The following is a 56682-nucleotide window of genomic DNA, read 5'->3' as shown; positions in this document are numbered from 1 at the left end:
TCTTCGGGCTGCTCTCGGCCTTCTTCCCGCCGCTCAACGCCGAGATCTACGCGCTCGCCGCGCCCGTGATCTTCCCGGACGCCTGGGTCGTGCACGTGTGCGCCATGACCGGTGGTCTCGTCGTCGGCAAGATGAGCCACTTCTTCGTCGCCGAAAAGGGAGCCGAGGCATACACCCGTCGGCGGGAGGCCAAGGAGGCCCGCGAGGCGGCGGAGGACCGCCGACCCACTGGCCCGGTGCGGGCCCGCTTCGCCCGATGGAGCAAGGCGATGATCGACGTGCTCGACCGGCCCCGGCTCGGTCCGCTCGTCATGCTCGCCTCCTCCGGCATCGGCTTCCCGCCGCTCGCGGTCGTCACGGTCGCGGCAGGCATCAAGCGGGTCAACATGGTGCTCTTCTTCGCGGTGACCACCATCGGGTGCCTGGCCCGCTTCCTCGTCACCGCGTGGCTCGTCAGCCGCGGCATCTCCCTCGGGCACTGAGGGCACGTCTCGGGTCGTGACCCGACGGCGGTGGCCGCCAGCCCGCTCATTAGCCTGAGGTCATGAGTCAGCCAGCAGCACAGCTCACGCCCCAGGAGGCGTGGGACCACCTCGCCAGCGACCCGGAGGCAATCCTCGTCGACGTGCGCACCCGGGCGGAGTGGACCTTCGTCGGGCTGCCCGACCTGACCTCGCTGGGCAAGCGGGTCGTCCCGATCGAGTGGACGAGCTTCCCCGACGGTGCCCCCAACCCGGCCTTCCTCGACGAGCTGCGCGCCGTCGTCCCCACCGAGGAGACGACCGTGCTCTTCCTGTGCCGCTCGGGGGCGCGCTCTGTCGCGGCCCAGACGGCCGCCGGCGCCGCCGGCTACAGCCGCACCGTCAACGTGCTCGAGGGCTTCGAGGGCGACGTCGACGCCCACGGGCACCGTGCGGTGAACGGCTGGAAGCAGGCCGGTCTGCCGTGGAGGCAGGGGTGAGCGGTACTCCCTTCGGCCCCGGCAACCCGCGGCCCTACCTCGCCCCCGAGGGGCTCTCCCCGCAGACCCTCGCCGTGCGCGGCGGCCAGGCCCGCACGACCTTCGACGAGACCTCCGAGGCGCTCTTCCTCACCTCCGGCTTCGTCTACGGCAGCGCCGAGGAGGCCGAGGCGGCCTTCAGCGACGGCGTCGACAAGTTCGTCTACTCCCGCTACGGCAACCCGACCGTCGCGATGCTCGAGGAGCGGCTGCGCGTGCTCGAGGGCGCCGAGGCGGCCTACGCCACGTCCTCCGGGATGTCGGCGGTCTTCACCGCGCTCGCCGCCCTTGTCGGGCAGGGTGACCGGCTCGTCTCCTCCCGCGGGCTCTTCGGCAGCTGCTTCGTCATCGTCGACGAGATCCTCCCGCGCTGGGGCGTCGAGACCGTGCTCGTCGACGGGCACGACCTCGACCAGTGGCGCGAGGCGCTGTCGGAGCCGACGACCGCGGTCTTCTTCGAGACCCCGAGCAACCCGATGCAGGAGCTCGTCGACATCGCGGCGGTGAGCGAGCTCGCGCACGCCGCAGGCGCACAGGTCGTCGTGGACAACGTCTTCGGCACGCCCGTCTTCTCCCGGCCCCTCGAGCACGGTGCCGACATCGTCGTGTACTCGGCGACCAAGCACATCGACGGCCAGGGGCGCGTCCTCGGTGGCGCGATCCTCGGACCCCGGGACTACATCGACGGCCCGGTGCAAAACCTCATCCGCCACACCGGCCCCTCGCTCTCACCCTTCAACGCCTGGGTGCTGCTCAAGGGGCTGGAGACGATGGACCTGCGGGTGCGCCGCATGGCCGAGTCGGCGCTGGCCATCGCCAGGGCCCTGCAGGAGCACGCCGGCGTCGACCGGGTCATCCACCCGTGGCTCGAGGACCACCCGCAGCACGAGCTCGCCCGGCGCCAGATGACCGGGGGCGGCACCGTCGTGACCTTCGACGTCCGGGGTCGCAAGGAGCAGGCCTTCGCGGTGATGAATGCCCTCCGGCTCGTCGACATCTCCAACAACCTCGGTGACTCCAAATCGCTCATCACCCACCCGGCGACGACGACCCACCGTCGGATGGGGGAGGAGGCCCGGGCTGCGATCGGCATCACCGACACGACCCTGCGGATCTCCGTCGGCCTCGAGGCCGCGGAGGACCTCGTCGCGGACCTGCGTCGCGCGCTCGGCTGACCCCTCGAGCGGGCGACCAGGTCCGGCCCTCTGGCCATGGTTGTGGGTGGAACTGGTAGTCCTGTGCGCCGACAGCGCCTGGTGGGGGCTTGCCGGCAGGCTGGGCTACCACGTCAACACACAACCATCAGCGCGCGAGTACGAGGAGCGCCGCGCCGCCCGCGACGAGGGCAACTGCGAGGCCCTGGGCCGCCAGGGCGCCGGCGCCGATGCGCACGCCTGCGGCGCGCACCCGGTGGAGCCACAGGAGCGTGGCGAGCGAGCCCCACGGGGTGACGATCGGGGCCACATTGGTCCCCACCAGGAGCGCCATGAGCCGGGTGGGGCTCGTGCCCGCCGCGGACTCGAGCGCCAAGTAGCCCGGCAGGTTGTTGAGCGCATTGGCCGCCAGGGCGCCGAGACCGGCGACCCGGGCGAGGTCGCCGAGGCCCTCGCCCGCTCCGGCCAGGTCGCGCAGCGCCGTGCCGGCGCCGGCGTCGAGCAGTGCCTGGACGGCGACGAAGAGCACACCGACGACCACGGCCATGGCCCACGGCGGGCGCACCCGCTGCACGAGGAAGGGGGCCCGCAGCCTCACTGCGGTCACGAGGACGAGCGCCGCGGCGCCGGCCACGAGCCAGGGCTCCACGCCGAGGGCGAAGAGCGGCCCGATCGCCAGACAGGTGCCGGCGGCCAGCCGCAGCAGGACGCGGTCGTGCGGAGCATCCGGGGGCGCCACGGTGTAGCGGCCCCGCAGGTCGCGCCGGTGCACGAGGCCGACGACGAGCAGGGTCCCGACCACGGCGGCCGCGCCCGGGGCGAGCGCCAGCCGGACGAAGTCGGCGTGCGCCCCGCCCAGCCGCTCCAGGTGCTGCACTGCCAGCAGGTTGGTCAGGTTGGACACGGGCAGGAAGAGGGATGCGGTGTTGGCCAGGAAGAGGGTCGTCACGGCGAAGGGGGCCGCCCCCACCCCGACCTGGCGGGCGACCGTGAGCGCGACCGGTGTGAGCAGCACGGCGGTCGTGTCCAGACCGAGGAAGACCGTGACGAGCACGGCGAGCCCGCTGATCAGCAGCCACAGGACGACCGTGCGGTGACCCGCGAGCCGTGCCGTGGCGTGGCCCGCGACGTCGAAGACTCCGGCGAGGTCGGCCACCTCCGCGACGACGGTGATGGCCACGAGGAAGGCCATGACGGGCAAAGTCCGGGAGAGGACCGCCACGACCTCCGGCCAGGTCACCGGGCGGTCGTGTCGAGGACCCAGGGCCGGCCGGGTCCGGCCGGCTCGTGCAGGGTCACGTCGAAGCCGGGCTCGAGCGCCCGGGCCAGGGACGCGGGGGTACGTGGCTCGCGGTCGACGCCGAGGAGGTGGCGCGCCACCAGGCCACGGGTGTGCTTGGCCATGTGGGTGGCGCCGGGCACCCGGATCTGCACCCACCGGCGCGCCACGTCGCCGCTCGGCGTCCACGCGGCGACGTAGGTGCTCGAGCGGCAGTCGACGACGAGGCCGGTGCCCGCGGCCGTGGTCAGCTCGGTGTCGAGCGCTTCGCGCCAGTGGGCGGCGAGCGGGCCGACACCCGGGAGGTTGACCGCCATCGACAGGCGGTAGGGCGGGATACGGTCGGTGGGGTGGACCGCGCCGAAGAGCGCGGAGACGACGACGAGCCACCGGTTGGCCCGCCGTCGCTGCCCGGGGGTGAGGTCGCCGAGGCCGAGGGCGTCGTAGAGCACGCCGGTGTAGACCTCGGCTGCCGGGGGAGCAGGTGCGGTGGTGAGGCGCGTGTTGCGCGCGACCTCCTCGACGAGGTTGGGGCTGACCCCGAGGACCTCGTGGGCGTCGGGCCGGCCGCTCACCTCGGCGAGCGCGTCGAGGACCATCCGGCGGTGGTCGGTGAGGTCCGGGTGGGAGAGCGAAGGGAGGTCCAGCGCCTTGCCGCGGGAGCGGCCGGCCTTGGACTCCGACGGGGGCAGCAGCACGAGCACCCCCAGACGATACGAGAGCCGACTGCGGGCGTCGGCGTCCAGGGGCATCTAGGGTGGCGAGCATGGCTTCGCAGCGCACCGTGACCCTCCGTCCGAGCGACCCCGAGGTGGGGGAGGTCGTCGCCGCCGCGGGGCTGACCCCGCGCTTCGACGCGATCCGCGCCGAGCTCGAGGTGCCCGGCGAGTTCCCGGCGGAGGTCGTCGCGGAGGCGGAGCGGGTGGCGGCGCAGCCGCTCTCCCGGCCCGAGCGTGACGAGAGCGACCTCCCCTTCGTCACCATCGACCCGCCCGGGTCGATGGACCTCGACCAGGCCATGCACCTGGAGCGCGACGGTGAGGGCTACCGCGTGCGGTACGCGATCGCGCACCTGGAGTCCTTCGTCGAGCCGGGCGGGGCCATCGACGAGGAGGCCCGTCGCCGCGGGCAGACGATCTACGCACCCGACGAGCGCACTCCGCTGCACCCGCCGGTGCTCAGCGAGGGCGCGGCGAGCCTGCTGCCCGACGAAGTGCGCCCGGCCTACGTGTGGGACATCCGCCTCGACGCCCGCGGTGAGCACACGGCCGCCGAGGTCTACCCGGCGCTCGTGCGCAGCGTCGAGCGCCTCGAGTACACCGCCGTCCAGGAGGCGGTCGACGGCGGCACCGACGACGAGCGGCTGCTGCTGCTCCGGGAGATCGGGGACAAGCGCATCGCGCTCGAGCAGGAGCGCGGTGGGGCCTACCTCCCGATGCCCGACCAGCAGGTCGAGGAGGTCGAGGGCGGCTTCCGCCTGCACCTGCGCCCGCTCGTGCCGGCCGAGGACTGGAATGCCCAGATCTCGCTCCTCACCGGCATCGTCGCCGCCGAGATGATGCTCGAGGCCAAGGTCGGCATCCTGCGCACGATGCCCGAGCCCGACGAGCGCGCCGTCGGTCAGCTGCGCCGGGTGGCCCGCGCCCTCGGCGTTGAGTGGGCGGAGGGGACCGACCACGGCACCTTCCTGCGCTCCCTGGACGGCACCGACCCCAAGCACCTCGCGCTGATCCACGAGTCGACGGTCCTCTTCCGCGGGGCCGGCTACACCGCCTTCGACGGGGAGCTGCCCGAGCTCGTCGAGCAGGCCGCCATCGCCGCGCCCTACGCCCACGTGACGGCACCGCTGCGCCGTCTGGTCGACCGCTTCGGTCTGGCGCTGTGCGCGGCGGTGAGTGCCGGGACCGAGGTGCCGGCCTGGGTCCGCGAGGCGCTGCCGTCGCTACCCGAGCTCATGGAGACCTCCGACCGTCGCGCTGGGGGCGTGGAGCGGGCGACGACCGACGCCGTCGAGGCCGCCTCCCTCGCCGACCGGGTGGGCGAGGAGTTTGCGGCCGTCGTCGTGGACGTGCCCGAGGGCAAGGACGACGGGGGTGCCCTCGAGGTGCAGCTCGTCGACCCGCCGGTGCTGGCGCGGGCGAAGGGAGCAGCCGAGCTCGGCGCCGAGGTCACCGTGCGCCTGACCGGCGTCTCGCTCGACGAGGGACGGGTCGACTTCGAGGTGGCCTGACCGCCACCCCGACCGTGCGCCGGCGCGATGCCGGGATCGGGTAGGGTGGCGGCAGCGAAAGGGAGTAGTCCCCAACAGGTGTGTCGACACACTGAGCCTGAGGCCTCGGCCCCGGCTCCGGCGCATCGGGCCAGCACTGCTGGCGGACGAGACTTTCGACCGGTTTGTCATGGGACGATCCCGGTCGAGGCTCGTCGCACCACGACTCCTCGTCCGGGCGGACGAGGAGTTTTTTTCATGTTCTCTGCACTGGTGCTCAGCACCGTGGTCATCTTCGTCGCCGAGCTCGGCGACAAGAGCCAGCTCATGGCGATGACCTTCGCCACCCGCTACCGCGCACGCGACGTCATCCTCGGCATCACCGCCGCGACGGCGATCGTGCACCTGGCCTCCGTCGGCATCGGCTACTTCATCGGCGCGAGCTTCGAGCGCTACCAGGGGCCGATCGCCATCGCGGCCGGTATCGCCTTCCTCGGCTTCGCCGCGTGGACCCTGCGCGGCGACGAGCTGACCGACGAGGAGGCGCAGAAGGCGCGCAAGGCGAAGGGGTCGGCGCTGCTGGCCGTCGGCCTGGCCTTCTTCCTCGCCGAGCTCGGCGACAAGACGATGCTCGCGACGATCACCCTCGCGGTCCGGGAGGACTGGTTCGGCACCTGGATCGGCTCGACCGTGGGCATGGTCGCTGCCGACGCGCTCGCCATCGGGGTCGGCGCCCTGCTCGGGCGCAAGCTGCCCGAGAAGGTCATCCAGTACGGAGCGGCCGCCGCCTTCGCGATCTTCGGGCTGGTCCTCGTCGCCGAGGGTGCGGGGTGGCTGGGCTGACCTGCGGCGCCCCGTAGACTGCTCGGCGGATGAGTCGGCCGGACGGCTGCGTCACCGCTTCGGCGGTGTCGAGGAAAGTCCGGGCTCCACAGGGCAGGGTGGTGGCCAACAGCCACCCGGGGTGACCCGCGGGACAGTGCCACAGAAAGCAGACCGCCACGGCGACCTCGGTCGTCGCGGTAAGGGTGAAACGGTGGTGCAAGAGACCACCAGCGATCCGGGTGACCGGATCGGCTCGGTAAACCCCACCCGGAGCAAGTCCAGACAGTGTGCGTCCGAGGGCTGCCCGCCCGAGCACACGGGTAGGACGCTGGAGGTCGTCGGCAACGGCGACCCGAGATGGATGGCCGTCACCCCGGCACGGGCAACCGCGTCGGGGGACAGAACCCGGCTTACAGGCCGACTCATCCCCACACCCTTGATTTTCCGGGGGTTCGGGCTGCCTCAGCGGCCCTGAGTCCTCAACGAGTCCTCAGGACGCACGAGCAGGGAGTCGACAGCCTCGCGAGTCCTCGAGTCGGAGTCGGGCCACAGGTGCGAGTACGTGTCGAGCGTCTCCTGCGCCGACTTGTGGCCCAGACGCTCCTGCACGACCTTCACGGACTCCCCGTGCCGGATGAGCAGAGACGCGTAGTGGTGGCGCAGGGCGTGGAATCCCTCACCCTCGACACCTGCGGCAGCCGTGGCCCGCTTCCACGCTGACCACACCGACGACTTCCGCAGCGGCTCGCCCTTCGCCGTCGTGAAGATCAGACCGGACTCCCCGGCAGGGAACGCTTCGAGGTGAGCGGCCAGCGCGTCGGCGACGACCTGAGGGAGCGGGATCTCGCGGTTGCTCGTCGGTGTCTTCGGTGGGCCGAAGACGGGCCGCCCGTCCTCGACGCCGACGAGCTGCCGGTCGACGACGAGTCGCCGCTCGAGGAACCTCACCCGGTCAGTGGTCAATCCGAAGACCTCGCCCTGCCGCATGCCGGTACCGGCGGCGAGCAGCACCATCGCGGCCCATCGGTTTGGCATCTCGTCGGCGATCGCAAAGACCTGCTCGACGCTCATCGGCGTGACCTTGGTCGGCACGCGCTCAGGGAGCTTGATCCCGACGCACGGTGTCGAGGCGATCCTGCGTGATGCCACCGCGGCCTTGAAGACGGTGGACACGTAGGAGTAGGTCACTTCCACGGTGGAAGGCGCGTAGGTCTCTGCAAGGGACTTCACCATCCGTTGCACGGTGTCGGGCGTGAAAGCGGCGAGCGGGACGTCGCCCACGAGCGGATACACGCGGTTCACCAAAGCGACGCGCACGACCTCCGCGGTCGACGGCCGGTAGGGCTGACTGGCTCGCCAGTCTTCCGCGTACGCGCGGAACGTCACGTTCCCGGCCTTGGGTGCGACGTACGCACCCGTGACCATCGACGCCGTGACCTCATCCAGCCAGCGCTGGGCGTCTGCCTTCCGGGCGTGGTGGCTGGCGTGCTGCTTGCCCGTCGCGTCGCGATACCGGGCCCGCCACTTCCCCGACGGCAGCTTCGAAATGCTGGCCATGCGTCAGTCCTCCTCGGTCACAAGGGCGTCGAGGTCGCAGCCCAGGATCTGCGTCAGCGTGACCGCCTCTGCCAGCTTCAACGAGCGGTCGCCGCGCTCGATCTGCGCCACTGTCTGCTGCCGCCACGTCTTCCACCCGCCCAGCAAGGCCATAGACGTGGCCACCGTCGCCTGCGGCCGGGAACCTCGCAGCGCCCGGACCCGGGCGCCGATCTGCTCATCTGAAATCACGCTCTGGACAGTACACGATTTTCGCGTGCTAGTTTCTGGCCAACACGAAAACCGTGTGAATGGACCAGAGAACTTCAAGGAGATGAGCTGAGATGAGCGACCTGCTGACGCTCGACGAGGTGGCGGTCGTGCTGCGCACGCCCGTCGCGACTTTGCGCTACTGGCGCGCCAACAACCGAGGCCCCGCCTTCATCAAGCTGGGCCGGCGCATCGTGTGCCGGCGGTCAGACCTGGACCGCTGGCTCGCCGAGCAGGCGAGCGCCCAGACCCAGTCCTGACGTCACCCCCCAATCGCTGCGGGCCGATCCACCGCAGCCACCCCACCCCCTCGCCGGGCGGCCCGCTGAGACGCGGGAACGAGACGACCGATCGGCTCGAGCGAGAGGACGAAATCCCTTGAGCCAGAACGCAGCCGACCCGGCCCCTGCCGACATCAGGGACCGGGCCGCAAGCACCACAACCGATAACCGTTCCCAGTTTAGCCGCCCAGCCCTCGACGCCGAGGTCGACGAGTTCCTCGACGACCTGACCGAGCTCGCCGTGCCGATCGCCCACGCGGTGGTCGGAGATGACGAGCAGGAGTTCCACCGCCCGACCGGCTGGCAGGACAGCACCGTCGACGGCAATGCCGCCGCCCGGGCCGCCCACGCTGCCCGCGGCGGCGCGCTGCTCGGCATCCTCGGTGGAAAGGTCGCCGTCGTCGACGTCGACACGAAGAACGGCGGGAGTGTCGAGGACACGCGGGCCCTGCTCGCGCAGCTCGGGGTGACGACTTACGCGGAGATCGCGACCCCGTCGGGTGGACGGCATTTCCATGTCGCCGGCCACCCTGACCTGCCCTCGGTCGGAGCCAGCAAGGACCGTGAGGGCCTGACCGGGCACCCGGGGGTCGAGATCCTCGCCGCCGGGCGTAACGCCTTCCTCCCGGGCACGACGCGCCCCACCTACGACGGTCGCGGATACGAGATCGTGAGCAACAACCTCGCCGCGCTGGCCGACGGCGGCGACGAGGACAGCGCCGAGCGGCTCGTCGACTGGGTGCTCGCCCACCGCGCCACGACGGCCCGCGGCGAGGCCCTGCCGACCGTGGACACCTCGACGATCACCGAGGCCCCCGAGGGAGCTCGCGAGCGTGCGCGGGTGTGGCTGGCGCGCGTCGACTTCGCCGACGACGCCCGCCGGCTGGCTACCGCCGAGGAGGACGCAACGATCGCCCTGGGCCCCGTCAGCGGGACGTGGGAAACGGGCGGTGTGGGCGGCGAGGGGATGCTCGCCTACGTGGCGGCGCGGGCCCTGCGGCTCGACGCCACGCGCGAGGCTCTGGGCCTGCCACCTCAGCACGCCGAGGAGTACGTCGCGGCCTTCGTCGACCGCTTCGGCGCCAACAGCGCCGAGGCCCGCATGGCCCGTCGCAAGCTGGACGCCAGCCGTGAGTACGCGGCCGAGCGCGGGCCCAAGCTGCCGCCGACATGGGCCGAGATCGTCGACGAGGAGCGAGCCAAGGAGCAGCTGACTTCCGGCGGTTCCGGCACTGTCGGAGGTTCCGGCGGTTCAGCTGGAGGGGAGCAGAGTGGGCAGGCTTCCGGCGGTTCCGACGGAATCGGAGGTTCCGGCGGTTCAGATGGGGGGGGCACCCTCCACCGTGGGATCGAGCTCCCCGCCGACGTGATCGAGGACGGCGAGCACCTGCTCGACGAGGTGCGGGCCTTCCTCGCTCGTCACATCAGCGTCAACGACGACCACGACCTCGACATCCTGACGACGTGGGCCGCCCACACTCACGTGGCCGAGCGGCTGCACACGACGCCGCGTCTCCAGATCGACTCCCCGGTGCCCGAGTCCGGGAAGACGACTGTTCTCGAGCACTTGCAGCGCCTCTCGTTCAGTGCGGTGCTTGCCTCGTCGATCTCCTCGCCGGCTCTCCTCGCTCGACTCGTCGAGCACGAGCCGAGGACGCTCCTGTTCGACGAGGTCGACCGCACCCTCGACCCCAAGAAGGAGGGAGCCGGCGACCTGTTGGCAGTCCTCAACTCTGGGTACAAGGCGGGCGCGACGCGGCCGACCCTCATCCCGGTCAAGGGCGGTGGATGGGAGGCGAAGGAGCTGCCCACCTTCGCCCCGGTGGCGATGGCTGGCAACCAGCCGGCCCTGCCCGACGACACCCGCTCTCGCATCATCCGTGTGGTGCTCCTGCCCGACCACCTCGGGGTGGTCGAGGAGAGCGACTGGGAGGAGAAGGACGCCGAGGCTTCGATGTTGGGCGCGCGGCTGGCCCGCTGGGCCCTGCACGTCCACGACGAGGTGCGCCCTCGCCCTGACATGCCCCAGGGCTGCACCTCTCGCCTCAGGGAGAAGTGGCAGCCGCTGGCCCGGGTAGCGCAGGCCGCCGGCCCCCGGTGGCTGGCCACCATGCTCGAGTGCGCGGCCGAGGACGTCGCTCGTGTCCAGCAGGACCGCGAGGCAGGCCTCGCCGCCGAGCGGCCCTCGCTCCTCGTCCTGCGGCACATCTTGCAGGACTGGCCGACGTTCAGCCCGTTCTGGAAGACGACCGACATGCGCGACGCGCTCGTGCGGGAGCACCCCGAGGTCTGGGGAGAGTCGTCCGACTACGGCAAGGCACTGACGGTTCAGCGTCTGGGGCGGATGCTCGTCAGCAGCTACAACATCCGCTCCACCGTCGAGGACTCCGCCGACAAGAACAGCCCCCGCGGATACCGCCGGTCCCAGTTCGAGCGTGCTGCACGGGCCCTCAACTCCCGCCCGACGGTGGCGATCCCGGAGGTTCAGGCACCCCCTGCCCGAACCGCCGGAACGTCCGATAGCGCCGGAACCGCCGGAACCGAGATCCCGCTCGCAGACAGCCCCTGCCCGGGCTGCGGTGGCCGGCTCGAGGCATCCCGCGAGGCCGCCGGCCTCGCCTGCCTCTCGTGCTACGGCAGGGGGGCCTGACGATGCACGCCACCTCGTTTCGCGGCACGCTGGCTCACGACGCCACGCCGGAGCTGCTCGAGCTCCTCGGGCGCCGAGGGGTGCCGGCCAAGCGGCTCGCGGCCCACCTCACGGAGGACGAGGAGCTCGACCTCCTCGCGGCTCACCCGCCGAAGGGGGTGAAGCCTCGCCCCGAGGTCGCGCCGCCTGCGCCCCTGTCGGCGAGGCCGGTCGCGACCCGGCTCGCCCTCGAGGACCACCTCGACGTCGACCGGCGCCGCGACCCGGTCGAGGAGGTCCACCTCGTCGACGGGACGGTCGCCCGCATCCGCCGCACCGCGGATGGTGAGCGCTACGCCGAGCGGTGGGACGAGACCTCGCGCCGCTACGGCCCGCACGAGCCCGGCCTCGTCGAGCGCACCACCGAGGCGACCCGCCTCGACGCCGTGGGCGCATCGCACCACGGTCGTACGTGGGGTCATTGCATGGTGTGTGGCCGGCTCCTGACCAACGCGACGAGCGTGCGCGCCGGTATCGGCCCCGTGTGCGTCGTCAACGTCTACGGGCACGATGCCCGCACCGAGATCGGCGGTGAGGACGTATGAGCACCGCCCACATCGTCACCGCGGTGACTGCCTGCGCGCCCGGCTTTTGCATCCGCGCGGCGGCGATTGACGAGACCGGCGTCGTCACCTTCGAGTCCGCGCCGGTGGTCGGCCTCGCCGACACGCTCGAGGTCGACATGGATGCGGGCGATACCGAGCGTGAGGTCGTCGCGGCCTACCTCGACCCGCTGGATGGGGTCGTGCGCCCCTTCGCCGACTTTGTCGTCGAGGGGTGGCGCGCGGCCCGCGTTCTGGCCCCCGGCGACGCCGAAGACGCCCGCGACGAGGAGCTCGCGGCGCAGCTCCTCGAGGAGTCCAGGGCGCGCGGGATCGTCGAGCGCTGGGCGGAGGGGTCATGACTCGGATCCTGCGGAGCTGGCAGGCCCGACGCGCCTACGCCGCCGGCCGCCGCGACGAGCGTGCCGCCTCGCGCCGCCGCTGCCTCGCCCTCGCCGAGCAGGTGACCCGATGAGCACCGCGACAACCGCCCGAGGCCCGCCCCCTTCGCCCGATGACGAGGACCGGGAGACGACCGCGCAACCACACACCGAGCACCACCGACCAAGGAGCAGCACCCATGACCACCACCTCCACCGACGAGGCCGTCGTCGTCGCCTACTACCCGCCCACGCCCCATCAGCGCGCCGCGCGCGTCGAGGTCACCTGCCCGTTCGGATGCGTCGAGCTGACGCCGACCGGGCGCCCGAAGAAGAACGGCCGCGCCCGTCGCCACCTGCACGGCATCGGCCCCGCCGGTGCGGTCCCCGACCTGGGGTCGAGGGTTTCGCACTGCCCCTCGACCCTCGGGCAGACGTATTTCCTTGTCGACCGGAACAACCTCGTGCCGGCCCGCCTCGAGGTCGCCGAGGAGATGCCGGCATGAGCGAGCCCAGCGCGGTCTACGTCGACGACTACCGCGGTGCCGACGTCGCCGACTCGATCGTCGCGCACTCGCCCCGCGGCACTGTGCACGCCCTTCGCGCAGCCGCACCGCACTACCTCGTCTCGGTCGCCGATGCCGTCCTCGTCGTCCCCGCGGTGACGCTCGCTCGGCGCCTCATCGGATCCACCGACGAGCACGGCCGTTGGGTCGTCCCCGCCGCACTGGCAGGCCCCCTGCTCGAGGCGATTCAGCAGGCCGCCGAGGGCGACCCCTCCGAGCTCCTCGCGCTCATCGTGAGCGAGATCAACCACACCCCCGGCGACGTCGTCGCCACCAACAAGGAGAACTGACAATGACCGATCACAACGCCGACCTCGAGACCCTGGCCGACGAGATCCTCGCCGCGGGCGAGCAGCAGCAGACGGCCCCGAACGCGATGGAGCGCGCCCGCACCGACGGCGCTCGGATGACGAGCGGCATGGAGAGGGGCAACGGCCCAACCCGTTACGACCCTGCGACGTTCATGGACAAGCCGGCCAAGGACTCGCCCCGCCTCGAGCCCAGCGCCCGCCGCGGCTCGTCGTCGCCCTCGCAGTACGTCATGGCCCCGGGCATCTCCAATCTCAGCCACCTTGTGCACGAGGCTCGGCGTCGCCCTGACGACGCCACGCTCGGCGAGACGAAGGCCGCAGCGACGGCGTGGTCCGACTTCGTCGCCGCCGCGGACGAGGCCCGCGCCGCGGTCGGCGATGTGCCCGCCGCCATGCGCCGGGCGGCCGACGAGCGGGCCGCCGCCCTGGCCGACCCGGGCGAGAACCCCACGGTCCTGCCGTCCGTGGCCGATGCTCGTGCTCACGCGGAGGCCGTCGCCGGCAAGGCCCTTCGTCACGCGCTCGACCTGCGCAAGGCCTACGACGACGTCGTGCTCGAGACCGCGGGCGAGCGGCTCGCCGGGCTCGAGAAGGCAGTCCCGCAGCAGGCCGAGGCGATCGTCGCCCGGGTCGCGGACCTGCGGGCCGCAGTCGTCGCCCTGCGCGCCGGAGTCACCACGCTGACCTACGCCGCCGGTGAGGAGCGTGGCCTTCGTCCTCGGTCCCTTCCGACGGCGGTGCGCCTCGAGGAGCTGGACGCGCTCGAGGCCGAGGTCCGCCAGCTGGCCGCGATCGCCGCGGACCCGGCGGAGCCTGCGATCACCCCCTCCCTGCGCGAGCGCGCCTACATCCACAAGCAGGCCCAGCTTGCTGTGGGCGGAATCACGGCGGCCACGGTGGAGCTGGCCCGCATCGAGAAGTCAGAGGAGTACCGGCACACGCAGTACACCCGCGGAATCCCGACCCACGTCCTCGAGAACGCCGCCGAGCAGGCCCAGTACCGCTGAGCCATGACCTCGCGCACCTGCTCCCCCTTCGCCGGGCTGGCCTTCCACGCCAGCCCGGCGGGGTGGGGCGCCTCGGGCGTACGAGCACGAGGCACCGCGAGCGCGAGGCACCGCGAGCACGAGGCACCACGGGCGCACGAGCACGAGGCACCGCGGGCGCACGAGGCACCGCGAGCACGAGGCACCACGGGCGCACGAGCACGAGGCACCGCGAGCACGAGGCACGAGGCACGAGGGCAGGGTGGGGGGCACCTCGAGCCCTGCTCGCCCCGAGACCAGGCCGCCCCCCGCTCGCCCTGCGCCCCGGCCGACCTCGCGCACGACGACGACCGGCACGACCCACCGACTACGCGCCCCCGCTACGGGGTGGGGGGGTGACCCCCCTAGGCGAGAAACACCTCGTCCGGGTCGCATAACACGCAACGGCCGATGACCCCTAGAACACCCTAAATGAGAATCATTCTCAACACCCATCCCGAGGCCCTCAGAGGCCACTACAAGCCCCAGACCATCCCACCCACCGAAAGGCCCTGAAATGCCCGCACACGACCCGCACGACGGCCTGCCGCAGCCGCCTGACGACCTCCGCGAGGAAGGCCTCGCACTCTGGTGGTCGATTCTCGAGGATCTCGACCTGGACCAGCACGAGCTCAGCCTCCTGCGTGCCGCCGCGAGGACCGCGGACCGGCTCGAGGACATCGCCCTCGAGCTCACCCGCGTGCCGCTGACGGTCACGAACCACAAGGGCGATGAGGTGAGCCACCCTCTCCTCGTCGAGCAGCGGATGCAGGGCGCAGCGCACGCCAAGTTGCTCGCGAGCCTGCGTCTCCCGTCGGGCCTGACCGAGGGTGGCGAGCTCAACAGGCCCCAGCGTCGCGGCGCGGCTCGTGGCAGCTATGGAATCCGGGGCCTCGCATGAAGCGGCGCCAGCGGCCCGCCGACGCCGCACCTCTGAGCCCTTGGGCCGATGACTGGGTGACCTCCCGCGAGCGCGATCTCCTCGGGGACGAGGAGGCAAACCGCCTCGCCTTCGCCCGACGCCGGGAGGAGGCCCTCCACCGTCCCGCGCAGACCCTCGACGACGAGCTCGTCCTCGACCAGAGGCCGACCGACGATGCACCGCTCGACACGACGGCTCTCGAGGTGCTGGCATGGCGGGACGCCGCCCTCGCCGGCCAGCTCTTGCCGTGGGAGGCCCAGCGATGAGCGCCGAGGCGGTCCTCGAGGACGCGACCTCACGCTCGCAGGCCCTCAGCGCGCGCCGCCGCAGGATCGAGGAGGCGCTCGAGCTGCCGCACCGCCCGGAGCGGCCGCACCGCGACCCGGACACCGCATGGATGACCCGAGCTGCCTGCGCCGACGAGCCTGCCGAGCGCCGGCTCGCCTTCGTGGCGGTCTCGCGCCAGCGTGACGCCCGCGACCTCGTCACGACCTGCGCGTCCTGCCCGGTCGCGACCGAGTGCCTCGCCGACGGACGCCGCGCGCATCTCAGCGGAGTGGCCGGCGGCCTCGTCCTGGACGACGGGCACCTCGCGCAGGACCGACGCGGAGACCTGGCCTTCCGCTCTACGACTGCGTGGCGCCGCGACGCCCCGGCGCAGCTCGTCGAGCCCGAGGAGCTCGTCGACCTCGCGCGGGAGGGCGGCATCACCGCCGCCGAGGCCGCCCGGGCCCTGCTCGGTGACGACGGGCCGGCCTCGGTGAAGTACGCCGGCACCGTCCTGCGCAGCCTCGTCACCGAGGGCCTGCTCGAGCACCTCCCGGGCCCGCCACGGATCGGGGCAGGTGGCCGGCAGCCGGGTACGTGGGTCATTCCGGGCGAGGCCGATGGTGCGTAGGCCCACCACCCCCGAAGACCGCTGGGAGGCCCGAGGGGCAGGGCTCTACGCCGGTCCCGAGCAGCAGCTCGACCCCGACGAGGTCACCACCTACGCCGCCGCCCTGCTCGCCGAGGCCGACGACTACAGCGGCGCCCGGTCTGCATGGCACCTGCGGGATCTCGTCCTGAACGCCAACGACGCCCCGACCGGCTCGACGGCCGGAGGAGCCGAGGCCGTCCTCGACGCCCTGCGAGCCCTGCGGCGGAGGGTGGGCGGCCCCAGCGTCCACGGCAAGGCCCGGCCCCACATGCCCCCGGATCGGGCGTGGACGCTCTACCGCGGCGGACCCGACCCCATCGGGTGCTCATGGACCGACGACGCCCGGATCGCGCGCACCTACGCCCGATTCCGCCCGGACGGCTTCGAGCGTCACCCCGAGGCGCCCGTGTGGACCCTCGACGTGCCCGCGTCGGCCGTCCTGGCCGTCGTGCCAGTGGCCGGCGCCGGAGGCCCCGACGAGTACGTCCTCGACCCCGCCGAGGTCGACCTCGAGCAGGCCGCCCGCGTGCCCCGTGAGGACCTGCCGCGCCCACTTCGTCGCCGGGGTGGGCGGATCGACTGGACGAGCGTCTAGAGGCGAGCGTCCCACCGCCGGCGGCCCTGTGCTGCGAGGATCGGCGCGTGGTCATCGACGTCAGCGCAAGACGGCGGATGCTCACTGCTACGGGGTTCCGCACAGTGGTGAGCTCGGCCGTAGGTGTTGACGCTGGAGCCAGAGTTACAAGGCACCTCGCGCATACGCGAGTCCTGGGGTTAAGGGCCTAGCTCGTCGCCGGGTGGTCTCATCGACTGGACGAACGCACAAGGCCGCTGGGCACAGGGCTGCCTACGGGCGCCGGGCTGTTACTGTCCGAGCTAGAAGTTGAAGGTGACAGGGGGGGCGCGCATGGGTGGCAATGGCTTTCCGTCCATGAGTGCCTCTGACTTCAAGCGATTGCTCTGCAAAGTTCTTGGGTACAAGGAGGAGGCAGACTCTGGCCCCGGTTCGCACTGCTGGCTACGATCAGATCGGCACCCAGATATCAGGTGGGCCTTCCATAGGCGCGAAGTGAGTAGTATCGAGATTCGCAATGTGCTCGTGAAGCAGGTCGGACTGTCGGTCAGCGAGGCAAGGGAGGTCGTCAAATGAGGGTGCACACCATCGCGACAGAGTTCGCTCCCGATGCTTACGGGCTGGCTAGCCCCCAGGTGCCCGCCCTCTTCGCAGGCGGCACGAGTTCCGATGAGTTCGACGGCGATAACCTGCCAGCACTTCTGGCCCAAGCTGGGGGGCCAGCAGAGTTCAACCTCGTTCAGCATCGACAGACTTACCACAGCATCGAAGACCGCGAGTGGTACGTGCGGGTCCACTTGGACCTCTTCCCACAGCGGCACCACGATCGCATGGAGTTGCTGAGTCTTCTACGGCGTCTCTTGGAGGCAACCCCCGAGCCCATCGACGCCGCCCCGAAGAACCCCACCGGTGAAGCGCTCTTCGTCGCTGTGCTGCCGACCGATGAGGTCGGATGGGTCGCCGAGCAGCTGGGCCCCGGAGAGGTAGCAACGCTGGTGGCGAAGGCAGCGGATGACGATGGACTCATCACCTTCGATCTGTCCCAGTCTGATTCCGACCCAGACGAGGCAATCCCGCCGCAGACCACGATTGCTGAGGTATTGGAGAGCCTTGTCGTCCGCGAGGCCCCTGTGGCCGTTGACTTCCTTGACGACAGCAGTTCGCTGGCGCTTCAGCGCTCAGACCGCCGTCTTGTAACTCTTTGAGGTCGTCGAGACACAGCCGCGGCGAGCCGCATGCTGCGCTGCCCACCATGCTCGACCTCATGTCGAGGCTGCCTCAACCGCAGGACGCCGACGCGGTCCTCGTCACCGACGACGGCCACCGCCTCGGGTACGTGCCTCGCCCGCTCCTCGAGTACGTGCGCCCCGCGCTGGAGCGCCACCACGAGCTGACCGTCGAGCGGGTCAACCCTCCCGCCGGGTTCCACATGCGCCTGCTCGTGCGTCTGGCCGGCCACCAGCCCGGCTAGACGTCAGGGGCCTAGCGGTGCCGACGACCCCTGACGAGAGGTGGGTGCCGCCCGGTCACCCCCTGGCCGGCCACCCCGATTTCGGGGCCTACTGGGCGCCATTCCTCGCCGAGGTGGACGCCACCGAGGCTCCCCGCCTTCCCGGCAAGCGCCGAGACTTCCGGGCGGTGACGGACGGGCCTCGGTTGCTGGACCTTAGGACCGAGTTCGACGTCTTGCTATGGCTGCACCGCTGCGGCCTGCGCCCAGAGTTCGGCGCTACCGACGGCACGCCAATGCCTGACTTCGTCCTGCCTGACTTGGGGCTCGGAATCGAGGTCACACGACTTGGCAGGCCCAATGTGGGTTGGAAGCTCGTTCGCCTTGTGATGGACGAGACGCGGGGGCGCCGCCCGCGACGGCTTGCGACCATCCGCATGTCAGCGCATCCCGTGATGGTTAGGCAGCGGGTCATGGACGAGATCAGGGTCGAGGTGAGAGCCAGTCTCGAGCAGGATGAGCCGCCGCCGGTCTTCGCGGTGCTGCGGCCAGCACACGACGGCAGTCCGGCGGTCACGGTCGCGATTTCGTTTGATCGGCCCTTCGGGTCGGCCATACCGACGTTGGTAGCGCCGCCCCCGGGTCGGACACCCGTGGCCCGGCATGACGTCGAGAATCTCGTCGCCGGGGTGCTGACCGAGAAACGCAAGCGTCGGCAGGGCGAGGCCATGCCCACGGTCTTGTGCGTGGAAGTGGGGGGCCTCATGCAGGCCATCACGCGCACCGACGCCGAGGCATGGTCTCGGCGCCTGGCTGAGATTCTCGCCAAGCACCGCGAGCGGACATCCTTCGCCGCACTGGCCCTCGTCGCATTCGGCGCGACCAGCCGAGTCCCCAGAGTCGCCCTCGGGGTCACGCCCCCTTCGCCCGTGGTCGAACGCTGGGCCGACGCAATCGGCATCGGGCCCCACGGCGGAGGGTAAGCACACCCGCCGGCCAGCTGCTCACGACGGCCCACCGAGTCCTCAAATAGTCCTCAAGATGTCCGCCAGAGGCACGCAACAACCATCAGCAACCGTCAACGTCCCGACGGCAGGGGAGCCCGGAATATCAAGGGATTCGACGGTTACCGTCGACAACCATCAATAGCCGTTGATCGCCTCGGGAGAACCCGGCTTACAGGCCGACTCATCCCGCCCCCTTCGTCGGGGCTCACTCCCGGGTGGCGTGCCTGACCCATCCGATGACGGCCCCGAGCAGCAGCACGAGCACTCCCGCGACGACGCTCTGCCACGGCAGCAGCGCGGCGACGCCGAGACACCCGACGAGACCGAGGGCAGGGACCACCCGGCGCGACCACCGCGGGTCGAGCGTCCACGCGCTCGCGTGCAGCAGGGCGAAGTGCACGAGCACGCAGAAGGAGGCGAAGGCCATCGCCTGGCGGACGTCGACGAGCACGATCGAGACGACGACGAAGGCCGCGACGACGACGAGAGCGCGTCGCGGCAGCAGGTGCGGTCCCTCGCGGACGGCCAGGGCCACGGGCAGGTGACGGTCACGTGCCATGGCCGCGACGGTGCCCGACGTCGTGAGGACGAGCCCGAGGAGCACCCCGCCGGCGGTGAGGACCGCGGCGACCTGCAGCACCGGGCCGAGCCACGGCCAGGCGGAGATCTCGGCGGCCTCGACGACCGGGAGCTGACGCGCGGCGACCCAGCCCGTGCCGAGGGTGCGGGAGAGGCCGAAGGCCACGAGCAGGGTGGTCGTGATGACGATGCCGAGCGAGACGGTCAGGGCCCGGGGCACCGTGCGGTCCAGCGCTCCACCCCGGGTGCGCTGGTTGAGCAGACGCACCGAACCGGTCAGCGCGAAGACGACGAAGCCCGCTGCCTGGACGACACCCGTGACGCCGCCCGACCCCTCGGGCGCGCTGGGTCGGCCGTCGGCGAGGACCGGTGGCGTGGCGAGCAGGCTCACGACGAAGACGAGCAGCACGACGACCGCCAGCGCCGCGAGGACACCTTCGCCGCGGGTCGAGCGGGTGATGCCCTGCAGGTGCAGCCCGAGCGCGCCGAGCACGGCGGCCACGGCGACGACCTTGGGGAACCCGGGCAGCAGGTGCATGCCCAGGGTGAGCGCCAGCGCCGCCGCGGCCGAGACCGCGCCGACGACGAAGGCCCATCCGGACAGGTGACCCCACGCGACCCCCAGTCGGTCCCGGCCGTGGACGTGGGTGCCGAGCGGTGCCCGGCTCGAGACGGCCAGTCGGGCCGCGGAGGCCGCGTTGAGCGCGACGACGGCCGCGGCGAGCAGCACGGCCGGGAGGAGCTGGTCGCCGGCCGCCATGGCGGCGGGAGCGAGGGCGACGAAGATGCCGGCGCCGACGACGGAGGACAGCCCGGTGCCGACGGCGTCGGGCAGCGTCGACGGACGGCTCGTGGCCGCCGAGGCTCCCTCCGACGCTCTCGTCATGCGCCCTACCCTGCCGCATGGCCACCCGCGACGGCGGGGAGCGCGCCGATCCGGGACGAAGGGGAGTCAGTTGCCCTTGGCCGCCAGGCGCGCTGCGCCGATGATGCCCGCCTTGTTCTTCAGCTTGGCCGCGACGACCGGGGTGCGCAGGTCGAGCAGCGGCAGGAAGGTGTCGGCCTTCTTGCTGATGCCACCACCGACGACGAAGAGGTCGGGCCACAGGAGGGCCTCGAGTCGGGAGTAGTAGACCTGCAGGCGAGCGGCCCACTCCTCGAGGTCCAGGCCCTCGCGCTCGCGGACGGAGTCGGCGGCGCGGGTCTCGGCGTCGTGGCCCTCGATCTCGATGTGGCCGAGCTCGGTGTTGGGCACGAGGTGGCCGTCGACGAGCAGGGCCGTGCCGATGCCGGTGCCGAGGGTGGTGAGGACGACGACGCCGTCCTGCCGCTTCGCTGCGCCGTAGTAGCGCTCGGCCACGCCGGCTGCGTCCGCGTCGTTGACGACGTGCACGTCCCGGCCCAGCCGGTCGCCGAAGAGCTCGCGGGCATCGACCCCGATCCAGGAGGAGTCGATGTTGGCGGCGGTCTGCACGACGCCGTGGGTGACGACCGCGGGCACGGTGATGCCGACGGGGACGCCCTTCTTCACCCCGAAGTGGTCGACGACCTGCTCGACGACGTCGCAGACCGCGTCGGGCGTGGCCTGGTCGGGCGTGGCGATGCGCAGGCGGTCCTCCGCGAAGGACCCCTTGTCGAGGTCGACGGGTGCCCCCTTGATGCCGGAGCCTCCGATGTCGATCCCGAGGGCGTCGTGCTGCTTGCTCATCGTGGGTCTCCTGTCAGGGGAGCGTGAGGATCTCGTTGCCCTCATCGGTGATGAGGATGGTGTGCTCGAACTGCGCCGACCGGCGGCGGTCCCGCGTCACGGCGGTCCAGCCGTCGTCCCAGAGGTCCCACTGCGGGGTCCCGAGGTTGAGCATGGGCTCGATCGTGAAGGTCATGCCCGGCTCGATGACCGTGTCGTACTGCGGGGCCGCATCGTAGTGGGGGACGACCAGGCCCGAGTGGAAGCTCGTCCCGATGCCGTGACCGGTGAAGTCGTGCACGACGCCGTAGCCGAAGCGCGCCGCGTACTTTTCGATGACCCGGCCGATGATGTTGATCTGGCGGCCGGGCAGGGCCGCCGTGATCCCGCGGAGCATGGCCTCGTGGGTGCGCTCGGCGAGCAGCCGCGACTCCTCGTCGGGCTCGCCGGCGAAGAAGGTCGCGTTGGTGTCCCCGTGCACCCCGCCGACGTAGGCGGTGATGTCGATGTTGACGAGGTCGCCCTCCTCGAGAGGGCGGTCGTCGGGGATGCCGTGGCAGACCACCTCGTTGACCGAGGTGCACAGCGACTTCGGGAAGCCGCGGTAGCCGAGGGTCGAGGGGTAGGCGCCGTGGTCGAGCAGGTACTCGTGGCCGATGCGGTCGATCTCGTCGGTCGTCACCCCGGGGGCCACCGCGGAGCCGGCGGCGGCGAGTGCGCGGGCCGCGATGCGGCAGGCGTGCCGCATCGCCTCGATGGTCTCGGCGTCCTTGACCTCGGACCCGGCGAAGGGGGTGGGAGCCTCCTTGCCGACGTACTCGGGGTGGGCGATCCGGCCGGGCACCTCGCGGCGGGGGGAGACCTGACCGGGTGTCACGGTTGCGACGGGGGCGGGCATGCGGTGGAGTCTAGGCAACGAGGGCGCGGCCCACGCGCCCCGGGCTGCGGACGAGGTCCGCGAGGAAGGACGGCACGACGATGGCGTACTGGTTCAACATCGAGTCCGGTCAGGTCGAGAGCGACGACAACCGCTCCCAGGGCGCGGACGTCATGGGTCCCTACGAGACCGAGGCGGAGGCGGCCGGCGCGCTCGCCACGGCACGGGCGAAGACGGAGGCCTGGGACGAGCAGGACCGCAAGGACAAGGAGTGGGAGACCGGCGACGCGCAGGCCTGATCCTCCCTGCTCACCGGGGCCGGTGGACCGTGAGGGCCCAGCTGCCGTCACCGGGCCACGGGTCCCGGTCCCACGAGGAGTACCTGACGACGAGCGAGAGGTCGGCAGCGAAGGCCGCGCGGTCGACGTCGTCGGCGTCGACCGCGGCAGCGCCGGGCGGCTGGTGGCCCGGCAGGGCCCAGCCGCAGACGAGGCGGCCGTCGGTCGTCAGGTGGGCCCGGAGCCGGCGCAGTACGTCGACGAGCGTGCCGTCGGCGAGGAAGGGCACGACGTTGCCGGCGAGGACGATCACGTCGAAGGCCTGACCGGTGAGCGTGAGCGTCGCCAGGTCGGCGTGGACGAAGCGGGTGGTGTCGTCGCGCTCGCGGGCCACCTCGATCATCGCGCCGTCGGCGTCGACCCCGACGACGTCGTGCCCGAGGGCGGTGAGCGTCGAGGCGACCCGGCCGGTGCCGCACCCCGCGTCGAGGATGCGGGCTGGCGCCTCGTGGAGGGCGTGGACGAAGCGCGCCTCGCCGTCGAGGTCGACCCCCTGCTCGGCGAGCGCGTCGAAGCGCTGCTGGTACGCGTGCGCGGCGTCGATGCCCCCGGACACCTCCGACCACCGGGTGCGGATCTCGGGGAGCTCGGCGGCAGGCGACATCGTCAGCTCTCGAAGGAGTGCTCGGCGGCAGGGAAGGTGCCGGCCGCGACGTCGGCGGCGTAGGCCCGGGCCGCGTCACCGAGGACGGTGCTCAGGTCGGCGTACCGCTTGACGAAGCGCGGTGCCCGGCCGGTGCGCAGGCCGGCCATGTCCTGCCAGACGAGGACCTGGGCGTCGCAGTCCGGACCGGCACCGATGCCGATGGTCGGGATGCGCAGCTCGCGGGTGACCTCGGCGGCGGACGCGGCCGGCACCATCTCCATGACGACGGCGAAGGCGCCGGCCGCCTGGACTGCGCGGGCGTCCTCGAGCAGCTTCGCGGCGGCCTCGCCGCGCCCCTGGACGCGGTAGCCGCCGAGGGTGTGCTCGCTCTGCGGGGTGAAGCCGATGTGTGCCATGACGGGGATGCCCCCCTGCGTCATCCGCTCGATGGTCGGGGCCATCTCGGCGCCGCCCTCGAGCTTGACGGCGTGCGCCAGGCCCTCCTTCATCAGGCGGGCCGCGGAGAGGTAGCCCTGCTCGGGAGAGGCTTGGTAGGTGCCGAAGGGGAGGTCGGCCACGACGAGTGCGCTCGCCGCGGCGCCGGCGACGGCCCGGGTCAGCGGGATCATCTCGTCGAGGGTCACGGGGACGGTGGTCTCGTAGCCGTAGACGTTGTTGCCGGCGGAGTCGCCGACGAGGAGCACCGGGATCCCGGCGCCGTCGAAGACCTGCGCGGCATACATGTCGTAGGCGGTGAGCATCGCCCAGCGCTCGCCCCGCTCCTTCATCGCCTGCAGGTGGGGGATGCGCACCCGCTTGGGCGGGGCAGCCGCCGCGGCGGGGCCGTTGCCGTAGGGGGCGGTGCCCTCCGGCGCGGAGCCGTCGGTGGGGGTGGCGTCGGGCGCAGGGGTGGTCATGGGTCCAGCGTAGGGGGAGGGGCCCTGGGGCACGCCACGAGTGGTGGATAGAGGGAAAACCCGCACGGGGTCACCCCGAAGAGTAAGGATTCCTTCAGGAAATCCTGTGTTGTCTCCCGGTCGCCGGCAAATCTTGGTTGAGTGCGCTCACCCCTGTGGCACGAGCCACAACATTTTTTGGAGGACCCGTGAAGAGACGCCACACCCATGTCGTGTCCGGCCTCGCGGCTTCCGCCCTCGTCCTGACCCTCGCGCCGATGTCGGCGACCGCGGGGACGAGCGCTGCGATGCCCCCCGAGGACAAGGCCGCTTCGACGGCCCGGCACGACGACCTGCCCAACCCTCTGGGTGACGCCCAGCGCGAGCTGCGCGAGGACGCCGTCGACAAGCTGATGCGCGGCGAAGCCCGCGTCGTCACCAAGAACGGCACGCAGGTCATCGAGATCACCAGCGACGATGCCGCCGAGACCCACGCCAAGGCCAAGGGCCACCAGGACAAGACGTCTGCGGGCAAGGGGAAGGGCAAGGGGAAGGGCAAGCCGCGCACCAAGTACGTCCAGTACGACGTCGACCGCGAGGCGAGCATCTTCACGATCCTCACCGACTTCGGCGACAAGACCAAGCCTGCCCAGGGCGGCGAGGCCGGCCCGGTGCACAACGAGATCCCCGAGCCGGACCGCTCGGTCAACAACTCGACGATCTGGGACGAGGACTTCAGCCGCGACCACTACACCGAGCTGATGTTCGGTGCCGATGACGCGGACAAGGGCAAGGGCAAGGGCAAGGGGAAGGGGAAGAAGAAGGACCAGCAGTCCTTCCGTGACTTCTACCTCAAGCAGTCCCAGGGCCGCTTCCTCACCAAGGGTGACGTCAGCGACTGGGTGACCGTCCCCTACAACGAGGCTCGCTACGGCCACAACCCGGTCGCGGGCGACGGCACGTCCGAGGCCGAGGGCTACTGGAACTACATCGCGGACACCGCGACCGCCTGGTACGAGGACCAGGTCGCGCAGGGCAAGAGCGAGGCCGAGATCAAGGAGTACCTCGCCCAGTTCGACGTCTGGGACCGCTACGACTTCGACGGTGACGGCGACTTCAACGAGCCCGACGGCTACATCGACCACTTCCAGGCGATCCACGCCGGCGAAGGGGAGGAGGCCGGCGGCGGCGAGCAGGGCGAGGACGCCATCTGGAGCCACCGGTGGTACGCCTTCTCCAACAACATGGGCAAGGACGGGCCGGCGCAGAACAAGCTCGGTGGCGTGCCGCTCGGCGACTCCGGCATCTGGATCGGTGACTACACGACCGAGCCGGAGAACGGTGGCCTGGGTGTCTTCACCCACGAGTTCGGTCACGACCTCGGTCTGCCGGACCTCTACGACACCGCCGGCGGTGACAACGGCACCGGCTTCTGGACCCTGATGTCCGGCGGCTCGTGGCTCAACGACGGCACCGAGGACATCGGCTCCAGCCCGGGCTACATGGGTGCCTGGGAAAAGCTCCAGCTGGGCTGGCTCGACGTCGAGACGGTCAAGCAGGGCCAGAAGGTCAACCTCGACCTCGGTCCCGCCGACCGTGACCACAAGGCCCTGCCGCAGGCTGCCGCCGTCCTCCTGCCCGAGGAGACGGTGACGACCGACTACAACACGCCGCACTCGGGTGAGTTCGAGTGGTGGTCCGGCTCCGCGGACGACCTCAACAACACGCTGACCCGTGAGATCGACCTCACCGGGGCGAGCTCTGCGTCCGTCTCCGCCCAGCTGGCCACCGAGATCGAGGCCGGCTACGACTTCCTGTACACGGAGGTCAGCACCGACGGTGGGTCGACGTGGGAGGAGCTGGCCGCCACCGACGGCGGTGACCTCACCTGGGGCGAGGTCACGACCGACCTGAGCGCCTATGCGGGCCAGAAGGTCCAGTTCCGCTGGCGCTACCAGTCCGACGGCGGTGTCTCCATGGCCGGTGCCTTCATCGACGACATCACGATCACCGTCGACGGCACCGCGGTCCTCACCGACGACGTCGAGTCCGGCGACAACGGCTGGACCGCCGACGGCTTCACCCGGATGTCGGGCTCGACCTCCGAAAAGGTCCAGAGCTACTACCTCGCCGAGAACCGCGTGTACTCGGGCTACGACGAGAACCTCAAGACCGGCCCGTACAACTTCGGTGACCCCGAGCGTCCCGACTGGGTCGAGCGCTTCCCGTACCAGGACGGCCTGCTCGTCTGGTACATCAACAACGCCTACTCGGACAACAACACGAGCACGCACCCCGGCTACGGCCAGGTCCTGCCCGTGGACGCCCGTCCGGCGCCGGTGAAGTTCTCCAACGGCAAGCTGCTCGGCAACCGCCGTCAGCCCTTCGACGCCACCTTCGGCACCCAGCGCACCGACGAGGTGACCTTCCACAACGCGGGCATCCCGCAGACGGTCCCGTCGAGCAAGGGCATCCGCACCTTCGACGACTCCGACCCCGACCGCTACTGGTCGGCGGAGAACCCGTGGAGCTCGACGAAGGTCGCCGGGTCCGGCACGAAGATCACCGTCCTCAAGGAGAAGAAGGACGAGATGAAGCTGCGCATCGAGGCCGGGCGCTGATCGCACCCACCTGAGCACGGCACCCGACACCGGGCCCGCCCCGTCCACCGGACGGAGCGGGCCCGGTGTCCGTTGCGTTGCGACCCCTCCGGCTAGGGCAGGATGGGCACATGGATCGTCAGCAGGAGTTCGTCCTCCGCACCATCGAGGAGCGCGACATCCGGTTCGTCCGGTTGTGGTTCACCGATGTGCTCGGGACGTTGAAGTCCGTGGCCATCGCCCCGGCCGAGCTCGAGGGTGCCTTCACCGAGGGCATCGGCTTCGACGGCTCGGCGATCGAGGGGTTCACCCGGGTCTACGAGGCGGACATGCTGGCGCGCCCCGACCCCTCGACCTTCCAGGTCCTGCCGTGGCGGGGCGAGCACCCGGGCACCGCCCGGATGTTCTGCGACATCCAGCTGCCCGACGGCAGCCCCGCACTGGCCGATGCCCGCTACGTCCTGCGCCGCACGCTCGACAAGGCGGCGGACATGGGCTTCAGCTTCTACACCCACCCCGAGATCGAGTTCTTCCTGCTCAAGCAGGGCACGACCCCCGGTGAGCGTCCGGTCCCCGTCGACGACGGCGGGTACTTCGACCACGTGCCGAAGGGGGAGGCCCACGACTTCCGTCGGGCAGCCATCACCATGCTCGAGTCGGTCGGCATCTCCGTGGAGTTCAGCCACCACGAGGGGGCTCCGGGGCAGAACGAGATCGACCTGCGCTACGCCGACGCCCTGTCGACGGCGGACAACATCATGACCTTCCGGACGGTCATCAAGGAGGTCGCCCTCGAGCAGGGGGTGTACGCCACCTTCATGCCGAAGGTCTTCGCCGAGTACCCGGGCAGCGGGATGCACACCCACATGTCGCTCTTCGAGGGTGACACCAATGCCTTCTACGAGCCGGGCGCCCCGTACCAGCTGAGCAAGGTCGGGCGGCAGTTCATCGCCGGCCTCCTGCACCACGGGCGCGAGTACGCGGCCGTCACCAACCAGTGGGTCAACAGCTACAAGCGGCTGTGGGGCGGTGGCGAGGCACCCGCGCACCTGACGTGGGGTCACAACAACCGCTCGGCGATGGTCCGCGTGCCGATGTACAAGCCCAACAAGGGCAACTCCAGCCGGGTCGAGCTGCGCAGCCTCGACGCCGCGTGCAATCCCTACCTGGCCTTCGCCGTCATGCTCGCCGCCGGGCTCAAGGGCATCGAGGAGGGTTACGAGCTGCCCCCCGAGACCGAGGACGACGTGTGGGGCCTCACCGACCGCGAGCGCCGGGCCATGGGCATCAAGCCGTTGCCCTCCAGCCTCATCGAGGCGATCGAGGCCATGGAGGAGAGCGAGCTGGTCGCCGAGACGCTCGGTGAGCACGTCTTCGACTTCTTCCTGCGCAACAAGCAGCAGGAGTGGGCGGACTACCGCAACCAGGTGACCCCCTTCGAGCTCGAGCGGCTGCTGCCGCGCCTGTGAGGACAGCGTGACCCCACCCTCCCGGCCCGTCCCCACCCTGGCCCGGCGCGGCTTCAGCGACACGCGTCGCGCCGAGGCCCTCCTCGCCGACGCGGCTCTCGAGCCGCTCGGTCAGCACCACGAGCCGCTCCTGCGCGCGATCGCCCGGGTGGCCGACCCCGACCAGGCGCTGCTCGGTCTCGTCCGGGTGCTCGAGGCCAGCGACGACGAGGCACTCGTGCGAGCCCTCACCGGCGACGCGGCGGCCCGGGACCGGCTCATCGGCGTGCTCGGCATCTCCTCGGCGCTCGTCGACCACCTCGTGGCGCACCCGGACCAGTGGCGCGACGCGGTCGACGCGGTCGAGATGACGCCGGAGGAGCGAACCGAGGCCCTGCTCGCCGAGATCGCCGACCACGGTGACCTCGAGCCGCAGGACGCGCTGCGGGTGGGCTACCGGCGCCAGCTGCTCGGCATCGTCGCGCGTGACGTCACCTCCGACGACGCCGTCGCCGACCTGCCGGACATCGCCCGCGCGCTCGCCGACCTGGCCGGGTCGGCGCTCGAGGGCGCGGTGCGCATCGCCATCGACGAGCTGGGGGAGGAGGGGCAGTCCTGCCGCTTCGCCGTCATCGGCATGGGCAAGGCCGGCGGCCGCGAGCTCAACTACATCTCCGACGTCGACGTCATCTTCGTCGCCGAGCCCGTCGACGGGGTCGACGAGGCCGCGGCACTCGAGGTCGCGACCCGCGTCGCCAGCCGCATGATGCACGCCTGTGCCGACGCGACGTCGCACGGCAGCCTGTGGCCCGTCGACGCCGCGCTGCGCCCCGAGGGCAAGCAGGGCCCGCTCGTGCGGACGGTCGCCAGCCACCGCGCCTACTACGAGCGGTGGGCCAAGACCTGGGAGTTCCAAGCGCTGCTCAAGGCGCGTCACCTCGCCGGCGACGCCACCCTCGGTGCCGAGTACCTCGAGGCGGTGCGGCCCCTCGTGTGGGAGGCCGCCTCCCGCGAGGACTTCGTCGACGACGTCCAGGCCATGCGGCGCCGGGTCGAGGAGCACATCCCCAGTGCCGAGGCCGCCCGCCAGCTCAAGCTCGGGCCGGGCGGGCTGCGTGACGTCGAGTTCTCCGTGCAGCTGCTCCAGCTCGTCCACGGGCGCACCGACGAGACCCTCCACTCCGGCACCACCCTCGACGCACTGGCCGCCCTGTCCAGGGGTGGGTACATCGGTCGGGCCGATGCCGCCGTCCTCGGCGAGGCCTACCGGGTGCTGCGCACGCTCGAGCACCGCATCCAGCTGCACCGGTTGCGGCGCACCCACCTCATGCCGACCTCCGACGACGACCTGCGGCGGCTCGGCCGGGCCATGCGGCTCTGGGACCAGCCCGCCCACGAGGTCGTCGCGCTGCGCACCGGGCACTCACGCGAGGTGCGTCGGCTGCACCAGCGCCTCTTCTACCGGCCCCTGCTGTCGGCCGTCGCCCGCCTGAGCCCCGACGAGGCCTCGCTCAGTCCCGACGCGGCCCGCGAGCGCCTGAGTGCCCTCGGCTACCGAGACCCGGCCGGAGCGCTGCGCCACCTGGAGGTGCTCACCGAAGGGATGAGCCGTGCGGCGTCGATCCAGCGGCAGCTGCTCCCCGTCATGCTCGAGTGGTTTGCCGAGATGGCCGACCCGGACGCCGGGCTGCTCGCCTTCCGCAAGGTCAGCGAGGAGCTCGGCACCACCCACTGGTACCTGCGCCTGCTGCGCGACGAGGGCGAGGCAGCCCAGATCCTCGCGCACACCCTCGGCGCGAGCCGCTTCGCCGGGGATCTGTTGCTCGCGAGCCCGGAGGCGGTCCAGTACCTCGGTGAGGCCGACGGGCTGCGCCCGCGCACCCGCGACGAGCTGCTGCGCCGGATGCGGTCGGCAGCCGGTCGCCGAGAGGACCCCGAGGCCGCCGTCGCCGCGATCCGGGCGATCCGCCGGGCCGAGATCTTCCGCGTCGGCGTCGCCGACCTGCAGGACCGGCTGACGCTCGACGAGGTGGGGGAGGCGCTCACCGATGTCTCCGAGGCGACGATCCAGGCCGCACTCGAGGTCGTCGTGCACAAGGTCGAGGCCGAGCGGGGCGCGGACCTCGGCACCGACCTGCTCATCGTCGGCATGGGCCGGCTGGGTGGTCGCGAGGTCGGCTACTCCTCCGACGCCGACGTCCTCTACGTCCACGACCCGCGTCCCGGCGCCGACGACCAGGCGGCCCAGGAGGCGGCCCTGGCCGTCGTCACCGAGCTGCGTCGACTCATCGGCGCTGCGGGGTCCGACCCGCCGCTCGGTCTCGACGCCGACCTGCGGCCGGAGGGCAAGAGCGGCCCCCTGGTGCGGTCGCTGGCCTCCTACGCCAGCTACTACGAGCGCTGGTCCGAGACGTGGGAGGCGCAGGCCCTGTTGCGCGCCCGGCCGGTGGCCGGTGACCCGGGTCTCGGTGAGCGCTTCACGCAGCTCATCGACCCCCTGCGGTGGTCGCCCCAGGGGCTCGACGCGCGGCAGGTCCGTGAGGTCCGCCGACTCAAGGCACGGATGGAGGCCGAGCGACTCCCGCGGGGGGCCGACCGCAAGGCGCACTTCAAGCTCGGCATGGGTGGTCTCTCCGACGTCGAGTGGACCATCCAGCTGCTGCAGATGGAGCACGCCCACGAGCACGAGGGCCTGCGCACCACGCGGACCCTGCCGGCGCTCGCCGCCGCCGTCGACCTCGGCCTCGTGGACGGCCACGACGCGACCGTCCTGCGGGAGGCCTGGTCGATGGCCTCGCTGCTGCGCAATGCCGGCATGCTCTTCCGCGGCCGCCCGGTCGACTCGGTGCCGTCCAACCTGCGCGAGGCCGACGGGGTCGGCCGGATCGTCGGGATGGAGCCGCAGTCCGGCCTCGCGCTCGCCGAGTCCTACCGCCGCACGGCGCGACGCGCCCGTCAGGTCGTCGACCGCATCTTCTACGGCGAGGACGAGCAGCAGCGGTGAGACGCCGGTCAGGCAGCGCCGGCAGCGAACCTAGACTGGGGGCCATGCTCGCCACGATCGATCTGCGCTCGCGACCCCTCGGGGCCCGGGAGCTGCGCGCCGCCCTGCCCCGTGCGGAGTACGACGTCGAGGCCGCCCTCGATGCCGTCCGGCCGATCTGCGACGACGTGCACGACCGCGGGGCCCAGGCCCTCTACGAGTACGCCGAGCGCTTCGACGGGGTGCGACCGACCTCCCTGCGCGTCCCGCCGCACGTGCTCGAGGCCGCTCTCGACACCCTCGACGACGGTGTCCGCGCCGCACTCGAGATCTCGATCGAGCGCGCGCGGGCCGTGCACGCCGACCAGCGGCGCGTCGACACGACGACCCGGCTGCACCCCGGGGGCACCGTCACCGAGCGCTGGGTGCCGGTCGAGCGCGTCGGGCTCTACGTGCCCGGCGGACGCGCGGTGTACCCGAGCTCGGTCGTCATGAACGTCGTGCCCGCCCAGCTCGCCGGCGTCGGCTCGATCGCCGTCGCCAGCCCGCCGCAGCGGGACAACGTCGGTGACCTCGCCGGCTACCCACACCCGACGATCCTCGCCGCCTGCGCCCTGCTCGGCGTCGACGAGGTGTGGGCCATGGGCGGCGCCCAGGCGGTCGCCGGCTTCGCCCACGGCTTCGAGGACACGTCGTCCGGCGAGACCGTCGCCTGCGCACCGGTCAGCCTCGTCACCGGCCCGGGCAACATCTACGTCGCCGCTGCCAAGCGGCTGCTCAAGGGGCTCATCGGCATCGACGCGGAGGCCGGCCCGACCGAGATCGCGGTCCTCGCCGACGCGAGCGCGGACCCCGAGTACGTCGCCGCCGACCTCATCAGCCAGGCCGAGCACGACCCGCTCGCCGGGTCGGTGCTCGTCACCGACTCCACCGACCTCGCCGACGCCGTGCGCGTGGCCGTCGAGCGCCGTGCCGCCGCCACCAAGCACAGCGAGCGGGTCGCCGAGGCCCTCGGTGGGCGGCAGTCCGCGATCGTCCTCGTCGACGACCTCGACGCCGGTCTGCGGGTCGTCGACGCCTACGCGGCCGAGCACCTCGAGGTCATCACCGCCGACGCGTCCGCCGTCGCTGCCCGGGTGCGCAGTGCCGGGGCGATCTTCGTCGGGCCGCACTCGCCGGTGAGCCTGGGTGACTACGTCGCCGGGTCCAACCACGTGCTGCCCACGGGCGGCAGCGCCGCGCACAGCAGCGGCCTGTCCGTCCAGTCCTTCCTCCGCGGCATCCACGTCATCGAGTACTCGGCCGACGCCCTGGCCGAGGTGGCACCGCACGTGCTCGCCCTGTCCGAGGCCGAGGACCTGCCCGCGCACGGCGAGGCCGTCACCGCCCGGGTCGGCGAGGTGACCCGATGAGCGAGATCGAGCAGCTGCTGCGCCCCGAGCTGCGTGGCCGCAGCCCCTACGGCGCCCCCCAGCTGGACGTCGCCGTGCAGCTGAACACCAACGAGTCCTCCTACCCCGTCCCCGAGGAGGTCGTCTCGGCCGTCGTCGCCGAGCTCGCGGAGCAGCTCGGTGGGCTCAACCGCTACCCCGACCGGGAGTTCACCGACCTGCGCAAGGCGCTGGTCACCTACCTCGAGGACCGCAGCGGGGTCTCCCTTCGCCCGGAGCAGGTGTGGGCCGGCAACGGGTCCAACGAAGTCCTCTCGCACCTCGTCCAGGCCTTCGGCGGCCCCGGGCGGACCGCCCTCGGCTTCACCCCGGCGTACTCGATGCACCCGATCATCAGCGAGACGCTCGGGACGACGTGGGTCGACGGGCAGCGCGACGCGGGCACCTTCGACCTGACCGTCGACTCTGCCGTCGAGCAGGCCACGGCAACCGATCCCCACCTCGTCTTCCTGTGCTCGCCCAACAACCCCACCGGCACGGCCCTGCCCTTCGAGGTCGTCGAGGCGATGCTCGAGGCCGCTCCGCGGGCCGTCGTCGTCGTCGACGAGGCCTACGCCGAGTTCGCCCGGCCGGGGACGCCGAGCGCGCTCACCCTGCTCGACCGGCACCCGCGCCTCGTCGTGACCCGCACGATGAGCAAGGCCTTCGCCCTCGCCGGGGGGCGACTGGGGTACCTCGCCGCCGACCCGCAGGTCGTCGACGCCCTGCGTCTCGTCCGGCTGCCCTACCACCTGTCGTCGCCGACGCAGACGATCGCGAGGGTCTCGCTCGAGCACGCCGATCGGCTGCTCGAGACGGTCGACGCGATCAAGCGGCAGCGCGACCGGCTCGTCACCGAGCTCTCCGCTCTCGGGCTGTCGCCGGTGCCGAGCGATGCCAACTTCGTCCTCTTCGGCGGTCTCGCCGACGCGGCGGCCACGTGGCAGGCTCTGCTCGACCGGGGCGTCCTCGTTCGCGACGTCGGCATCCCGCACCACCTGCGGGTCACCGCCGGGACCCCCGAGGAGACCGGCCGGTTCCTCGAGGCCATGGCGCAGATCGTCCCCACCCACGCCCTGAGCAAGGAGACCCCGTGAGCACCACCACCCACCGCACCGCGACGGTCACGCGCGGCACCTCCGAGAGCCGGGTCGAGGTGACCGTCGACCTCGACGGCACCGGCGTCGGTGAGGTCTCCACCGGCGTGCGCTTCTACGACCACATGCTGCTGTCGCTCGCCAAGCACAGCCTCATCGACCTCACGGTGCGGGCCGAGGGCGACGTCGACGTCGACGCCCACCACACCGTCGAGGACGTGGCCATCGTGCTCGGGCAGGCCGTGCGCGAGGCCCTCGGCGACAAGCGGGGCATCAGCCGCTTCGGCGACGCCACCGTCCCCCTCGACGAGGCCCTCGCCCACGCCGTCGTCGACGTCGCCGGGCGCCCCTACGTCGTGCACACCGGTGAGCCGGCCGGCCAGGAGCACGTCATCATCGGCGGCAACTTCGTCGGCTCGCTGACCCGGCACGTCATGGAGTCCTTCGCGTACAACGCCGGCATCGCGCTGCACGTGCGCGTGCTCGCCGGCCGCGACCCGCACCACGTCGTCGAGGCACAGTTCAAGGCCCTGGCCCGAGCTCTGCGGTCCGCCGTCGAGCCCGACCCGCGCGTCACCGGCATCCCGAGTGCCAAGGGCGCGCTGTAGAGCGTGCGATGAGCCAGCCGGGCAGGGGAGTGGTGCTCCTCTCCGCGTCGTCCGCGAGGGCCGTGGAGTGGGTGCGGCGCGGCGTCGTGCCGTGCCACGTCGTCGAGCACAGCGCGTGGTCGATCGTCGTGACGGCCTCGGCGACGAGTGCCGCCGCGCAGCCCTACGACGACGCGCTCACCGTGCTCGCCTCGCGTCACGTCCCGTCGCCGATGGCGCCGTCCATCGGGCTCTTCGAGATCGGTGACGCGGCGGTCGTGACCGCTCGGGCACCGGGCCGGGCCCCGATCCGCTGGGCGCTGCGCGCGGCCGACCGAGAGGTGGTCCGCGGGCCCCAGCTGCCGCCCTTGTCGCCGGAGGACCTGCACCGGACCCTGTCCAGCCACCCCGCGGCGCGACAGGTCCCCATCAGCCAGGTGCGCTCCCTGTGGGGTCGCACCGACCTGACCCACGCCGAGTGGTTGGTCGAGGTCACCACGGTCCTCGGCCTGCCCGGCGCCCGCATCATCGGCGGAGCCGACACCGATCTCGGCCCCGTGATCCGCCCCGATGCGCGGTCCGTCTCCGCCTTCGAGTCCGTCGTCAAGGATGTCCACCCATGAGCTCTCCTCGTGTCGTCGTGCTGGACCACGGCTCCGGCAACGTCCACTCCGCCGTGCGCGCGCTCAGCCATGTCGGGGCGCAGGTCGAGCTGACCGCGGACCGCGCTGCCGTGCTCGGCGCTGACGGCCTGCTCGTGCCCGGTGTCGGCAACTTCCACGCGTGCATGGCCGGTCTGCGGGCGGTCGACGGGCCCTCGCTCGTCGACACACGACTGGCCGGCGGGCGTCCGGTGCTCGGGGTGTGCGTCGGGATGCAGGTGATGTTCGACGGCTCGGCCGAGCCCCACGGCACCCAGCCCGAGCAGGACGGGCTGCACCAGTGGCCCGGCACCGTCGAGCGGCTCACCGCGCCCGTCGTCCCGCACATGGGCTGGTCGCCGGTGCAGGCCCCCGAGGGCACCCGGCTCTTCGCCGAGGTCGAGTCCGAGCGCTTCTACTTCGTCCACTCCTACGCCGTCGGGTCCTGGGACCTGCCGACGGCACCCGGCGCACTGTCCGCCGCCTCGCCCCGCGTCACGTGGAGCGAGCACGGGTCCCCCTTCGTCGCGGCCGTCGAAAACGGCCCGTTGTCCGCCACGCAGTTCCACCCCGAGAAGTCCGGGGACGCGGGACTGCACCTCCTGAAGAACTGGGTGATGTCACTGTGACCACGACCGAGAGCCCCCGCCTGGAGCTCCTGCCCGCCGTCGACGTGCGGGGAGGGCGCGCGGTCCAGCTGCAGCAGGGCGTGGCCGACTCCGGCTGGGACTTCGGCGACCCGCTGCAGGCGGCGCAGGCCTGGCAGGAGCAGGGGGCCGAGTGGATCCACCTCGTCGACCTCGACGCGGCCTTCGGCGAAGGGAGCAACCGTGACCTCCTCGCCGGCATCGTCGGGCAGCTCGACCTCAAGGTCGAGCTGAGCGGCGGGATCCGCGACCAGGACTCCCTCGTGGCGGCGCTCGAGTCCGGCTGCACCCGGGTCAACCTCGGCACCGCTGCCCTCGAGGACCCGGAGTGGACGGCCCGGGCCATCGCCGAGTACGGCGACCGGATCGCCGTGGGGCTCGACGTCCGGGGGACGACCCTCGCCGCCCGCGGCTGGACCAAGGAGGGCGGCGACCTGTGGGAGACGCTCGCGCGGCTCGACGCGGAGGGCTGCTCCCGCTACGTCGTCACCGACGTCGCGAAGGACGGCATGCTGGCCGGCCCCAACCTGCAGCTGCTCCGGGACGTGTGCGCGGCGACCGATGCCGCCGTCGTGGCGAGCGGTGGGGTGACGACCCGCGAGGACGTCGTCGCCCTGCGCGAGCTGGTCCCGGTCGGTGTCGAGGGGGCGATCATCGGCTCGGCCCTGTACAAGGGCACTGTGACCCTCTCCGACGCCCTCGACGCGGCGGGCCGGCCGTGAGCGGCGTGGACCCGACCGACTCCGCGGGCGTCCCCTGGCAGGGACGGTCGCTGCCGACCGGAGGCTTCGAGGGCGACGACGGCGCAGCTGACGCAGGCCTGATGCGGGCGCTGACGACGGGCGGCGAGGCCGAGGTGCTCGAGCACCTCGCGGCCGCTCGGCTCCTCGTGCCGGTCACCGCCGTCGCCACGGAGACCACGGAGGACGGGCACGGGCAGACCTCCGACAAGGAGGCCGACATGGCCGTCCTGCTCCTCGAGCACCCCGACGGGCGGACCGCCCTGCCGGTCTTCACCTCGATGGAGTCGCTGGCGGCCTTCGACGCGTCCGTGCGACCGGTGCCGGTCGAGGCGGCCCGCGCTGCGCAGGCCGCCGTCAGCGAGTCGGCCGACCTCATGGTGCTCGACTGCGCGAGCGAGCAGGCCTTCGAGATCCGCGCCTCGATGGTGTGGGCCCTGGCGCAGCAGCGTCCGTGGCTGCCCGCGCACGAGGACCCCTTCGTCGAGCAGTCCGTGGAGCGGGCCTGCGCCGAGCACCCGGAGATCACGGGGACCGAGCTCGTCGAAGGCATCCCCGATGGGCAGGGTGTGCTCCAGGTGCGCCTGACCCTCGTACCGGGCCTGCAGGTCGAGGAGGTCCAGGCCCTGGTGACCGCGGTCGCGGAGCAGCTGGCCACCGACGGTGAGCTGCGGGCTCGGGTCGACGGCCTCTCCTTCGCCGTCGTCTGACCCACGGCCACCCCTCAGCGGGCCCGACGCGCGAGCCGATTTCGGGTCCGGTCCGGCCACTGCTATCGTGGTCCGCAACGACCGGTCACCGTCCTCGTGGCGGTGACGCAAGAGGAGCCTCGCTTCCCACCCGCGTCGACCGGAGTCCTCGGACTCACAGGTTGCCGGGTCTCAGGTCTCGACGCGACGCACGTCGCCGGACACCCCAGGTGTCCAGCCCGTCGTCCGTGTCGTGCTCTGGTGGAGGCTCCTCGCGATCGGCGAGGAGCCTTTCTTCGTCGGTAGCGGGAGTGACACACCGAGCTAAGGAGCAGCACATCAGCGAGCCTCGCATCAACGACCGAATCCGCGTTCCCGAGGTGCGGTTGGTCGGCCCCAACGGGGAGCAGGTCGGCATCGTGCGGGTGGAGGATGCCCTCCGACTCGCGGCAGAGGCTGACCTGGACCTCGTCGAGGTCGCCCCCATGGCCAAGCCTCCCGTCGCCAAGCTCATGGACTTCGGCAAGTACAAGTACGAAGCCGCCATGAAGGCCCGGGAAGCCCGCAAGAACCAGGTCAACACGGTCATCAAGGAGATCAAGCTCCGCCCGAAGATCGACAGCCACGACTACGGCACCAAGAAGGGCCACGTCGAGCGCTTCCTCGGCGCTGGCGACAAGGTCAAGGTGACGATCATGTTCCGCGGTCGCGAGCAGTCGCGCCCCGAGCTGGGCTTCCGGCTGCTGCAGCGCCTGGCCGAGGACGTCGTGGAGCTGGGCACCGTGGAGTCCGCGCCCAAGCAGGACGGGCGCAACATGATCATGGTGCTCGCCCCGACCAAGCGGAAGTCCGAGGCGCGTGCCGAGGCCCGACGCAAGAAGGACGAGCAGAAGGCGGCCCCGGCTGCCGCCGCGGAGGAGTCGGCCCCCGCCGAGACCGCCGAGGCCCCGGCCGAGTCCTGAGCCGGCAACAGACCAGCAAGCAACGAGAAGGAGATCGGCGCCATGCCGAAGAACAAGACGCACTCCGGTGCCAAGAAGCGATTCCGGGTCACCGGCTCGGGCAAGATCATGCGCGAGCGCGCCAACCACGTCCACAAGTTCCACGAGAAGACCCCGCAGCACGCGCGTCGTCTCGCGAACGACGTCCTGGTCTCCAAGGCCGACGAGAAGAAGATCAAGAAGCTGCTCGGTCGCTGACCTGAGCCTCTTGTCCCCACACACTGAAGGAGTCATCACGTGGCACGCGTGAAGCGGGCGGTCAACGCCCACAAGAAGCGTCGGGTCGTCCTCGAGCGCGCCAGCGGCTACCGGGGCCAGCGGTCCCGCCTGTACCGCAAGGCCAAGGAGCAGGTCACCCACAGCGCGGTCTACAGCTACCGTGACCGTCGCGCCAAGAAGGGCGACTTCCGTCGCCTGTGGATCCAGCGCATCAACGCCGGCGCCCGCGCCAACGGCATGACCTACAACCGGTTCATCCAGGGCCTGCGCGCCGCGGAGATCGAGGTCGACCGTCGCATGCTCGCCGAGCTCGCCGTCAACGACGAGGCGGCCTTCGCCGCGCTCGTCGAGATCGCCAAGGCCAACGTGCCGGCGGCCACCGACGCCAAGGTCGAGGCCTGAGCGACCACTCCGGACGCCGGGAGCGCCCACCACTGACCAATCCCGCTGCTGAGCGGGTGAAGTCGGTGCGCGGGCTCTCCCGGCGTCCTGCGCGTCGACGCACCGGTCGGATCCTCGTCGAGGGTCCGCAGGGGGTGCGCGAGGCCGTGCGCTTCGCGCCCGAGCGGATCGTCGACCTCTACGTCACGGACGAGGCGGCGCAGCGGTACGCGGACTTCATCGACCCGGCCCGCGAGGCCGGTGTCTTCGTCCACCGCACGAGCGACGAGGTCCTTGCCGCGATGTGCGATGCGGACACGCCGCAGGGCACCGCCGCCGTCGTCGAGTGGACACCCACGGACCTCGCGCCGGTCCTCGCGGCGGGTCCGCGCCTGCTCGTCCTGCTCACCCACGTGCGCGACCCCGGCAACCTCGGCACCGTGATCCGTGGCGCCGACGCCGCGGGCGCCGACGCGGTGCTCGTCAGCGCGGCGTCCGTCGACGTCACCTCGCCCAAGGTCATCCGGTCGACGGCCGGGTCGATCTTCCACCTGCCCGTCGTCACGGGGCTCGACATCGAGCCGACCCTCGCGAGGCTCGGCGAGGCCGGCATCACGCGGCTGGCTGCCGACGGTGCGGGAAGCGTCACGACTGACGACGCCGACCTCACGGGCCCGCACGCCTGGGTCATGGGCAACGAGGCGTGGGGCCTGGAGGAGGCGACGCTGCGCGTCTGCGACGAGGTGGTGCGCGTCCCGATCCACGGGCACGCCGAGTCGCTCAACCTCGCGATGGCGAGCACCATCTGCCTCTACGCCTCGGCCCGGCAGCAGCGGGCCTGACGACGAAGGGCGCCGCCCCCGATGATCTCGGGGGCGGCGCCCTTCGTCGTGCCGGCGTCAGCCCTGGGCGGCGTGCGTCTCCTGCCCGCCGAGGACCTCACCCGGGTCGACCGGGGACTCGTCCGCGGCGGCCTTGCCGTCACGGATGCGCTGCCCGATCGTCGCGTCGATGTTGGTCCAGTACTCGAAGACCCTCGAGAGCACCGGGTCCTCGACCCCGGCCAGGGAGCCGACGACCGTGTCGACGAGCCGGTCGCGCTGGGCGTCGTCGAAGACCTCGCGCACGAGCGTGCCCGGCTGGCCGAAGTCGTCGTCCTCGGCGTGCAGCTGGTAGGCCGAGCGGACGATGGCGCCGTCGGCCTCCCACCCGTCGTCGACCGGCCCCTCGAAGTCCGCGACCGGGCGACCGAAGCTGTTGGGGTGGTAGGTCGGCGCGGCGCCCGAGTGCTCGTAGCGCATCGGCCCGTCGAAGGAGTAGTGGTTCTCCCGCTCGACGGCCGGGCGGTTGACCGGCAGCTGGTGGAAGTTCGGGCCGATGCGGGCGCGGTGGGCGTCGGCATAGGCGAAGACCCGGCCGAGCAGCATCTTGTCCGGGGAGAAGCCCACGCCCGGCACGGTGTTGCTCGGGGCGAAGGCCGCCTGGTCGATCTGCGCGAAGAAGTTCACCGGGTTCTCGTCGAGGGTCATCGTGCCGACCTCGATGAGCGGGTAGTCGGCGTGCGGCCAGGTCTTGGTCAGGTCGAAGGGGTTGAAGCGGTAGTTCTTCGCGTCCTCGTAGGGCATGACCTGGACCGACAGCTTCCACTGCGGGGCCTCCCCGCGCGCGATCGCCTCGAAGAGGTCGCGGCGGTGGAACTCCGCGTCCTGACCGGCGATCCGGTCGGCGGCGTCACCAGTGAGGCCCTGCACTCCCTGCTGCGTGTGGAAGTGGTACTTGACCCAGAACTTGTCGCCGGAGCCGTTGACCCACATGTAGGTGTGACTGCCGTAGCCGTTCATGTGGCGCCACGAGCGGGGCAGGCCGCGGTCACCCATGAGGTAGGTGACCTGGTGGGCCGACTCGGGGTTGTTGGTCCAGAAGTCCCACTGCATGGTGTTGTCGCGCAGCCCGCTGTCGGGCAGCCGCTTCTGGCTGCGGATGAAGTTGGGGAACTTCAGCGGGTCGCGCAGGAAGAAGACCGGGGTGTTGTTGCCGACGAGGTCGAGGTTGCCCTCGCTCGTGTAGAAGCGCAGCGCGAAGCCGCGCACGTCGCGCCAGGTGTCGGGGGAGCCGAGCTCGCCAGCCACCGTGGAGAAGCGGGCGAGCATGCGCGTCGTCGTGCCCGGCTGGAAGACCGCGGCCTTGGTGTACTGCGAGACGTCGGCGGTCGTCTCGAAGCGGCCGAAGGCGCCGGAGCCCTTGGCGTGCGGCTTGCGCTCGGGGATGTTTTCCCGGTTGAAGTGGGCGAGCATGTCGACGAGGTGCGTGTCGTGCAGGAGCAGGGGCCCGTTGCTGCCGACCGAGAGGCTGTTGCGGTCGCTCACGGTGGGCGCGCCGCCCAGCTGGGTCGACGGCCCGGAGACGTCGAGCGTCCCTCGGGCGTCCGAGCGGGGCTCCGGTGTGGAAGGGGTGGATGACATCTGCTGCTCCTCTTTCTCTGTGGGGTGGGGTGCAGTGCTGGTCAGGGGGTGGTGACCGCAGCGGTCGCGCACGCGGGGCAGGTGCCCCAGTAGATGACCTCGGCCTCGTCGATGGCGAAGCCGTGGTCGTCGGCGGCATCGAGGCACGGTGCCTTGCCGGGCGCGCACTCGACGTCGATCATCGTGCCGCAGGCGCGGCAGACGAGGTGGTGGTGGTTGTCGCCGAGCTCCAGCTCGAAGCGGGCCGGGTGGCCGGCCGGCTCGAACTTGCGGACGAGGCCGTGCGCGGACAGCGCGCCGAGGATGTCGTAGACCGCCTGGGTGCTCACGGACCCGAGTCGCTCGCGGGTGGCTCGGGCGATGGTGTCGACGTCGGCGTGGGGGATCGCGGACAGCTCGCGCAGGACGGCGACGCGTGGGGCGGTCACGCGCAGCGCGTGGGTGCGCAGCAGGTCGGCGGCAGCCTCGGTCTCGATCATCGTGCTCATCGCCACCAGAGTCCCACCAAGACTTGAATCAGTCAAGATAACGACCGGGCCGGGGGAGCGCTCCCCATCGCCGGCGGCGCGGACACGGACTACCTTGACCGCTCATGGCAGTGACCCACGGCAACGACCCCGACCGGCTCGACGCGATCGGTGACGCGCTGCGTGCCGAGGGGGACCGGGTCGAAGAGGTGCTCGGCTCGGGCACCTCGGGAATCGCGGTCCTGGTGGGTGCGTGGTCGGGTCCTGATCTCGAGGGCTTCGTGGGGGACTGGCAGGGGGCGCAGCAGCAGCTGGCGTTGGCTGCCCAGCTGCTGCGGGCGGTCGGTCAGCGGGCCAAGGAGCAGGCTGCGGACCAGCGGTCCGCCAGCGGCGAAGGGGGGACGGGTTCCCCCTTCGACCTCGGCGCGGGGCGCGGGCTGGGCGCCGCGGCGGTGGGCGGGAACCCCGGTCGTCCGCCCTCGGACTCCCTCGACCTGCCCGACGACTACGAGGACGGACCGGAGATCCCCTTCAGGGACAAGGGCCAGATCCCGCAGGGGCTCGGGTACAACGAGGCGGACGACGAGCTCGTCTACACCTTCTACGACGAGGACGACGACACCGACGGCGAGATCGTCTTCGTCGACCGGGAGACCGGCGAGGTCACCTCGCGGGTCCCGCTGGAGGGGCTCGACCACTACGGCGGGGTCACGGTCAACGGTGAGTACACCTACGTCTCCGGGGGTGGTAACACACAGGTGTACCGCACCGAGGACCTGCGCAACCCCGAGACGACGACGATCCCGAACCCCGGGGCCGCCTGGGGCGGGGACCCGATGACGGACGTCGTGCACACGGCGGAGCCCATCGACACCGTCGACACCAAGGCGCACTCCACGGTCACCGTGCACGACGACAAGCTGTACGTCACGCAGTTCACCAAGGACCACGACGACCCGGGCACCATGTACGCGTACGAGATCGGGGCGGACGGCAGCCCGACCGGTGACCCGAAGACATACCAGGTGCCGCCCCAGACCCAGGGGGTCTCCTTCGACGAGGCCGGCAACGCCTACTACTCCTCGAGCTACGGGCGCAACAACGAGTCGACGCTCACCCGGGTCTCGGCGGAGGACTTCGCCCGGGACGGCGGCTGGACCCAGGACAACGGGCGCTCCCAGAAGATCCCCAACATGGCCGAGGGGTCGGTGGTCGTGGACGGCCGCCTCTACCAGCTCTACGAGTCCGGGGCCGACAAGTACGACGACAACCCCGGGCCGGACTTCATCGTCGACCGAGTTGTCGGCGACACCGACCCGCGGGACCGCCTCACCGTCCACGACCTGAGGAAGTGATCGACCTCGAAACCCGGGGGCGGGCCCCCTTCGTCCCCACGTAGACTCGGGCCTCGTGTCTGGACCCAACACGAACTACGACCCGGTCGAGGTCGCCGCCCTCGACCCGCAGGTGATCGACGACGCCGTGCAGGCCGCGCTCGACGCCGCCGCGGGCGCGACCACCCTCGACGAGCTCAAGCGGATCCGCGGTGCGCACCAGGGCGACAAGAGCCCGCTCGCGCTCGCCAACCGAGAGATCGGCGCACTGCCGCCGAGCGCCAAGGCCGAGGCCGGCAAGCGCGTCGGGCAGGCGAGGGGCCGTGTCGGGCAGGCCTTCTCGGCCCGTCAGGCCGAGCTCGAGTCCGAGCGTGACGAGCGGATCCTCGTCGAGGAGACCCTCGATCTCACCGTGCCGAGCCCCTACCAGCGGCTCGGGGCGCGGCACCCGATCAGCCTCGTCACCGAGCGGGTCGAGGACATCTTCGTCGGCATGGGCTGGGAGATCGCCGAGGGTCCCGAGATCGAGTCAGAGTGGCTGACCTTCGACGCGCTCAACATCGGTCCCGACCATCCCGCGCGCGGTGAGCAGGACACCTTCTTCGTCGAGCCGAGCGATGCCGGCGTCGTGCTGCGCACCCACACCTCGCCCGTGCAGATCCGCACGATGCTCGACCGCGAGCCGCCCATCTACGTCCTGTGCCCGGGCAAGGTCTTCCGCACCGACGACCTCGACGCGACGCACACCCCGGTCTTCCACCAGTTCGAGGGGCTCGTCGTCGACAAGGGCATCACGATGTCCCACCTGCGCGGGGCGCTCGACGCCTTCGTGCAGGGCCTCTTCGGCGAGGGCATCGTCACGCGACTGCGCCCCAACTACTTCCCCTTCACCGAGCCGAGTGCCGAGATCGACTGCCAGTGCTGGGTGTGCCGCGGCGCCGACACCGGCTGCCGCACCTGCGGCGGCACCGGCTGGATCGAGCTCGGGGGCTCCGGCATGGTCAACCGTCGCGTGCTCGCCGCCGCCGGCATCGACCCCGACGAGTACACCGGCTTCGCCTTCGGCCTGGGCATCGAGCGCTCGCTCATGCTGCGCCACGGCGTCGCCGACATGCGCGACATCATCGAGGGAGACGTCCGCTTCTCGGCGGCGTTCGGGATGGAGATCTGATGCGGGCACCCATCGAGTGGCTCCGTGAGCTGACCGAGGTCGACCCGCAGGCGAAGGGGGCCGACGTCGCCGCCACGCTCGTGCGCGTGGGCCTCGAGGAGGAGGGCATCATCGGTGGCGAGGTCACCGGCCCCCTCGTCGTCGGCAAGGTTCTCGAGCGCACGCCCGAGGAGCAGAAGAACGGCAAGACGATCAACTGGTGCCAGGTCGACGTGGGCGCTGCCAACGGGACCGGCGAGCCGCAGGGCATCGTGTGCGGCGCACACAACTTCGACGTGGGCGACCTCGTCGCGGTGATCCTGCCCGGTGGCGTCCTGCCGGGGAACTTCGAGATCTCCGCCCGCAAGACCTACGGGCACGTGAGCGCCGGCATGATCTGCTCCGCGATGGAGCTCGGTCTCGGCGAGGACCACGACGGCATCATCGTGCTCACCCAGCACCTGCCGGCCGACGTCGTCGCGGGCCTGGCGCCGGGCGACGACCTCATCCCCGTCCTCGGCCTCGACGCCGAGACGGTGGAGGTCAACGTCACGCCCGACCGCGGGTACTGCCTCTCCATGCGCGGCATCGCCCGCGAGTACGCGCTGTCGGAGGGGACCCCCTTCGTCGACCCGGCGGACCTGCCGGTGGCCGAGCCCACCGGGCCGGGCCACGAGGTGCGTCTCGCCGACGACGCACCGGTCGACGGCGTGCCCGGGTGCGACCGCTTCGTCGCGCGGGTCGTGCGCGGCATCGACGCGACGGCGACCTCACCGGAGTGGATGCAGCGCCGGCTCACCGAGGTCGGCATGCGCCCCATCTCCCTCGCGGTCGACGTCACCAACTACGTGATGATGCTGCTCGGCCAGCCGCTGCACGCCTACGACCTCGCCAAGCTCTCCGGGGCCATCGAGGTGCGCCGGGCGCGCGCGGGTGAGACGCTCACGACCCTCGACGACGTCGAGCGGACCCTGGTGCCCGAGGACCTGCTGATCACCGACGGCGGCACCACCCCGCTCGCGATCGCCGGCGTGATGGGCGGCGCGACGAGCGAGGTCGACGACACCACGACCGACGTGCTCGTCGAGGCCGCGCACTTCGACTCCGTCACCGTGGCGCGCTCCGCGCGGCGTCACCGGCTGGCGACCGAGGCGTCCAAGCGCTTCGAGCGCGGCGTCGACCCCGCGGTCACCGCGGCGGCCGCCCAGCTCGCCGTCGACCTCCTCGTCGAGCACGGCGGAGGCACGGCTGACCCGACGGCGACCGACGTCGGGAGCCCCGCAGAGCCGGCGACGATCGCCCTGGACCCGAGCCTGCCGAGCCGGTACATCGGGCTCGACTACCCCCGCGAGGAGGTCGTCGCGACCCTCACCGCGATCGGTTGCGACGTGGCTGACGAGGGCCAGCTCCTGCGGGTCACCCCGCCGACCTGGCGACCCGACCTCGTCGACGGCCCCGACCTCGTCGAGGAGGTTGCCCGCGTGCGTGGCTACGACCAGATCCCGTCGGTCGTGCCCCGGGCCAGCGCCGGCCGCGGCCTGACGCACAGCCAGCGGGCCCGCCGCACGGTCGCCCGCACGCTCGCGGCCACCGGCCTGGTCGAGGTGCTGTCCTACCCCTTCACCTCCGAGGAGCGCCACGACGCCCTCGGCTACGCCGCGGACGACGCCCGACGCACGACGGTGCGCCTGGCCAACCCGCTGCAGGACGAGGCCCCGCTCATGCGGACCTCGATCCTCGACACATTGCTCGACACGCTGCGACGCAACGTCTCCCGGGGCCACCGCGATGTCGCGCTCTACGAGATCGGGCTCGTCACGGCCGGCGGCATCACGCCGCTACCCCTGCCTCCGGGTGGGGTCGAGCCCGACGCGGAGACCCTGGCGCGCATCACCGGCGGGGTCCCGGCCCAGCCGCGGCACGTCGCCATCGCCGCGTCGGGGGCCGCACTGCCCGCGGGGCCGCACGGTCCGGCGCGGCCCGTCGAGGCCACCGACGTCGTCGGCTGGGTGCGGGCGATCGGTGACTCGATCGGTGTCGAGCTGGGTGTCGAGGCCGCCCAGCGCGAGCCCTTCCACCCCGGGCGCTGCGTGGCGATCTCCGTGCCCGGTGGCGAGGTCGTCGGCCACGCGGGCGAGCTGCACCCCAAGGTCTGCTCGCGACTGGAGCTGCCCGAGCGCACCGTCGCAGCGGAGCTCGACCTGGACGCGATCGTTGCCGCCTCCGGCGAGCCGGTGAAGCCCGGCCAGCTGTCCACCCAGCCGGTCGCCAACACGGACGTCGCGCTCGTCGTCGACGAGGGCGTGCCGGCGGCGGCTGTCGCCGCAGCACTGCGATCTGGTGCCGGAGACGACCTCGAGTCGCTCACCCTCTTCGACGTCTACCGGGGCGACCAGGTGGGGCAGGGGCGCAAGTCCCTCGCCTATCGCCTGACCTTCCGGGCCGGCCGGACGCTGAAGACCGACGAGGTCTCCGCCCTGCGTGACAAGGCGGTCGCCTCCGCGGCCTCCGCCACGGGGGCCCAGCAGCGCTGAGCAGGAGACCGTCGCCGACACGCGTTTGCATAAAACAGCGTGCCTGCGTATGGTCATGCAGGTGATCACCGCAGCCATCGCCGGAGCCAGCGGCTACGCAGGGGCCGAGATCGCTCGGCTCCTGCTCGGCCATCCCGAGGTCGAGATCGGTGCCCTCACGGCATCGGGCAATGCGGGCACCCGCCTCGGTGACCTCGCGCCGCACCTGCAGCCACTTGCCGACCGCGTGCTCGAGCCGACGACCGCCGAGGTGCTCGCCGACCACGACGTCGTCTTCCTCGCTCTGCCCCACGGCCACTCTGCGGCCATCGCGCAGCAGCTGCCCGACGAGGTCGTCATCGTCGACTGCGGTGCCGACTTCCGTCTCGACGACGAGCAGGACTGGGACGACTACTACGACACCCCCTTCGCCGGCACCTGGCCCTACGGGATGCCCGAGCTCGTCAAGGCCGACGGCACCAAGCACCGGGGCGACCTCGCGGGGGCTCGTCGGATCGCCGTCCCCGGGTGCTACCCGACCGCCGCGAGCCTCGCCCTGGCCCCTGGTCTGGCAGCCGGTGTCGTCGAGCCCGACGACGTCGTCATCGTCGCCGCCTCGGGGACCTCGGGCGCCGGCCGGTCGACCAAGGCGCACCTCATCGGCTCGGAGGTCATGGGGGCGATGAGCCCCTACGGCGTGGGCGGGGTCCACCGGCACACCCCCGAGATCGAGCGCAATCTCGCCCGCGCCGCGGGGCGCGCGGCCCGCGTATCCTTCACCCCCACCCTCGCGCCGATGCCCCGCGGGATCCTCGCGACGACGACGGCCCGCGCTGCCGCCGGCGCGACGGCCGAGACGGTGCGCGCCGCCTGGGAGCAGGCCTACGCCGACGAGCCCTTCGTCCACCTCCTGCCGCAGGGCCAGTGGCCGCACACCGGCAGCGTCGTCGGCTCCAACCTCGTCCACGTCCAGGTCGCCCTCGACGAGCGCAGCGGCCGTGTCGTCGCCGTGGCCGCCGAGGACAACCTGACGAAGGGGACGGCCGGCGCGGCCGTCCAGTCGATGAACCTGGCCCTCGGCCTGCCCGAGACCACCGGACTTCCCACGACAGGAGTGGCCCCGTGAGCACGACGACCCCCGCAGGATTTCGCGCCGCCGGTGTGACCGCAGGCCTCAAGCCGAGCGGACGCCCCGACGTCGCGCTCGTCGTCAACGACGGGCCCGACCACCACGCCGCTGCGGTCTTCACGACCAACCGGGTCGAGGCGGCACCGGTGACGTGGTCGCGCCAGACGCTCGCCGACGGCCGGGCCGACGCGGTCGTCCTCAACTCGGGCGGCGCCAATGCCTGCACGGGTGCGCAGGGTTTCCAGGACACCCATGCCACCGCCGAGCACACCGCCGAGGTGCTCGGCGTCTCCGCCGGCGACGTCGTCGTGTGCAGCACCGGTCTCATCGGTGAGCTGCTCCCGATGGACAAGCTCGTCGCCGGGGTCACCGCTGCCGGCGCCGCCCTCGCGACCGACGGCGGCGCGTCCGCCGCCGAGGCGATCATGACGACCGACACCGTGAGCAAGACCGCGGCCGCCGCCCGCGACGGGTGGAGCGTCGGTGGCATGGCGAAGGGGGCTGGCATGCTCGCCCCCGCACTCGCCACGATGCTTGTCGTCGTCACGACCGATGCGGTGACCTCCGCGGAGGACCTCGACGCCGCGCTGCGCGAGGCGACGCGGACCACCTTCGACCGCATCGACTCCGACGGGTGCATGTCGACCAACGACACCGTCGTCGCCATGGCCTCCGGGGCGTCGGGTACCGCGGTCTCCCCTTCCGATCTCACCGAGGCGATCCGCGAGGTGTGCGCCGACCTGGCCCGCCAGCTCATCGGCGACGCCGAGGGCGCGGCCCACGACATCGAGATCGTCGTCCACCAGGCGGCGAGCGAGGCCGACGGGCTCGAGGTCGCTCGCAGCATCGCCCGCAACAACCTCTTCAAGTGCGCGATCTTCGGCAAGGACCCCAACTGGGGCCGCGTGCTCGCGGCTGTCGGCACGACCGGGGCGGCCTTCGAGCCCGCGCAGCTGGACGTCTCGATCAACGGCGTGCAGGTCTGTCGCGCCGGGGGAGTGGGCGAGGACCGCACGCTCGTCGACCTCGAGCAGCGCGAGGTCCGCGTCGAGGTCGACCTCCACGCCGGCAGCGACGAGGTGACGGTGTGGACCAACGACCTCACCCACGACTACGTCCACGAAAACTCTGCGTACTCCACCTGATCGGACCGACGAGCATGTCTGCTGAATCCACCCTGCGCGGCGCGATCGACGCCGCCGCACTGCGGGTCGCCCAGTCCAAGGCGACCACCCTCGTCGAGGCCCTGCCCTGGCTCGAGCGCTTCCGCGGTGCCCTGGTCGTCATCAAGTACGGCGGCAACGCGATGACCGATGATGCCCTCAAGGCGGCCTTCGCCGAAGACATCGTCTTCCTGCGCTACGCAGGCCTGCGGCCGGTCGTCGTCCACGGTGGCGGCCCGCAGATCCAGGCGATGCTCGATCGCCTCGGTCTGGAGAGCGAGTTCAAGGGTGGCCTGAGGGTGACGACCCCCGAGGTCATGGAGGTCGTGCGCATGGTGCTCACCGGCCAGGTCGGCCGCGAGCTCGTGGGCCTGCTCAACCAGCACGGCCCCGTCGCAGTGGGGCTCTCCGGCGAGGACGCGAGCCTCTTCGGCGGCCGCCGCAAGGGTGTCGTCGTCGACGGTGAGCCGGTCGACATCGGGCTCGTCGGGGACGTCGAGTCCGTGGACCCGGCAGCCGTCCTCGACATCCTCGACGCCGGTCGCATCCCGGTGGTCTCGACGATCGCGCCCGATCTCGACGTCGATGGCCAGGTGCTCAACGTCAACGCCGACACCGCCGCCGCGGCATTGGCCGTCGCCCTGCGGGCGCACAAGCTCGTCGTCCTCACCGACGTCGACGGGGTCTACGCCGACTGGCCGGACCGCGACTCGCTCCTGTCCCACCTCACCGCCTCCGGAGCGCGCGACCTCCTCGGCCGGGTCGACTCCGGGATGATCCCCAAGCTCGAGGCCTGCATCCGTGCCGTCGAGCAGGGTGTGCCCCAGGCGCACGTCGTCGACGGCCGCCAGCCGCACTCGATGCTCCTCGAGCTCTTCACCAACGAAGGCTTCGGCACGATGATCCTGCCCGACGAGTCCACGCGCGACGAGAGCGAAGGGAGCCCGTCGTGACCGATGTCTCCGCTGCCCACCAGGCCCTGCTCGAGCGTTACCGCGCGAGCCACATCGGCGTCTTCGGTCTGCCCGGCCTCGTCCTCACCCGCGGTGAGGGTGCCTACGTGTGGGACGTCGACGGCACGCGCTACCTCGACCTCCTCGGCGGCATCGCGGTCAACGCGCTCGGTCACGGTCACCCCGAGCTCGTCGCCGCGATCTCGAAGCAGGCCGGCGAGCTCGTCCACGTCAGCAACTTCTTCACCACCCCCGCCCAGATCGAGGCCGCCGAGGCGCTGCTGCGCGTCGCCCGGGCACCGCACGGGTCCGGGGTCTTCTTCTGCAACAGCGGCTCCGAGGCCGTCGAGACGGCGATCAAGCTCTCGCGACGCACGGGTCGCACCGGCATCGTCGCCGTCGGGGGCGCCTTCCACGGCCGCACCACCGGCGCGGTGAGCCTCACCCACAAGGAGGCCTACCGGGCGCCCTTCGAGCCGCTGCTGCCGGGCGTGACGCACGTGGCCCCCGGCGACGTCGACGCGCTGCGGGCCGCCGTCGGTCCCGACACGGCGATGGTCCTCCTCGAGCCCATCCAGGGCGAGGCCGGGGTCGTCACCCCGCCTGCCGGGTACCTCGCGGCAGCCCGGGAGATCACCCGGGAGGCGGGCGCGCTGCTCGTGCTCGACGAGATCCAGACCGGCATCGGTCGGACCGGGGCCTGGTTCGCCCACCAGCTCGAGGGCGTCGTCCCCGACGCCATCACCGTCGCCAAGGGCCTCGGCGGCGGGGTCCCCATCGGTGGCCTCGTGACCTTCGGGGCCGAGGTGACCGGTCTGCTCACCGCCGGCCAGCACGGCTCGACCTTCGGGGGCAACCCGCTGGCCTGCAGCGCGGCCCTCGCGGTGATCGCGACGATCGAGGAGGAGGGCCTGATCGAGCACGCCGTCGCGGCCGGCGAGCACCTCGTCGCGGCCGTCGAGGCGCTCCAGCACCCGCTCGTCACGCAGGTCCGCGGGGCCGGTCTGCTGCGCGCGATCGGGCTCGCCCGTCCGATCGCCCCGGCCGCTGCTCTCGTCGCCCGCCGGCACGGCGTCATCGTCAACCCCGTGGCGCCCGATGCGCTGCGACTCGCGCCGCCCCTGACCATCACCACCGACCAGCTCTCGTCCTTCGTCGACGCCCTCCTAGCGATCCTCGACGAGGCCGCCAAGGAGTCCGCATGACCGTCCGCCACCTCCTCGCCGACGACGACCTGACCGCCGTCGAGCAGGCCGAGGTCCTCGACCTCGCTGCTGCGCTCAAGGCCGACCGGCACGCGGAGCAGCCGCTCGCCGGCCCGCAGGCCGTCGCGATCATCTTCGATAAGCCGACGCTGCGCACCCAGCTGTCCTTCACGACCGGTGTCGCCGAGCTCGGCGGGTACCCGATGGTCGTCGACGGCAACCTCGCCCAGATCGGCACCCGTGAGTCCGTCGCCGACGTCGCCCGGGTCGTCGGCCGTCAGGTGAGCGCCATCGTCTGGCGCACCCACGGGCAGGACCGCCTCCAGGAGATGGCCGACCACGTCGACGTGCCGGTGGTCAACGCGCTGACCGACGAGTACCACCCCTGCCAGCTGCTCGCCGACCTGCTGACCGTCCGTGAGCACAAGGGCAGCACGCGCGGGCTGACCCTCGCCTACGTCGGTGACGGGGCGAACAACATGGCCCACTCCTACCTGCTCGCCTGCACCCTCGCCGGCATGCACGTGCGCATCGGCACTCCTGCGAGCCACCAGCCGTCCGCCGACGTCCTCGCCCGCGCCGAGCGCATCGCGGCCGAGCAGGGCGGCTCGGTGCTCGTCACCGACGACCCGGCCACGGCCGTCGAGGGAGCCGACGTCGTCGCCACCGACACGTGGGTGTCGATGGGCATGGAAGGGGAAAAGGGCGACCGCACCGGCGAGGCGAGCCCCTTCGCCCCCTTCGCCGTCACGGGTGAGCTGCTCGCCGGCGCCGCAGCCGAGGCCATTGTCCTGCACTGCCTGCCCGCCTACCGGGGCCTCGAGATCGCCGCCGACGTCATCGACGGCCCGCAGTCGGTCGTGTGGGACGAGGCCGAAAACAGGCTCCATGTGCAAAAGGCGCTGCTCACCTTCCTCCTGCGCTCGTCGTCGTGACCGTGACGACGCGGCCGGGGCGGCACTCCCGCATCACCGAGCTGCTGCGCGAGCACGCCGTCCGCAGCCAGCCGGAGCTGCTCGCCCTGCTCGCCGACGACGGCATCGAGGTCACCCAGGCGACCCTCTCGCGCGACCTGCTCGAGCTGCGTGCGGAAAAGGTCCGCGTCGGGCGTGACCTCGTCTACGCCATCCCGGGCGAAGGGGGAGACCGCACCCCGCGTGCGGCCGTCGACCCGGCCGAGTACGACGACCGGCTGCGCCGCCTGTGCGAGGAGCTCCTCGTCACGGCCCGGGCGAGTGCCCAGCTCGTCGTCGTCCGCACCCCGCCGGGAGCGGCCAACTACCTCGCCTCGGCGATCGACCATGCCCGCCTGACCGGAGTGCTGGGGACGATCGCGGGGGATGACACGATCATGATCATCACCGGTGGCCCCGACGAGGGAGCCGCCGTCACCGCACAGCTGCTGGGCCTGGCCCAGACCACCGACAGCCAGGAGGCACCGTGACCCAGGACGAGACCGTGACGACCGGTGAGCGGGTCAGCCTGTGGGGCGGGCGATTTGCCGGCGGACCGAGCGATGCGCTCGCCGCGCTCAGCAAGTCGACGCACTTCGACTGGCGGCTTGCCCCGTACGACATCGCCGGCTCCCGCGCCCACGCCCGGGTCCTCCACGGAGCCGGTCTGCTCGACGACGCGACGCTCGACGCGATGCTTCAGGCACTCGCACAGCTGGCGGCGGACGTGGAGTCGGGGGCCTTCGCCCCGGCACTCGACGACGAGGACGTGCACACCGCGCTCGAGCGCGGTCTCATCGAGCGGGCGGGGGCCGACGTCGGTGGGCGGCTGCGCGCCGGCCGCTCGCGCAACGACCAGGTCGCCACGCTCTTCCGCATGTACCTGCGCGACCACGCCCGGATCGTCTCCGGGCTCGTCCTCGACGTGGCGCGGGCGCTCATCGACCAGGCGCGGGCCAACATCGACGTCGCCATGCCCGGGCGCACCCACCTCCAGCACGCCCAGCCGGTCCTGTTGAGCCACCACCTGCTCGCGCACGTGTGGCCGCTGCTGCGCGACGTGCAGCGCTTCGTCGACTGGGACGAGCGGACCTCCCTGAGCCCCTACGGCTCAGGAGCCCTCGCCGGTTCCTCCCTCGGGCTGGACCCCGAGGCCGTGGCGGCGGACCTCGGCTTCGCGGGGTCCGTCGACAACTCGATCGACGGGACCGCTTCGCGCGACTTCGTCGCGGAGTTCTGCTTCGTCGCGGCGATGACGGCGGTCGACGTCTCCCGCCTGGCCGAGGAGGTCATCCTCTGGGCCACCAAGGAGTTCTCCTTCGTCACCCTCGACGACGCCTTCTCCACGGGCTCGAGCATCATGCCGCAGAAGAAGAACCCCGATGTCGCCGAGCTGGCCCGGGGCAAGGCGGGCCGCCTCGTCGGTGATCTCGCCGGCCTCATGACGACGCTCAAGGCGCTGCCGCTCGCCTACAACCGCGACCTGCAGGAGGACAAGGAGCCGGTCTTCGACGCGGTCGACACGCTCGAGGTCCTGCTCCCGGCCTTCGCGGGGATGATGGCGACGATGACGTACCACGGGGAGCGGATGGCCTCCCTCGCCCCCCAGGGCTTCTCCCTCGCGACCGACATCGCCGAGTGGCTGGTGCGCCAGGGGGTCCCCTTCCGCATCGCCCACGAGGTGGCCGGGGCCTGCGTGCGAGTCTGCGAGGAGCGCGGCATCGAGCTGTGGGACCTCTCCGACGAGGACCTCGCGGGCATCAGCCAGCACCTCACGCCCGACGTGCGCGAGGTGCTGTCGGTCGACGGCTCCCTCGCCTCGCGGGACGCGAAGGGCGGGACCGCCCCGGCCCGTGTCGCCGAGCAGCTCGACGACGCGGCGGCGCGACTCGCCGAGCTGGAGGCCTTCGCCGCCAGCCGGATCGAGGCTCGCTGACGTGTCCGGTCAGGGGCGTCGTCTGACCGGGGGAGACCTGGCCGGCGACCCCCTGACCGTCGCGCGTTCCCTCCTCGGATGCCACCTCGTCGCCGGTCCGGTCGCCCTGCGCCTGACCGAGGTGGAGGCGTACTGGGGCGTCGACGACCCCGGCTCGCACGGCTACCGGGGCATGACGCCGCGGACCGAGGTCATGTTCGGTCCCGCGGGCCGGTTGTACGTCTACCGGTCCTACGGGGTGCACTGGTGCGCCAACATCGTGTGCGGGGCGAAGGGGGAGTGCGCCGCCGTCCTCCTGCGTGCCGGTGAGGTCGTGGCCGGGTACGGCGTCGTCGAGCAGCGGCGTCCCGGGGTGCGACGGCGGGACCTGGCCCGTGGCCCGGGCAGGCTGACCCGGGCGCTGGGGATCGTCGGTGAGGACGACGGTGCGGCCGTCGTGGGGCGCGGTGCCCCCTTCGTGCTGCGCGCGCCGGCCGAGCCGGTCGCCGCCGAGCGGATCAGGACCGGACCCCGGGTGGGCGTCTCCGGCCCCGGCGGCGACGGTGAGCGGTACCCGTGGCGGTACTGGCTGGCGGACGAGCCATCGGTGTCGCCGTACCGTCCCGGCCGACCGCGGGTCAGGCGGGGTTGACCCCGACGTCGACCTGCTGGGCCAGGTAGTTTTCCAGGCCGATGCGGGTGATCGCGTCCAGCTGGGCCTCGAACCAGTCGGCGTGCCGCTCCTCGTCGCGGGCCATCTCCTCGAAGACCGATGCGGTCGCGTGGTCGCCGAGGTCGTGGCACTCCTTCGCTGCCGCGTTGAACTGGGCGACGGCCGTGATCTCGCTCGCGAGAGCCAGGTCGAGCATCTCCCGCGCGTCCTCGCCGATGGGGATGTTGTTGAGCTTCTGCACGTTGGGGTGGCCGTCGAACATGAGGATCCGCTCGATGAGCTCGTCGGCGTCCTTCATCTCGCCGATCGACAGGTCGTAGAAGACCTTGCCCAGCCGCGGGAAGCCCCAGTTGTCGAGCATCCGCGCGTGGAGGAAGTAGCCGTTGACGACGCTCAGCTCGAGCGTGAGGGCCTCGTTGAGGAGGGTGACGATCCTGGGGTCAGCTGGCTGCACGGTCTACCTCCGCGGACGTGGTGGAGAGACCGTGATCGGCCTCACTCCCCACATGCTCGCAGAGGATCCGTCGCACTGAGAAGACACAGGCCCCGCAATCGCGACCGGCACCGGTTGCTGCACACACCCGGGAGAGGGTCGTGGCGCCCGCAGTGGCAGCGTCGGCTATCGCGCGGTCACCGACGACGGCGCAGTGGCAGATGATCACGAGACCCCTCCCTTCGAATCAATGAGGTGAGGCATACCTTAACCGGACGAAGGGAGGCTTCCGCACCGGGTGTTCCACATGCCGGGACCGGAGTGGCTGCCGGCCTGCGGGGGAGCGCATGGCAGGCTGGGGCGGGGCGCGCGATCGCGCGCCCGGCACCTCCCGGAAGGACCGAGACGACCGTGACCGACATCCTCGACGAGCTGCAGTGGCGCGGAGCGGTGGCGCAGACCACCGATGAGGCCGCCCTGCGACAGGCCCTCGCCGACGGACCGATCACGGTGTATTGCGGCTTCGACCCGACGGCGCCCTCGCTCCACTTCGGCAACTTCGTCCAGCTCGTCGCCCTGCGGAGACTGCAGCGGGCGGGGCACCGCGTCATCTGCCTCGTCGGCGGGTCGACGGGCCTCATCGGGGACCCGAAGCCGACGAGCGAGCGGCAGCTGCGGACCAAGGAGCACACGGCGCAGAACGTCGCTCGCATCAAGGAGCTGGTCCAGCCCTTCCTCGACTTCGACGGCAGCTCCGGCGTCGACCACCCCGCGATCCTCGTCGACAACCTCGACTGGACGGCGCCCATGAGTGCGCTCGACTTCCTGCGGGACGTCGGCAAGCACTTCCGCGTCAACCAGATGATCCGCAAGGACGCGATCTCCGCCCGGCTGGAGAGCCAGGAGGGCATCTCCTACACGGAGTTCAGCTACCAGCTGCTCCAAGCGCTCGACTACCTGGAGCTCTACCGCGCCCACGGCTGCACGTTGCAGCTCGGAGGGTCGGACCAGTGGGGCAACCTCACCGCCGGTGTCGACCTGATCCATCGCGCCGAGGGCGCCTCGGTCCACGCGCTGACCTCTCCGCTGCTCACCGACTCGCACGGGGTGAAGTACGGCAAGTCCGAGGGCAATGCCATCTGGCTGTCGGCCGACATGACGAGCCCGTACGCCTTCTACCAGTACTTCCTCAACGTCGAGGACGCCTCGGTCGTCAAGCTGCTCAAGGTCTTCACCGACCGTTCGCAGGAGGAGATCGCCGAGCTCGAGCGACTCGTGGACGAGGAGCCCTTCCGCCGGGCGGCGCAACGCGCCCTGGCCGCAGACATGACCACGCTCGTCCACGGAGCCGAGGCGACCGCGTCGGTGCAGGCGGCCTCGGAGGCGCTCTTCGGCAAGGGCGACCTGTCCGCCCTCGACGAGTCGACCCTGATCGACGCGACAGCCGAGCTGCCGGGTGCCGATATCCCGGTCGGCACCGGTGTGCTGGATGCGCTCGTCGCCACCGGTCTGGTGGACTCGAAGAAGGCCGCCCGGCGGGCCATCGCCGAGGGGGCCGTCTCGGTCAACGGGGCCAAGCTGGGCGACGACGCCGTCACCCTGGGTCCGGGGGACTACCTCCACGGTCGCGTCGCGATCCTGCGCCGGGGCCGCAAGAACCTGGCGGCGGCGCGTCTCGTGTGACCTCGCCACGCCCACCGATCGACGCCTGCGCCCCCGAAAAATGGGGGGAGCGGGCGTCGATTTGGTTTCTGTGGCGGGGTTGATCTAGTGTTCTCGATGTCAGCCCGAGAGGGAGGAACGGACACCAAGTGGTGGCTCTCGTAGTCGCCTCAGGCAGGCCGGTCCCGCAGGCTGACAGCCCAGTGAATCTTGGTCCATCGGACTTGGCCGTCATGGTCAGGGAGGTGGACTTGGAGCCGAGCAGCGAGACTGCTACGGTGGGCCACTGCTGAAGATCCAAGCGC

General features: G+C 71.7%; 59 protein-coding genes and 1 other RNA gene (1 of these 60 only partly in view). 47 read left to right on the top strand and 13 right to left on the bottom strand.

Annotation, left to right across the window (positions count from 1 at the left end; genetic code table 11):
• The 3 genes from CWN80_RS00300 to CWN80_RS00290 all read left to right on the top strand — a co-directional run.
• Positions 1-482, top strand: the 3' portion of a protein-coding gene (locus CWN80_RS00300) for a hypothetical protein (protein ID WP_007928136.1). It extends 52 nt beyond the left edge of the window; 482 of the gene's 534 nt are visible here — the last part of the coding sequence; the start codon falls outside the window, past its left edge; it ends in the stop codon at positions 480-482.
• 62 nt (positions 483-544) lie between these two features.
• On the top strand, positions 545-961 hold the full coding sequence (locus tag CWN80_RS00295) for a rhodanese-like domain-containing protein (RefSeq protein WP_007928134.1): 417 nt from the start codon (positions 545-547) through the stop codon (positions 959-961).
• The gene (locus tag CWN80_RS00290; protein WP_007928132.1) at positions 958-2175 is read left to right on the top strand and encodes an O-succinylhomoserine sulfhydrylase; all 1218 of its coding nucleotides are present in this window, start codon (positions 958-960) and stop codon (positions 2173-2175) included. Before CWN80_RS00295 ends, CWN80_RS00290 begins: the two co-directional genes overlap by 4 nt.
• 127 nt (positions 2176-2302) lie before the next feature.
• Here the strand turns inward: CWN80_RS00290 and CWN80_RS00285 are convergent, their stop codons facing one another.
• Together CWN80_RS00285 and CWN80_RS00280 are read right to left on the bottom strand one after the other, a co-directional pair.
• The gene (locus CWN80_RS00285) at positions 2303-3394 is read right to left on the bottom strand and encodes an ArsB/NhaD family transporter (protein ID WP_007928131.1); all 1092 of its coding nucleotides are present in this window, start codon (positions 3392-3394) and stop codon (positions 2303-2305) included.
• Positions 3391-4137, bottom strand: coding sequence for a YaaA family protein (locus CWN80_RS00280; protein ID WP_007928129.1), 747 nt, complete (start codon positions 4135-4137; stop codon positions 3391-3393). Before CWN80_RS00280 ends, CWN80_RS00285 begins: the two co-directional genes overlap by 4 nt.
• 62 nt (positions 4138-4199) lie before the next feature.
• Between CWN80_RS00280 and CWN80_RS00275 the strand changes: the two genes are divergently transcribed.
• The 3 genes from CWN80_RS00275 to rnpB all read left to right on the top strand — a co-directional run bounded on the left by CWN80_RS00275 (position 4200) and on the right by rnpB (position 6896).
• Complete coding sequence (locus CWN80_RS00275) at positions 4200-5663, top strand: RNB domain-containing ribonuclease (RefSeq protein ID WP_040881348.1); 1464 nt, start codon at positions 4200-4202, stop codon at positions 5661-5663.
• A gap of 237 nt (positions 5664-5900) precedes the next feature.
• Positions 5901-6485, top strand: coding sequence for a TMEM165/GDT1 family protein (locus CWN80_RS00270; RefSeq protein ID WP_007928124.1), 585 nt, complete (start codon positions 5901-5903; stop codon positions 6483-6485).
• A gap of 30 nt (positions 6486-6515) precedes the next feature.
• Positions 6516-6896, top strand: an RNA gene (gene rnpB, locus CWN80_RS00265) — RNase P RNA component class A.
• 33 nt (positions 6897-6929) lie between these two features.
• Here rnpB and CWN80_RS00260 read toward each other — a convergent pair.
• Positions 6930-8024, bottom strand: coding sequence for a tyrosine-type recombinase/integrase (locus CWN80_RS00260; protein ID WP_007928123.1), 1095 nt, complete (start codon positions 8022-8024; stop codon positions 6930-6932).
• A 3-nt stretch (positions 8025-8027) separates the two neighbouring features.
• Positions 8028-8255, bottom strand: coding sequence for a helix-turn-helix domain-containing protein (locus tag CWN80_RS00255; RefSeq protein WP_007928121.1), 228 nt, complete (start codon positions 8253-8255; stop codon positions 8028-8030).
• Between the two features lie 92 nt (positions 8256-8347).
• Between CWN80_RS00255 and CWN80_RS00250 the strand changes: the two genes are divergently transcribed.
• From CWN80_RS00250 to CWN80_RS00185, 14 genes are all read left to right on the top strand, one after another.
• Complete coding sequence (locus CWN80_RS00250) at positions 8348-8533, top strand: helix-turn-helix domain-containing protein (protein WP_007928119.1); 186 nt, start codon at positions 8348-8350, stop codon at positions 8531-8533.
• Positions 8534-8651: 118 nt separating this feature from the next.
• Positions 8652-11204 carry a DUF3631 domain-containing protein gene (locus CWN80_RS00245; protein ID WP_128276709.1) on the top strand — a complete coding sequence of 851 codons (2553 nt, stop codon included), beginning with the start codon at positions 8652-8654 and terminating at the stop codon, positions 11202-11204.
• A gap of 2 nt (positions 11205-11206) precedes the next feature.
• Positions 11207-11788, top strand: coding sequence for a DUF6011 domain-containing protein (locus tag CWN80_RS00240; protein WP_007928117.1), 582 nt, complete (start codon positions 11207-11209; stop codon positions 11786-11788).
• Positions 11785-12147: a hypothetical protein gene (locus tag CWN80_RS00235; RefSeq protein ID WP_007928116.1), complete on the top strand. Its 363-nt coding sequence runs from the start codon at positions 11785-11787 to the stop codon at positions 12145-12147. The genes CWN80_RS00240 and CWN80_RS00235 overlap by 4 nt, the downstream gene beginning before the upstream one ends.
• Before the next feature lie 218 nt (positions 12148-12365).
• Complete coding sequence (locus CWN80_RS00230; protein WP_007928115.1) at positions 12366-12671, top strand: hypothetical protein; 306 nt, start codon at positions 12366-12368, stop codon at positions 12669-12671.
• Complete coding sequence (locus tag CWN80_RS00225; RefSeq protein WP_128276708.1) at positions 12668-13021, top strand: hypothetical protein; 354 nt, start codon at positions 12668-12670, stop codon at positions 13019-13021. The genes CWN80_RS00230 and CWN80_RS00225 overlap by 4 nt, the downstream gene beginning before the upstream one ends.
• A gap of 2 nt (positions 13022-13023) precedes the next feature.
• Positions 13024-14049 (top strand): hypothetical protein, encoded by a 1026-nt coding sequence (locus CWN80_RS00220; RefSeq protein ID WP_128276707.1) that lies wholly within the window; start codon positions 13024-13026, stop codon positions 14047-14049.
• 535 nt (positions 14050-14584) lie between these two features.
• On the top strand, positions 14585-14968 hold the full coding sequence (locus tag CWN80_RS00215) for a hypothetical protein (RefSeq protein ID WP_007928113.1): 384 nt from the start codon (positions 14585-14587) through the stop codon (positions 14966-14968).
• Between the two features lie 56 nt (positions 14969-15024).
• Positions 15025-15255, top strand: a complete 231-nt coding sequence (locus CWN80_RS00210; RefSeq protein WP_040881345.1) for a hypothetical protein — start codon at positions 15025-15027, stop codon at positions 15253-15255.
• Entirely contained in the window at positions 15252-15887 is a 636-nt protein-coding gene (locus tag CWN80_RS00205; RefSeq protein WP_007928110.1) for a WhiB family transcriptional regulator, read from the top strand. Before CWN80_RS00210 ends, CWN80_RS00205 begins: the two co-directional genes overlap by 4 nt.
• The gene (locus CWN80_RS00200; protein WP_007928109.1) at positions 15877-16503 is read left to right on the top strand and encodes a hypothetical protein; all 627 of its coding nucleotides are present in this window, start codon (positions 15877-15879) and stop codon (positions 16501-16503) included. Before CWN80_RS00205 ends, CWN80_RS00200 begins: the two co-directional genes overlap by 11 nt.
• 551 nt (positions 16504-17054) lie before the next feature.
• Positions 17055-17687: a hypothetical protein gene (locus CWN80_RS00195; RefSeq protein ID WP_007928108.1), complete on the top strand. Its 633-nt coding sequence runs from the start codon at positions 17055-17057 to the stop codon at positions 17685-17687.
• Positions 17688-17746: 59 nt separating this feature from the next.
• Positions 17747-17953 (top strand): hypothetical protein, encoded by a 207-nt coding sequence (locus CWN80_RS00190; RefSeq protein ID WP_128276706.1) that lies wholly within the window; start codon positions 17747-17749, stop codon positions 17951-17953.
• 452 nt (positions 17954-18405) lie between these two features.
• Positions 18406-18915, top strand: coding sequence for a hypothetical protein (locus CWN80_RS00185; RefSeq protein WP_128276705.1), 510 nt, complete (start codon positions 18406-18408; stop codon positions 18913-18915).
• Between the two features lie 229 nt (positions 18916-19144).
• On the opposite strand, the gene CWN80_RS00180 is transcribed toward CWN80_RS00185, so the two are convergent.
• The 3 genes from CWN80_RS00180 to map all read right to left on the bottom strand — a co-directional run bounded on the left by CWN80_RS00180 (position 19145) and on the right by map (position 22103).
• A complete protein-coding gene (locus tag CWN80_RS00180) occupies positions 19145-20404 on the bottom strand; it encodes an APC family permease (protein WP_007928105.1) in 1260 nt (419 codons plus the stop codon).
• Positions 20405-20470: 66 nt separating this feature from the next.
• Complete coding sequence (ppgK, locus tag CWN80_RS00175; protein WP_007928104.1) at positions 20471-21226, bottom strand: polyphosphate--glucose phosphotransferase; 756 nt, start codon at positions 21224-21226, stop codon at positions 20471-20473.
• Positions 21227-21239: 13 nt separating this feature from the next.
• The gene (gene map, locus CWN80_RS00170) at positions 21240-22103 is read right to left on the bottom strand and encodes a type I methionyl aminopeptidase (RefSeq protein WP_007928103.1); all 864 of its coding nucleotides are present in this window, start codon (positions 22101-22103) and stop codon (positions 21240-21242) included.
• 80 nt (positions 22104-22183) lie between these two features.
• Between map and CWN80_RS00165 the strand changes: the two genes are divergently transcribed.
• Positions 22184-22381, top strand: coding sequence for a hypothetical protein (locus CWN80_RS00165; protein WP_007928102.1), 198 nt, complete (start codon positions 22184-22186; stop codon positions 22379-22381).
• A gap of 10 nt (positions 22382-22391) precedes the next feature.
• Here the strand turns inward: CWN80_RS00165 and CWN80_RS00160 are convergent, their stop codons facing one another.
• Together CWN80_RS00160 and panB are read right to left on the bottom strand one after the other, a co-directional pair.
• Positions 22392-23024, bottom strand: coding sequence for a class I SAM-dependent methyltransferase (locus CWN80_RS00160; RefSeq protein WP_007928101.1), 633 nt, complete (start codon positions 23022-23024; stop codon positions 22392-22394).
• Between the two features lie 2 nt (positions 23025-23026).
• Positions 23027-23923, bottom strand: coding sequence for a 3-methyl-2-oxobutanoate hydroxymethyltransferase (gene panB, locus CWN80_RS00155; RefSeq protein ID WP_007928099.1), 897 nt, complete (start codon positions 23921-23923; stop codon positions 23027-23029).
• Positions 23924-24111: 188 nt separating this feature from the next.
• Between panB and CWN80_RS00150 the strand changes: the two genes are divergently transcribed.
• From CWN80_RS00150 to CWN80_RS00085, 14 genes are all read left to right on the top strand, one after another.
• Complete coding sequence (locus CWN80_RS00150; protein WP_337590119.1) at positions 24112-26523, top strand: immune inhibitor A domain-containing protein; 2412 nt, start codon at positions 24112-24114, stop codon at positions 26521-26523.
• Positions 26524-26633: 110 nt separating this feature from the next.
• Positions 26634-27971: a glutamine synthetase family protein gene (locus CWN80_RS00145; RefSeq protein ID WP_128276704.1), complete on the top strand. Its 1338-nt coding sequence runs from the start codon at positions 26634-26636 to the stop codon at positions 27969-27971.
• 7 nt (positions 27972-27978) lie between these two features.
• The gene (locus tag CWN80_RS00140) at positions 27979-30954 is read left to right on the top strand and encodes a bifunctional [glutamine synthetase] adenylyltransferase/[glutamine synthetase]-adenylyl-L-tyrosine phosphorylase (RefSeq protein WP_128276703.1); all 2976 of its coding nucleotides are present in this window, start codon (positions 27979-27981) and stop codon (positions 30952-30954) included.
• A 44-nt stretch (positions 30955-30998) separates the two neighbouring features.
• The gene (hisD, locus tag CWN80_RS00135) at positions 30999-32345 is read left to right on the top strand and encodes a histidinol dehydrogenase (RefSeq protein WP_007925905.1); all 1347 of its coding nucleotides are present in this window, start codon (positions 30999-31001) and stop codon (positions 32343-32345) included.
• Positions 32342-33460 (top strand): histidinol-phosphate transaminase, encoded by a 1119-nt coding sequence (locus tag CWN80_RS00130; protein ID WP_007925906.1) that lies wholly within the window; start codon positions 32342-32344, stop codon positions 33458-33460. The genes hisD and CWN80_RS00130 overlap by 4 nt, the downstream gene beginning before the upstream one ends.
• Positions 33457-34068: an imidazoleglycerol-phosphate dehydratase HisB gene (gene hisB / locus CWN80_RS00125; protein ID WP_128276702.1), complete on the top strand. Its 612-nt coding sequence runs from the start codon at positions 33457-33459 to the stop codon at positions 34066-34068. Before CWN80_RS00130 ends, hisB begins: the two co-directional genes overlap by 4 nt.
• 8 nt (positions 34069-34076) lie before the next feature.
• Positions 34077-34670 (top strand): hypothetical protein, encoded by a 594-nt coding sequence (locus CWN80_RS00120; protein WP_128276701.1) that lies wholly within the window; start codon positions 34077-34079, stop codon positions 34668-34670.
• Positions 34667-35317 (top strand): imidazole glycerol phosphate synthase subunit HisH, encoded by a 651-nt coding sequence (gene hisH, locus CWN80_RS00115; RefSeq protein ID WP_128276700.1) that lies wholly within the window; start codon positions 34667-34669, stop codon positions 35315-35317. Before CWN80_RS00120 ends, hisH begins: the two co-directional genes overlap by 4 nt.
• On the top strand, positions 35314-36057 hold the full coding sequence (gene priA / locus CWN80_RS00110) for a bifunctional 1-(5-phosphoribosyl)-5-((5-phosphoribosylamino)methylideneamino)imidazole-4-carboxamide isomerase/phosphoribosylanthranilate isomerase PriA (protein WP_040880879.1): 744 nt from the start codon (positions 35314-35316) through the stop codon (positions 36055-36057). The genes hisH and priA overlap by 4 nt, the downstream gene beginning before the upstream one ends.
• Positions 36058-36062: 5 nt before the next feature.
• Positions 36063-36785 (top strand): SseB family protein, encoded by a 723-nt coding sequence (locus tag CWN80_RS00105; protein WP_238148000.1) that lies wholly within the window; start codon positions 36063-36065, stop codon positions 36783-36785.
• Between the two features lie 317 nt (positions 36786-37102).
• Positions 37103-37726: a translation initiation factor IF-3 gene (infC, locus tag CWN80_RS00100; RefSeq protein ID WP_083853656.1), complete on the top strand. Its 624-nt coding sequence runs from the start codon at positions 37103-37105 to the stop codon at positions 37724-37726.
• Positions 37727-37768: 42 nt separating this feature from the next.
• Positions 37769-37963, top strand: coding sequence for a 50S ribosomal protein L35 (rpmI, locus tag CWN80_RS00095; protein WP_007925928.1), 195 nt, complete (start codon positions 37769-37771; stop codon positions 37961-37963).
• Between the two features lie 39 nt (positions 37964-38002).
• On the top strand, positions 38003-38386 hold the full coding sequence (gene rplT, locus CWN80_RS00090; protein ID WP_007925930.1) for a 50S ribosomal protein L20: 384 nt from the start codon (positions 38003-38005) through the stop codon (positions 38384-38386).
• A gap of 56 nt (positions 38387-38442) precedes the next feature.
• Complete coding sequence (locus CWN80_RS00085; RefSeq protein ID WP_007925932.1) at positions 38443-39207, top strand: TrmH family RNA methyltransferase; 765 nt, start codon at positions 38443-38445, stop codon at positions 39205-39207.
• A gap of 57 nt (positions 39208-39264) precedes the next feature.
• On the opposite strand, the gene CWN80_RS00080 is transcribed toward CWN80_RS00085, so the two are convergent.
• The gene (locus CWN80_RS00080; protein WP_007925934.1) at positions 39265-40827 is read right to left on the bottom strand and encodes a catalase; all 1563 of its coding nucleotides are present in this window, start codon (positions 40825-40827) and stop codon (positions 39265-39267) included.
• Between the two features lie 41 nt (positions 40828-40868).
• Positions 40869-41315, bottom strand: coding sequence for a Fur family transcriptional regulator (locus CWN80_RS00075; RefSeq protein ID WP_007925936.1), 447 nt, complete (start codon positions 41313-41315; stop codon positions 40869-40871).
• A 104-nt stretch (positions 41316-41419) separates the two neighbouring features.
• On the opposite strand from CWN80_RS00075, the gene CWN80_RS00070 reads away from it, so the two are divergent.
• Genes CWN80_RS00070 through CWN80_RS00020 form a run of 11 tightly spaced genes read left to right on the top strand, consistent with a single transcriptional unit; the run spans position 41420 to position 54261 of the window.
• Complete coding sequence (locus CWN80_RS00070) at positions 41420-42649, top strand: hypothetical protein (RefSeq protein ID WP_128276699.1); 1230 nt, start codon at positions 41420-41422, stop codon at positions 42647-42649.
• Positions 42650-42704: 55 nt separating this feature from the next.
• Positions 42705-43799 carry a phenylalanine--tRNA ligase subunit alpha gene (gene pheS, locus CWN80_RS00065; RefSeq protein WP_007925939.1) on the top strand — a complete coding sequence of 365 codons (1095 nt, stop codon included), beginning with the start codon at positions 42705-42707 and terminating at the stop codon, positions 43797-43799.
• Positions 43799-46312, top strand: coding sequence for a phenylalanine--tRNA ligase subunit beta (gene pheT / locus CWN80_RS00060; protein WP_007925940.1), 2514 nt, complete (start codon positions 43799-43801; stop codon positions 46310-46312). Before pheS ends, pheT begins: the two co-directional genes overlap by 1 nt.
• Before the next feature lie 55 nt (positions 46313-46367).
• Positions 46368-47417: an N-acetyl-gamma-glutamyl-phosphate reductase gene (gene argC, locus CWN80_RS00055; RefSeq protein WP_128276698.1), complete on the top strand. Its 1050-nt coding sequence runs from the start codon at positions 46368-46370 to the stop codon at positions 47415-47417.
• Positions 47414-48565 carry a bifunctional glutamate N-acetyltransferase/amino-acid acetyltransferase ArgJ gene (argJ, locus tag CWN80_RS00050; protein ID WP_007925942.1) on the top strand — a complete coding sequence of 384 codons (1152 nt, stop codon included), beginning with the start codon at positions 47414-47416 and terminating at the stop codon, positions 48563-48565. The genes argC and argJ overlap by 4 nt, the downstream gene beginning before the upstream one ends.
• Positions 48566-48579: 14 nt before the next feature.
• Positions 48580-49536, top strand: a complete 957-nt coding sequence (gene argB / locus CWN80_RS00045; RefSeq protein WP_007925943.1) for an acetylglutamate kinase — start codon at positions 48580-48582, stop codon at positions 49534-49536.
• Positions 49533-50741 carry an acetylornithine transaminase gene (locus CWN80_RS00040; protein WP_007925944.1) on the top strand — a complete coding sequence of 403 codons (1209 nt, stop codon included), beginning with the start codon at positions 49533-49535 and terminating at the stop codon, positions 50739-50741. Before argB ends, CWN80_RS00040 begins: the two co-directional genes overlap by 4 nt.
• Complete coding sequence (argF, locus tag CWN80_RS00035) at positions 50738-51676, top strand: ornithine carbamoyltransferase (RefSeq protein WP_128276697.1); 939 nt, start codon at positions 50738-50740, stop codon at positions 51674-51676. The genes CWN80_RS00040 and argF overlap by 4 nt, the downstream gene beginning before the upstream one ends.
• Positions 51673-52185, top strand: a complete 513-nt coding sequence (locus CWN80_RS00030; RefSeq protein ID WP_007925948.1) for an arginine repressor — start codon at positions 51673-51675, stop codon at positions 52183-52185. Before argF ends, CWN80_RS00030 begins: the two co-directional genes overlap by 4 nt.
• Complete coding sequence (gene argH / locus CWN80_RS00025) at positions 52182-53630, top strand: argininosuccinate lyase (RefSeq protein WP_238147991.1); 1449 nt, start codon at positions 52182-52184, stop codon at positions 53628-53630. The genes CWN80_RS00030 and argH overlap by 4 nt, the downstream gene beginning before the upstream one ends.
• A gap of 1 nt (position 53631) precedes the next feature.
• Positions 53632-54261 (top strand): DNA-3-methyladenine glycosylase, encoded by a 630-nt coding sequence (locus CWN80_RS00020; RefSeq protein WP_007925951.1) that lies wholly within the window; start codon positions 53632-53634, stop codon positions 54259-54261.
• Here CWN80_RS00020 and bfr read toward each other — a convergent pair.
• Both bfr and CWN80_RS00010 read right to left on the bottom strand, forming a co-directional pair.
• Positions 54248-54736 (bottom strand): bacterioferritin, encoded by a 489-nt coding sequence (bfr, locus tag CWN80_RS00015; RefSeq protein WP_007925953.1) that lies wholly within the window; start codon positions 54734-54736, stop codon positions 54248-54250. The genes CWN80_RS00020 and bfr overlap by 14 nt on opposite strands.
• Positions 54723-54944: a (2Fe-2S)-binding protein gene (locus CWN80_RS00010; protein ID WP_128276696.1), complete on the bottom strand. Its 222-nt coding sequence runs from the start codon at positions 54942-54944 to the stop codon at positions 54723-54725. The genes bfr and CWN80_RS00010 overlap by 14 nt, the downstream gene beginning before the upstream one ends.
• 182 nt (positions 54945-55126) lie before the next feature.
• Here CWN80_RS00010 and tyrS point away from each other — a divergent pair, with 182 nt between their 5' ends.
• Positions 55127-56398, top strand: a complete 1272-nt coding sequence (gene tyrS, locus CWN80_RS00005) for a tyrosine--tRNA ligase (RefSeq protein WP_007925955.1) — start codon at positions 55127-55129, stop codon at positions 56396-56398.
• Positions 56399-56682 lie beyond the last annotated feature (284 nt).

Origin of the sequence: Janibacter hoylei PVAS-1 (genome assembly GCF_004025845.1) — a bacterium.
Classification (GTDB): domain Bacteria; phylum Actinomycetota; class Actinomycetes; order Actinomycetales; family Dermatophilaceae; genus Janibacter; species Janibacter hoylei.
The sequence above is the reverse complement of the archived record's forward strand: the minus strand, read 5'-3'. Positions and strand labels throughout refer to the sequence as shown.

Bases quoted from the DNA above. Each gene is read 5' to 3' on its own strand.
- CWN80_RS00295 (WP_007928134.1), top strand. From the start codon at position 545: ATGAGTCAGCCAGCAGCACAGCTCACGCCCCAGGAGGCGTGGGACCAC.
- CWN80_RS00275 (WP_040881348.1), top strand. From the start codon at position 4,200: ATGGCTTCGCAGCGCACCGTGACCCTCCGTCCGAGCGACCCCGAGGTG.
- CWN80_RS00270 (WP_007928124.1), top strand. From the start codon at position 5,901: ATGTTCTCTGCACTGGTGCTCAGCACCGTGGTCATCTTCGTCGCCGAG.
- CWN80_RS00260 (WP_007928123.1), bottom strand. From the start codon at position 8,024: ATGGCCAGCATTTCGAAGCTGCCGTCGGGGAAGTGGCGGGCCCGGTAT.
- CWN80_RS00250 (WP_007928119.1), top strand. From the start codon at position 8,348: ATGAGCGACCTGCTGACGCTCGACGAGGTGGCGGTCGTGCTGCGCACG.
- CWN80_RS00240 (WP_007928117.1), top strand. From the start codon at position 11,207: ATGCACGCCACCTCGTTTCGCGGCACGCTGGCTCACGACGCCACGCCG.
- CWN80_RS00235 (WP_007928116.1), top strand. From the start codon at position 11,785: ATGAGCACCGCCCACATCGTCACCGCGGTGACTGCCTGCGCGCCCGGC.
- CWN80_RS00230 (WP_007928115.1), top strand. From the start codon at position 12,366: ATGACCACCACCTCCACCGACGAGGCCGTCGTCGTCGCCTACTACCCG.
- CWN80_RS00225 (WP_128276708.1), top strand. From the start codon at position 12,668: ATGAGCGAGCCCAGCGCGGTCTACGTCGACGACTACCGCGGTGCCGAC.
- CWN80_RS00220 (WP_128276707.1), top strand. From the start codon at position 13,024: ATGACCGATCACAACGCCGACCTCGAGACCCTGGCCGACGAGATCCTC.
- CWN80_RS00215 (WP_007928113.1), top strand. From the start codon at position 14,585: ATGCCCGCACACGACCCGCACGACGGCCTGCCGCAGCCGCCTGACGAC.
- CWN80_RS00205 (WP_007928110.1), top strand. From the start codon at position 15,252: ATGAGCGCCGAGGCGGTCCTCGAGGACGCGACCTCACGCTCGCAGGCC.
- CWN80_RS00200 (WP_007928109.1), top strand. From the start codon at position 15,877: ATGGTGCGTAGGCCCACCACCCCCGAAGACCGCTGGGAGGCCCGAGGG.
- CWN80_RS00195 (WP_007928108.1), top strand. From the start codon at position 17,055: ATGAGGGTGCACACCATCGCGACAGAGTTCGCTCCCGATGCTTACGGG.
- CWN80_RS00190 (WP_128276706.1), top strand. From the start codon at position 17,747: ATGTCGAGGCTGCCTCAACCGCAGGACGCCGACGCGGTCCTCGTCACC.
- CWN80_RS00185 (WP_128276705.1), top strand. From the start codon at position 18,406: ATGGACGAGATCAGGGTCGAGGTGAGAGCCAGTCTCGAGCAGGATGAG.
- CWN80_RS00180 (WP_007928105.1), bottom strand. From the start codon at position 20,404: ATGACGAGAGCGTCGGAGGGAGCCTCGGCGGCCACGAGCCGTCCGTCG.
- ppgK (WP_007928104.1), bottom strand. From the start codon at position 21,226: ATGAGCAAGCAGCACGACGCCCTCGGGATCGACATCGGAGGCTCCGGC.
- map (WP_007928103.1), bottom strand. From the start codon at position 22,103: ATGCCCGCCCCCGTCGCAACCGTGACACCCGGTCAGGTCTCCCCCCGC.
- CWN80_RS00165 (WP_007928102.1), top strand. From the start codon at position 22,184: ATGGCGTACTGGTTCAACATCGAGTCCGGTCAGGTCGAGAGCGACGAC.
- CWN80_RS00160 (WP_007928101.1), bottom strand. From the start codon at position 23,024: ATGTCGCCTGCCGCCGAGCTCCCCGAGATCCGCACCCGGTGGTCGGAG.
- panB (WP_007928099.1), bottom strand. From the start codon at position 23,923: ATGACCACCCCTGCGCCCGACGCCACCCCCACCGACGGCTCCGCGCCG.
- CWN80_RS00145 (WP_128276704.1), top strand. From the start codon at position 26,634: ATGGATCGTCAGCAGGAGTTCGTCCTCCGCACCATCGAGGAGCGCGAC.
- hisD (WP_007925905.1), top strand. From the start codon at position 30,999: ATGCTCGCCACGATCGATCTGCGCTCGCGACCCCTCGGGGCCCGGGAG.
- CWN80_RS00130 (WP_007925906.1), top strand. From the start codon at position 32,342: ATGAGCGAGATCGAGCAGCTGCTGCGCCCCGAGCTGCGTGGCCGCAGC.
- CWN80_RS00120 (WP_128276701.1), top strand. From the start codon at position 34,077: ATGAGCCAGCCGGGCAGGGGAGTGGTGCTCCTCTCCGCGTCGTCCGCG.
- hisH (WP_128276700.1), top strand. From the start codon at position 34,667: ATGAGCTCTCCTCGTGTCGTCGTGCTGGACCACGGCTCCGGCAACGTC.
- rpmI (WP_007925928.1), top strand. From the start codon at position 37,769: ATGCCGAAGAACAAGACGCACTCCGGTGCCAAGAAGCGATTCCGGGTC.
- CWN80_RS00080 (WP_007925934.1), bottom strand. From the start codon at position 40,827: ATGTCATCCACCCCTTCCACACCGGAGCCCCGCTCGGACGCCCGAGGG.
- CWN80_RS00075 (WP_007925936.1), bottom strand. From the start codon at position 41,315: ATGAGCACGATGATCGAGACCGAGGCTGCCGCCGACCTGCTGCGCACC.
- CWN80_RS00070 (WP_128276699.1), top strand. From the start codon at position 41,420: ATGGCAGTGACCCACGGCAACGACCCCGACCGGCTCGACGCGATCGGT.
- pheT (WP_007925940.1), top strand. From the start codon at position 43,799: ATGCGGGCACCCATCGAGTGGCTCCGTGAGCTGACCGAGGTCGACCCG.
- argC (WP_128276698.1), top strand. From the start codon at position 46,368: ATGCAGGTGATCACCGCAGCCATCGCCGGAGCCAGCGGCTACGCAGGG.
- argB (WP_007925943.1), top strand. From the start codon at position 48,580: ATGTCTGCTGAATCCACCCTGCGCGGCGCGATCGACGCCGCCGCACTG.
- argF (WP_128276697.1), top strand. From the start codon at position 50,738: ATGACCGTCCGCCACCTCCTCGCCGACGACGACCTGACCGCCGTCGAG.